Origin of the sequence: Actinomadura sp. 1N219, from assembly GCF_044326405.1 — a bacterium.
In the GTDB taxonomy this organism is placed as follows: domain Bacteria; phylum Actinomycetota; class Actinomycetes; order Streptosporangiales; family Streptosporangiaceae; genus Spirillospora.
Genome location: NZ_JBIRAY010000028.1, coordinates 1 through 56,055, shown reverse-complemented (window position 1 = coordinate 56,055; position 56,055 = coordinate 1). Strand labels below are relative to the sequence as shown.

The 56,055-nt window shown below is 70.6% G+C and carries 53 protein-coding genes; 18 read left to right on the top strand and 35 right to left on the bottom strand.

Annotated features, from left to right (window positions below; translation table 11 throughout):
* Positions 1-30 precede the first annotated feature (30 nt).
* The 4 genes from ACH35V_RS41405 to ACH35V_RS41390 form a co-directional block, all read right to left on the bottom strand.
* Positions 31-1,041: a hypothetical protein gene (locus ACH35V_RS41405; RefSeq protein ID WP_395980370.1), complete on the bottom strand. Its 1,011-nt coding sequence runs from the start codon at positions 1,039-1,041 to the stop codon at positions 31-33.
* Between the two features lie 271 nt (positions 1,042-1,312).
* A complete protein-coding gene (locus ACH35V_RS41400; RefSeq protein WP_395980369.1) occupies positions 1,313-2,419 on the bottom strand; it encodes a ferritin-like domain-containing protein in 1,107 nt (368 codons plus the stop codon).
* Positions 2,420-2,873: 454 nt separating this feature from the next.
* Entirely contained in the window at positions 2,874-3,482 is a 609-nt protein-coding gene (locus ACH35V_RS41395; RefSeq protein WP_395980368.1) for a hypothetical protein, read from the bottom strand.
* Positions 3,483-3,529: 47 nt separating this feature from the next.
* On the bottom strand, positions 3,530-4,153 hold the full coding sequence (locus ACH35V_RS41390) for a TetR family transcriptional regulator (RefSeq protein WP_395980367.1): 624 nt from the start codon (positions 4,151-4,153) through the stop codon (positions 3,530-3,532).
* Between the two features lie 151 nt (positions 4,154-4,304).
* On the opposite strand from ACH35V_RS41390, the gene ACH35V_RS41385 reads away from it, so the two are divergent.
* From ACH35V_RS41385 to ACH35V_RS41375, 3 genes are all read left to right on the top strand, one after another.
* A complete protein-coding gene (locus ACH35V_RS41385) occupies positions 4,305-5,603 on the top strand; it encodes a GH1 family beta-glucosidase (protein WP_395980366.1) in 1,299 nt (432 codons plus the stop codon).
* Positions 5,604-5,671: 68 nt separating this feature from the next.
* Positions 5,672-7,546: a peptidylprolyl isomerase gene (locus ACH35V_RS41380; protein ID WP_395980365.1), complete on the top strand. Its 1,875-nt coding sequence runs from the start codon at positions 5,672-5,674 to the stop codon at positions 7,544-7,546.
* A gap of 32 nt (positions 7,547-7,578) precedes the next feature.
* Positions 7,579-8,298, top strand: coding sequence for a hypothetical protein (locus tag ACH35V_RS41375; protein WP_395980364.1), 720 nt, complete (start codon positions 7,579-7,581; stop codon positions 8,296-8,298).
* Positions 8,299-8,303: 5 nt separating this feature from the next.
* On the opposite strand, the gene ACH35V_RS41370 is transcribed toward ACH35V_RS41375, so the two are convergent.
* Positions 8,304-8,813, bottom strand: a complete 510-nt coding sequence (locus ACH35V_RS41370; RefSeq protein WP_395980363.1) for a hemerythrin domain-containing protein — start codon at positions 8,811-8,813, stop codon at positions 8,304-8,306.
* 129 nt (positions 8,814-8,942) lie between these two features.
* Here ACH35V_RS41370 and ACH35V_RS41365 point away from each other — a divergent pair, with 129 nt between their 5' ends.
* Complete coding sequence (locus ACH35V_RS41365) at positions 8,943-9,701, top strand: class I SAM-dependent methyltransferase (protein WP_395980362.1); 759 nt, start codon at positions 8,943-8,945, stop codon at positions 9,699-9,701.
* Positions 9,702-9,709: 8 nt separating this feature from the next.
* Here ACH35V_RS41365 and ACH35V_RS41360 read toward each other — a convergent pair whose 3' ends face one another.
* Both ACH35V_RS41360 and ACH35V_RS41355 read right to left on the bottom strand, forming a co-directional pair.
* Complete coding sequence (locus ACH35V_RS41360) at positions 9,710-10,339, bottom strand: TetR/AcrR family transcriptional regulator (RefSeq protein ID WP_395980361.1); 630 nt, start codon at positions 10,337-10,339, stop codon at positions 9,710-9,712.
* 108 nt (positions 10,340-10,447) lie between these two features.
* Positions 10,448-10,858 carry a hypothetical protein gene (locus tag ACH35V_RS41355; RefSeq protein WP_395980360.1) on the bottom strand — a complete coding sequence of 137 codons (411 nt, stop codon included), beginning with the start codon at positions 10,856-10,858 and terminating at the stop codon, positions 10,448-10,450.
* Between the two features lie 151 nt (positions 10,859-11,009).
* On the opposite strand from ACH35V_RS41355, the gene ACH35V_RS41350 reads away from it, so the two are divergent.
* On the top strand, positions 11,010-12,314 hold the full coding sequence (locus tag ACH35V_RS41350; RefSeq protein WP_395980359.1) for an alpha/beta fold hydrolase: 1,305 nt from the start codon (positions 11,010-11,012) through the stop codon (positions 12,312-12,314).
* A gap of 99 nt (positions 12,315-12,413) precedes the next feature.
* Here ACH35V_RS41350 and ACH35V_RS41345 read toward each other — a convergent pair whose 3' ends face one another.
* Entirely contained in the window at positions 12,414-13,178 is a 765-nt protein-coding gene (locus ACH35V_RS41345; RefSeq protein ID WP_395980358.1) for an endonuclease/exonuclease/phosphatase family protein, read from the bottom strand.
* A 1,100-nt stretch (positions 13,179-14,278) separates the two neighbouring features.
* Here ACH35V_RS41345 and ACH35V_RS41340 point away from each other — a divergent pair.
* Positions 14,279-15,298: a helix-turn-helix domain-containing protein gene (locus ACH35V_RS41340; protein WP_395980357.1), complete on the top strand. Its 1,020-nt coding sequence runs from the start codon at positions 14,279-14,281 to the stop codon at positions 15,296-15,298.
* Here the strand turns inward: ACH35V_RS41340 and ACH35V_RS41335 are convergent.
* From ACH35V_RS41335 to ACH35V_RS41320, 4 genes are all read right to left on the bottom strand, one after another.
* Positions 15,295-16,500, bottom strand: a complete 1,206-nt coding sequence (locus ACH35V_RS41335; protein ID WP_395980356.1) for an alpha/beta fold hydrolase — start codon at positions 16,498-16,500, stop codon at positions 15,295-15,297. The two genes, ACH35V_RS41340 and ACH35V_RS41335, sit on opposite strands and share 4 nt — an antisense overlap.
* A 78-nt stretch (positions 16,501-16,578) precedes the next feature.
* A complete protein-coding gene (locus ACH35V_RS41330; protein WP_395980355.1) occupies positions 16,579-17,112 on the bottom strand; it encodes a GyrI-like domain-containing protein in 534 nt (177 codons plus the stop codon).
* The gene (locus ACH35V_RS41325; RefSeq protein ID WP_395980354.1) at positions 17,109-17,906 is read right to left on the bottom strand and encodes a GyrI-like domain-containing protein; all 798 of its coding nucleotides are present in this window, start codon (positions 17,904-17,906) and stop codon (positions 17,109-17,111) included. Before ACH35V_RS41325 ends, ACH35V_RS41330 begins: the two co-directional genes overlap by 4 nt.
* Before the next feature lie 64 nt (positions 17,907-17,970).
* On the bottom strand, positions 17,971-19,071 hold the full coding sequence (locus ACH35V_RS41320) for a CapA family protein (RefSeq protein ID WP_395980353.1): 1,101 nt from the start codon (positions 19,069-19,071) through the stop codon (positions 17,971-17,973).
* A gap of 148 nt (positions 19,072-19,219) precedes the next feature.
* Here ACH35V_RS41320 and ACH35V_RS41315 point away from each other — a divergent pair, with 148 nt between their 5' ends.
* Positions 19,220-20,665 carry a catalase gene (locus tag ACH35V_RS41315; RefSeq protein WP_395980352.1) on the top strand — a complete coding sequence of 482 codons (1,446 nt, stop codon included), beginning with the start codon at positions 19,220-19,222 and terminating at the stop codon, positions 20,663-20,665.
* A 264-nt stretch (positions 20,666-20,929) separates the two neighbouring features.
* On the top strand, positions 20,930-21,814 hold the full coding sequence (locus ACH35V_RS41310; RefSeq protein WP_395980351.1) for a Rieske 2Fe-2S domain-containing protein: 885 nt from the start codon (positions 20,930-20,932) through the stop codon (positions 21,812-21,814).
* A gap of 409 nt (positions 21,815-22,223) precedes the next feature.
* Here ACH35V_RS41310 and ACH35V_RS41305 read toward each other — a convergent pair whose 3' ends face one another.
* The 4 genes from ACH35V_RS41305 to ACH35V_RS41290 all read right to left on the bottom strand — a co-directional run bounded on the left by ACH35V_RS41305 (position 22,224) and on the right by ACH35V_RS41290 (position 24,883).
* Positions 22,224-22,703: a hypothetical protein gene (locus tag ACH35V_RS41305; protein WP_395980350.1), complete on the bottom strand. Its 480-nt coding sequence runs from the start codon at positions 22,701-22,703 to the stop codon at positions 22,224-22,226.
* 116 nt (positions 22,704-22,819) lie between these two features.
* A complete protein-coding gene (locus tag ACH35V_RS41300) occupies positions 22,820-23,056 on the bottom strand; it encodes a hypothetical protein (protein ID WP_328359731.1) in 237 nt (78 codons plus the stop codon).
* Between the two features lie 90 nt (positions 23,057-23,146).
* Entirely contained in the window at positions 23,147-23,917 is a 771-nt protein-coding gene (locus ACH35V_RS41295; protein ID WP_395980349.1) for a sulfite exporter TauE/SafE family protein, read from the bottom strand.
* 177 nt (positions 23,918-24,094) lie between these two features.
* Positions 24,095-24,883, bottom strand: coding sequence for an ABC transporter ATP-binding protein (locus ACH35V_RS41290; RefSeq protein WP_395980348.1), 789 nt, complete (start codon positions 24,881-24,883; stop codon positions 24,095-24,097).
* A gap of 164 nt (positions 24,884-25,047) precedes the next feature.
* Here ACH35V_RS41290 and ACH35V_RS41285 point away from each other — a divergent pair, with 164 nt between their 5' ends.
* The gene (locus ACH35V_RS41285) at positions 25,048-25,803 is read left to right on the top strand and encodes a hypothetical protein (RefSeq protein ID WP_395980347.1); all 756 of its coding nucleotides are present in this window, start codon (positions 25,048-25,050) and stop codon (positions 25,801-25,803) included.
* An 84-nt stretch (positions 25,804-25,887) separates the two neighbouring features.
* Here the strand turns inward: ACH35V_RS41285 and ACH35V_RS41280 are convergent, their stop codons facing one another.
* The 5 genes from ACH35V_RS41280 to ACH35V_RS41260 form a co-directional block, all read right to left on the bottom strand.
* Positions 25,888-26,616: an RDD family protein gene (locus ACH35V_RS41280; protein WP_395980346.1), complete on the bottom strand. Its 729-nt coding sequence runs from the start codon at positions 26,614-26,616 to the stop codon at positions 25,888-25,890.
* Between the two features lie 88 nt (positions 26,617-26,704).
* Entirely contained in the window at positions 26,705-27,052 is a 348-nt protein-coding gene (locus ACH35V_RS41275) for a DUF2752 domain-containing protein (RefSeq protein ID WP_243719803.1), read from the bottom strand.
* A 1,055-nt stretch (positions 27,053-28,107) separates the two neighbouring features.
* Complete coding sequence (locus ACH35V_RS41270) at positions 28,108-28,893, bottom strand: PP2C family protein-serine/threonine phosphatase (RefSeq protein ID WP_395980345.1); 786 nt, start codon at positions 28,891-28,893, stop codon at positions 28,108-28,110.
* 36 nt (positions 28,894-28,929) lie between these two features.
* The gene (locus ACH35V_RS41265; RefSeq protein WP_395980375.1) at positions 28,930-29,592 is read right to left on the bottom strand and encodes a response regulator; all 663 of its coding nucleotides are present in this window, start codon (positions 29,590-29,592) and stop codon (positions 28,930-28,932) included.
* A gap of 68 nt (positions 29,593-29,660) precedes the next feature.
* On the bottom strand, positions 29,661-30,806 hold the full coding sequence (locus ACH35V_RS41260) for a GAF domain-containing sensor histidine kinase (RefSeq protein ID WP_395980344.1): 1,146 nt from the start codon (positions 30,804-30,806) through the stop codon (positions 29,661-29,663).
* A gap of 213 nt (positions 30,807-31,019) precedes the next feature.
* Between ACH35V_RS41260 and ACH35V_RS41255 the strand changes: the two genes are divergently transcribed.
* The 5 genes from ACH35V_RS41255 to ACH35V_RS41235 all read left to right on the top strand — a co-directional run bounded on the left by ACH35V_RS41255 (position 31,020) and on the right by ACH35V_RS41235 (position 38,132).
* Complete coding sequence (locus tag ACH35V_RS41255) at positions 31,020-31,694, top strand: SDR family NAD(P)-dependent oxidoreductase (RefSeq protein ID WP_395980343.1); 675 nt, start codon at positions 31,020-31,022, stop codon at positions 31,692-31,694.
* A 170-nt stretch (positions 31,695-31,864) separates the two neighbouring features.
* Complete coding sequence (locus tag ACH35V_RS41250) at positions 31,865-33,208, top strand: MFS transporter (RefSeq protein WP_395980374.1); 1,344 nt, start codon at positions 31,865-31,867, stop codon at positions 33,206-33,208.
* Positions 33,205-34,224 (top strand): S-adenosylmethionine:tRNA ribosyltransferase-isomerase, encoded by a 1,020-nt coding sequence (locus tag ACH35V_RS41245; RefSeq protein WP_395980342.1) that lies wholly within the window; start codon positions 33,205-33,207, stop codon positions 34,222-34,224. Before ACH35V_RS41250 ends, ACH35V_RS41245 begins: the two co-directional genes overlap by 4 nt.
* A gap of 73 nt (positions 34,225-34,297) precedes the next feature.
* A complete protein-coding gene (gene serB, locus ACH35V_RS41240) occupies positions 34,298-35,500 on the top strand; it encodes a phosphoserine phosphatase SerB (protein ID WP_395980341.1) in 1,203 nt (400 codons plus the stop codon).
* A gap of 382 nt (positions 35,501-35,882) precedes the next feature.
* Entirely contained in the window at positions 35,883-38,132 is a 2,250-nt protein-coding gene (locus ACH35V_RS41235; RefSeq protein WP_395980340.1) for an FUSC family protein, read from the top strand.
* 53 nt (positions 38,133-38,185) lie between these two features.
* Here the strand turns inward: ACH35V_RS41235 and ACH35V_RS41230 are convergent, their stop codons facing one another.
* Complete coding sequence (locus tag ACH35V_RS41230; protein WP_395980339.1) at positions 38,186-38,653, bottom strand: SixA phosphatase family protein; 468 nt, start codon at positions 38,651-38,653, stop codon at positions 38,186-38,188.
* Between the two features lie 307 nt (positions 38,654-38,960).
* Here ACH35V_RS41230 and ACH35V_RS41225 point away from each other — a divergent pair, with 307 nt between their 5' ends.
* On the top strand, positions 38,961-39,098 hold the full coding sequence (locus ACH35V_RS41225) for a hypothetical protein (protein ID WP_395980338.1): 138 nt from the start codon (positions 38,961-38,963) through the stop codon (positions 39,096-39,098).
* Positions 39,099-39,159: 61 nt separating this feature from the next.
* Here the strand turns inward: ACH35V_RS41225 and ACH35V_RS41220 are convergent, their stop codons facing one another.
* The 3 genes from ACH35V_RS41220 to ACH35V_RS41210 all read right to left on the bottom strand — a co-directional run bounded on the left by ACH35V_RS41220 (position 39,160) and on the right by ACH35V_RS41210 (position 42,962).
* Positions 39,160-41,619: a sodium-translocating pyrophosphatase gene (locus ACH35V_RS41220; RefSeq protein ID WP_395980337.1), complete on the bottom strand. Its 2,460-nt coding sequence runs from the start codon at positions 41,617-41,619 to the stop codon at positions 39,160-39,162.
* Positions 41,620-42,151: 532 nt separating this feature from the next.
* Complete coding sequence (locus ACH35V_RS41215) at positions 42,152-42,592, bottom strand: ATP-binding protein (RefSeq protein ID WP_395980336.1); 441 nt, start codon at positions 42,590-42,592, stop codon at positions 42,152-42,154.
* A gap of 16 nt (positions 42,593-42,608) precedes the next feature.
* Positions 42,609-42,962 (bottom strand): STAS domain-containing protein, encoded by a 354-nt coding sequence (locus ACH35V_RS41210; RefSeq protein ID WP_026402937.1) that lies wholly within the window; start codon positions 42,960-42,962, stop codon positions 42,609-42,611.
* A 250-nt stretch (positions 42,963-43,212) separates the two neighbouring features.
* Here ACH35V_RS41210 and ACH35V_RS41205 point away from each other — a divergent pair, with 250 nt between their 5' ends.
* On the top strand, positions 43,213-45,555 hold the full coding sequence (locus ACH35V_RS41205; RefSeq protein ID WP_395980335.1) for a DEAD/DEAH box helicase: 2,343 nt from the start codon (positions 43,213-43,215) through the stop codon (positions 45,553-45,555).
* A gap of 232 nt (positions 45,556-45,787) precedes the next feature.
* Here ACH35V_RS41205 and ACH35V_RS41200 read toward each other — a convergent pair whose 3' ends face one another.
* Positions 45,788-46,375, bottom strand: a complete 588-nt coding sequence (locus ACH35V_RS41200; protein WP_395980334.1) for a TetR/AcrR family transcriptional regulator — start codon at positions 46,373-46,375, stop codon at positions 45,788-45,790.
* Positions 46,376-46,450: 75 nt separating this feature from the next.
* On the opposite strand from ACH35V_RS41200, the gene ACH35V_RS41195 reads away from it, so the two are divergent.
* Positions 46,451-46,867, top strand: a complete 417-nt coding sequence (locus ACH35V_RS41195; RefSeq protein ID WP_395980333.1) for a VOC family protein — start codon at positions 46,451-46,453, stop codon at positions 46,865-46,867.
* Between the two features lie 22 nt (positions 46,868-46,889).
* On the opposite strand, the gene ACH35V_RS41190 is transcribed toward ACH35V_RS41195, so the two are convergent.
* The 9 genes from ACH35V_RS41190 to ssd form a co-directional block, all read right to left on the bottom strand.
* Positions 46,890-47,255 (bottom strand): hypothetical protein, encoded by a 366-nt coding sequence (locus ACH35V_RS41190; protein WP_395980332.1) that lies wholly within the window; start codon positions 47,253-47,255, stop codon positions 46,890-46,892.
* Between the two features lie 997 nt (positions 47,256-48,252).
* Complete coding sequence (locus ACH35V_RS41185) at positions 48,253-49,551, bottom strand: hypothetical protein (protein WP_395980331.1); 1,299 nt, start codon at positions 49,549-49,551, stop codon at positions 48,253-48,255.
* A gap of 206 nt (positions 49,552-49,757) precedes the next feature.
* A complete protein-coding gene (locus ACH35V_RS41180; RefSeq protein ID WP_395980373.1) occupies positions 49,758-50,108 on the bottom strand; it encodes an Rv3654c family TadE-like protein in 351 nt (116 codons plus the stop codon).
* Positions 50,109-50,801: 693 nt separating this feature from the next.
* The gene (locus ACH35V_RS41175) at positions 50,802-51,146 is read right to left on the bottom strand and encodes a TadE family type IV pilus minor pilin (RefSeq protein WP_395980330.1); all 345 of its coding nucleotides are present in this window, start codon (positions 51,144-51,146) and stop codon (positions 50,802-50,804) included.
* Positions 51,147-51,157: 11 nt separating this feature from the next.
* Entirely contained in the window at positions 51,158-51,337 is a 180-nt protein-coding gene (locus ACH35V_RS41170; protein WP_395980372.1) for a DUF4244 domain-containing protein, read from the bottom strand.
* Between the two features lie 105 nt (positions 51,338-51,442).
* On the bottom strand, positions 51,443-51,967 hold the full coding sequence (locus ACH35V_RS41165) for a type II secretion system F family protein (RefSeq protein ID WP_395980329.1): 525 nt from the start codon (positions 51,965-51,967) through the stop codon (positions 51,443-51,445).
* Positions 51,968-52,466: 499 nt separating this feature from the next.
* Positions 52,467-53,162, bottom strand: a complete 696-nt coding sequence (locus ACH35V_RS41160) for a type II secretion system F family protein (protein ID WP_395980328.1) — start codon at positions 53,160-53,162, stop codon at positions 52,467-52,469.
* Positions 53,159-54,310, bottom strand: a complete 1,152-nt coding sequence (locus ACH35V_RS41155) for a TadA family conjugal transfer-associated ATPase (RefSeq protein WP_395980327.1) — start codon at positions 54,308-54,310, stop codon at positions 53,159-53,161. Before ACH35V_RS41155 ends, ACH35V_RS41160 begins: the two co-directional genes overlap by 4 nt.
* A complete protein-coding gene (gene ssd / locus ACH35V_RS41150; protein ID WP_395980326.1) occupies positions 54,307-55,389 on the bottom strand; it encodes a septum site-determining protein Ssd in 1,083 nt (360 codons plus the stop codon). The genes ACH35V_RS41155 and ssd overlap by 4 nt, the downstream gene beginning before the upstream one ends.
* A gap of 501 nt (positions 55,390-55,890) precedes the next feature.
* Here ssd and ACH35V_RS41145 point away from each other — a divergent pair.
* The coding region (locus ACH35V_RS41145) for a PIN domain-containing protein (RefSeq protein ID WP_395980371.1) at positions 55,891-56,055 on the top strand (165 nt) is incomplete at its 3' end.

The window sequence follows — 56,055 nt, the reverse complement described above, 5'->3', positions numbered from 1 at the left end:
CTGCGGGGCAACGCCCCGTCCCGGTGATCGTCAGCCGAGTCCCGGCGCCTCCGGAAGCCCGAGCCCGGACGCTTCCGGAAGCCCGAGCCCGGACGTTTCCGGGAGCCCGATCCCGCCCGCGTCCGGCAGGGACAGCGGGCCGTCCGCCGTCCGCTTCGCGGCGCCGCCCCGCGCCTTCAGCACCTCCACCACGCTGCCGACGCTGCTCTCTGTCTGACCGATCTCGCCGCCGACCTGGTTGACCGTGCCGTTCGCCTGGCCGAGCAGGTCGTCGGACGGCCCCGGCTGCGCGACCCGTCCGGCCCGCGGGAAGAGCGTCGTACCGATCGGCAGCCCGGCCGGCTGCACGGACCCGAGCGCGGACGGAACGTCTGGCAGCCCGGGCACCGGCCCAGAACCAAGCGCGGACGGGACACCGGCCAGCGCCATGCTGACCGGCATGGCAGCCCGCTGACCACCCGGCACCGCAGCGGACCGGTCGGCGGTCCGTCCGCCGGGGAGCGCGTTGTCCACGCCCGGCAGCCCGCCGAGCTTGCTGTTGCGCACCGCCGTGCCGACCTTTTCGGCGTCCTTGACGAGCGCCTGCGGGACCCTGGCGACGGCGTCGGTCGGCGGGGGCAGGTCGTCCGTCCCCGCGCGGCGGCCGGCGGAGAGGCAGTCGCCCTTGGGAAGCCCGCCCAGCGGGGCCTTGCCAAGGGACAGCGGGGTGTTCGGCAGACTCGTCCCGGCGTGGGAATTGACCGTCTTGCCCGGGTTCAACTTGCACCGCTCCGCACTCCCGGAGCGAAGGCCGGGCGACGCGGGCGCGGCGTCGAGGACGCCGTCGACCGCGCCCGTCGCCGTCTCGGCGGTCTGGCCCGCCGTCTGCCCGACCGGTTCGGGGAGCGCGCCGGTGACGGGCCCGGCCACGGCGGCCGCCTCGTAGAGGAGCGTGGTGGACGCGCCGGGCGCGGCGCTCACCGGTGCGGCCGCCACGGCGAACGCCGCGACGACCGGCGCGAGGACGGAGACGCTCAGCAGGCTTCTGGCGGATCGATTCATGATTCCCCCCGGGGATTTCGGACTGACCCTGCACGTGTAGGTGCGCGCCCGCGCGGTTTGCAAATCCGGCGCACCGTCGAGCGGGGACGTTAGTACAGCCCCCCGGCGCGCACCGCCAATTGGAGAATCAATTGGTAAACGCCATATAGATCTACTGAACCCGTCCGCCGACATCCCCACGCGCACCAAATGGTGACAAGTTCCAACAAAGTTCCCCGAAATGCGAAGCGGGGGCGTCCCCGAAGGACGCCCCCGCTCGACCCGATGGCCGCTATTCGGCCGCGCCGAGGGAGATGGCCTGGTCGACCTCCTCCTTGCGCCCGGCGAGCTCGGCCGCGTACCGCTCCTCGTCGACCTTTTCGGCGATCTCCTCGTCCTGCTTCATCAGCGCTTCGAGGTCGGCCTTGGCATTGTCGAGGACGCCCATGTCCGCATAGGCGGCCTGCACCTTCTCGCCCCACAGCCCAACATCCCGGACGCACGGGACGATCCGGCTGAACAGCAGCGACTGATAGAGCGTGTACATGTCGGAGTTGTCGACGAACTCCATGCATTTCTCGACCGGCATGCCGAGCTGCTCGAACACCTCGCGCCCCTTGAACCGGTCGCGCATCAGGTAGCAGCCCTCGACGACGAACTCCTCGCGCTCGGCGCGCTCCTTGTCGGTGAGCTCGGCGTAGTAGTCCTTGAGCGCGAGCCGTCCGAACGCCACGTGCCGCGCCTCGTCCTGCATCACATACGCGAGGAGCTGCTTGACGAGCGCGTTCGTCGACATGTCGCGGTACAGGCCGAACGCGGCGAGCGCGAGCCCCTCGATCAGGACCTGCATGCCGAGGTACGGCAGATCCCAGCGGCTGTCCTCCAGCGACTCGGCGAGCAGCTTCGCCAGGTCCTGGTTGACGGGGTAGTACATGCCGATCTTCTCGTGCACGAACTTCGTGTACAGCTCGACATGGCGCGCCTCGTCCATCGTCTGGGTGGCGGCGTAGAACTTGGAGTCCAGGTCGGGCACGGACTGGACGATGCGCGCCGACACGTTCAACGCGCCCTGCTCACCATGCAGGAACTGGCTGAACAGCCACGAACCCTGATGCCGTCCGAACTCGTCGCGCTCCTTCTGCGGCATCTTCTCCCAGATGTCCGACCCGAAGAGCGGGTTGAAGTTCTCCGGCAGCCCCGCGACGTTGACCGGATCCACCTCGACATCCCAGTCGATGCGCTTCTGCGCGTCCCACTGCTTGTCCTTGCCCTTCTGGTACAGGTTCAGCAGCCGGTCGCGGCCCTCGTCGTACTCCCACGTGAACCGGGCGTCGCCCGCCATGGGGACGTTCCACGTGTCCGTGGGGACAGGCGTGGCGTAGAGGTCGTAGGAACTCACGCGGAATCCTCCTCCGGGGGTGCGCCGCCCGATCGCGACGCGAGTCTGCTCCGCCCACCGCTTTACACACCTTCGTAACATGTAAAACCCTCACAGGACCAGCCCCGTGCGAGAACACGCTGCCTACCCCGCCCCCACCCGAACACCTAACCCCCGAGCAACCCACCCCGACGACCAGCACAAACTCGCCCAAACAACCAACCACCACCCCAGAAGCCCCCCACAAACAACCCACAACGTCCACTCAGCACGCCACCCGAGCCAACCACCCCGGCACGCGCCACCCGAGCTAACCAACCACCGCGCCACCCGAAGCGGCCAGTCGACAGACCACACATGAGACAGCCGACACGCCACCCGAAGGCGACCAGCCGACCACGCGGCCGGTCAGCGCAGCGCTCGGGGCGATCGGTCGGCGCGAGGTCGGAGGCGGCCGGTCGAGGGCGGGGTTGGGTTAGCGGGATTGGAGGGCGTCTAGGCCTACGGCTTGGGCTATTACCAGGCGGCGGTCTAGGCGGGGGTCTTTGATTTCTACGACGTAGCGGTCGCGGAAGCCGAACTTCTTGACGACGGAGAAGACGAGCTGGTCGCCGGCGTAGAAGTCGAAGTGGTACGGCCAGGCGAACGGGAGGGCGTCCACGTAGGGGATGAACTGCCAGATGCGTCGCAGGACCGCGACGGTCTTGTTGCGTTCGCTGCCCGTCGTGACGCCGAGGCCGGGCTGCTCCAGGTGCCAGGTCGAGGCGAGAAGCGACTTCTTGAAGTCCTTGCGGAAGACGCCGATCGGCTGGCCGTTCGCGTCCGTGATGTCGTAGGCGGACGCGAAGTCGATGCGCTTGCGGGCCTTGAATCCCAGGATCGGACGGGTCTTGGCGTCGTCCGCGTAGAGGGTGACCTGCTCCTTGAAGGCGAGGCGCTTCTGCTGCGCGAAGGCGAGCAGTTCGCCCTCGTCGCCGCCCGGGGCTTCGGCGTGCACCTCGTACTGGTTCACCATCAGGCGAACCCGCTGCCGGATCAGCAGCGTGTTCTGCGCCTGGAGCCGTTCCTCGTCCAGCGAACTCACCCGTTCTGTAGCGTTTTGCGGAGTCTGCCACAGATGGCGGAGTGCGGTCAGGCCTCCTCGATATGCGACGCCAGGTAGCCGTGGATCAGCCGCTCCGCCTCGGCGACGATCAGCGGATCGCCGCCCGGGTCGCGGCGGAAGGCCATCTTCAGGACGGCGTCGCCGGCCTCCACCGCGATGGCGAGCGCGGTGGCGAGGCGCGGGGTGTCCTGGACGCCGAACGACTCCACGATCATCTGGCGGAGCCGGCCGGCGACCACCGCGTTGTTGTCGGCGTGGGAGTCGAGCAGGTTGACGTCGGCGACGTCGCCGAACCGCAGCACGCGGAAGCCGGGCACGGTCCGGTGCATCTCGACGAAGATCTCGATGATCACGCCGACCGTGTCGGACCAGTCGCCGAAGCCGCCCGCGGCCAGCCGCGCCGAGATGCGCTCCCCGAACACCTCCAGGTTGCGGAGGGCGAGCGCCTGCGCGACGGCGCGCTTGTCGGGGAAGAACTGGTACACCGAGCCGATGGCCACGTCGGCGCGCTGGGCGATGCGCGTCGTGGTGAGGCCGTCGTAGCCGTCCTCGTCGAGGATGTCCGCGCAGGCGTCGAGCATCCGCTGGACGCGTTCGGCGCTGCGGCGCTGGGCGGGACGACGGCGGAGGGGAGTCCGGATATCGGTCACGCCACCATTGTCACCCGAACACGGCGGGCTCCGGCATGCGCAACGTGCCGTTCACCACCCCAAGGTCATGGGACTCTTCCGTGCGCACCATCCGGGTGCGTAATATCCGAAAGTAATTCGCATTTCCGGGCGGGCTCGGGGAGGGAACGCGATGGGGCTTCCGGACGGCTTCCGCTGGGGCGTCGCCACGTCCGCCTACCAGATCGAAGGCGCGGTCGAGGAGGACGGGCGGGGCCCGTCCACGTGGGACACCTTCGCCCACACGCCCGGACGCGTCCGCGACGGCCACACGGGCGACGTCGCCTGCGACCACTACCGCCGGTGGCCGGAGGACGTCGCGCTGATGGCGGGGCTCGGGGTCGGCTCGTACCGGTTCTCGATCGCGTGGCCGCGCGTCCAGCCGTCCGGGAGCGGGCCCGTCAACCCGAAGGGCCTCGACTTCTACGACCGCCTGGTGGACGGCCTGCTCGCCGCCGGTATCGCCCCCGCCGCCACTCTCTACCACTGGGACCTCCCGCAACCGCTCGAAGACGCAGGCGGCTGGATGAGCCGTGACACCGCCTACCGGTTCGCTGAATTCTCCTACCTCGCGGCCGAGCGGCTCGCGGACCGCGTGGAGATGTGGATAACTCTGAACGAGCCCGTGGTCGTCATGGCCTACGGCTACGCGTTCGGCGTCTACGCGCCTGGCCAGACGCTCATGCTCGACGCGCTTCCCGCGGCGCACCACCAGCTCCTCGGCCACGGTCTCGCCGTCAACGCCCTGCGCGGTCGTGGCGCCCGCCAGATCGGCCTGACGAACCACTATTCCCCGGCGTGGGCCGCGACTCCCGACGACCAGCCGGCCGCGGACGCATTCGACGGGTTCATGAACCGGCTGTTCACCGATCCCGTCCTTCTCGGCCGTTATCCCGATGTCATGGGGGACCCTTCGTTCGTCCGTTCTGAGGACGCCGCCGTCATCGCGACGCCCATCGATTTCCTGGGCGTCAACTACTACCAGCCGACGCGTCTCAAGAACCCGGGCGAAGGTCCGCTGCCGTTCGAGATCACCGACATCGGCGAATATCCGACGACCGGGATGGGCTGGCCGATCGTCCCTGACGCCTTCCTGTCCCTGCTGCGCGACCTCCAGTCGCGGTACTCGCCGCCGCCGCTCTACATCACCGAGAACGGCTGTTCATTCCCGGACGAGATCGGCCCCGACGGTATGGTGGACGACTCGTCCCGCATCGAATTCATGGACGCCCACATCGAGGCCATGCGGACCGCCATCGACGAGGGCATCGGCATTCGCGGCTATTACGCTTGGTCGCTCCTGGACAACTTTGAATGGTCGGAGGGGTACCATCCGCGTTTCGGTCTCGTCCACGTCGACTACGAGACGCAGAAACGCACGCCGAAGAAGTCTTACGGGTGGTATCGCGATCTCATTGCCGCGTCGTCCTAGGGCCGCCGTCCGGTGATCGGCGACTTGTGGATAATCTGCTCTCTCCGCTTCCGCCGTGGAGGTCCCGAATGCCCGACCCTCGCCCGCTGCGCTCGAACGATCCCCGCGAGGTCGCCGGGTTCCGGCTGACGGCCCGGATCGGCGAGGGCGCCCAGGGCAGCGTCTTCCTGGGCGAATCGGACACGGACCGGCGCGTCGCGGTGAAACTCCTGCACGCCGGGATCGGCCATGACGACCGCGCCCGGACGCTCTTCGAGCGGGAGCTGGCCGCGGCCCGGCGGGTCGCGCCGTTCTGCACCGCCCGCATCCTCGCCGCCGGGACGGACGAGGACGTCCCGTACATCGTCAGCGAGTACATCGACGGGCCGTCGCTGCGTGAGCACATCGCCGAGCAGGGTGTGGCGTCCGGCGGCGAGCTGGTCAGGCTGGCCATCGGCACCGCCACCGCGCTGGCCGCGATCCATGAGGCGGGCGTCGTCCACCGCGATTTCAAACCGGCCAACGTGCTGCTCGGCGAGGACGGCCCGAGGGTCATCGACTTCGGCATCGCCCGTCCGCTCGACGCCACCTCGGCCACCATGACCGGCGCGGTCGGCACACCGGCCTTCATGGCGCCGGAGCAGGTGGCGGGCTTGGCGGGCGGCCCGCCCCTGGACATGTTCGCGTGGGCGTGCACGATGGCGTTCGCCGCCAATGGCGTCCCGCCGTTCGGCAGCGACAACGTGGCGGCCATCATGCAGCGCGTCCTGCATGGGGAGCCGCAGCTGGGCGCGCTGACTGGAGAGCTGCGCGCGCTCGTCGCGTCTTGCCTGGCCAAGGACCCGGCGGCCCGCCCGACCGCACTGCAGCTCCTGCAGCGCCTGCTCGGCAACCGGCCGGACGTGAACGGAGCCCCGATCCCCGCCCCGGACGCCGACGCAGATCCGAGTGCGGCCCCAGACGCCGACGCGAATTTGGATGCCCGCGCGAGCCTGCTCGCCGAAGGGACATCGGCCGCCGCACTCGCACCGCCTTTCCTCGCGCCATCCCCGCTGGCGGCCGACGCCCCAGCGGCGCACGCGTCTGGACGGCCTTGGCCCGGCGCTCCCCCAACAGGCTCACCCACGTTCGGCCCCTATCAGCAGGGCACGGCGCCGATTGGTGGGCCGCCACCGCCTCCCGCAGGGTTCCCGCAACCGACGAACCCAGCGGCGCCTGGACGGTCAAGGCGTCCACCTCTGATCGTCGCTGGCGCGGCCGCCGCTGTTCTCCTGGTCACCGGAGGGGTCTCCGCCGCGGTCCTGCTCAGGGGCGATGCAACAAGGACGGGGACCGGAGGCGGGACGGGCGCCGGGCGGACGGGGACGCAACCGAATCCCTCAACGAAAACCTGTACCTACTCGCCGACGACTGGCACGACCGTCAAAGACGTAGGAGAACCGCCGTCCCAGGTGCCCGCAACCCAGCCGCAACGGGCGACCATCAAAACCAACCTCGGCACGCTGGAAGTGCAGTTGGACCCCGCCAAGGCGCCCTGCACCGTGAACTCACTCGCCCACCTTGCGAGCAAGAAGTACTACGACAACACCACATGCCACCGCCTCACGACAGGCGAGACCCTCAAGGTCCTGCAGTGCGGCGACCCGTCAGGGAACGGAACCGGCGGGCCCTCCTACCAGTTCGCGGACGAGATCGCGACCGGGTCCGGTTACACCCGCGGCACCGTGGCGATGGCCAATGCCGGGCCGAACACCAATGGCAGCCAGTTCTTCATCATCTACGGGGACACAACGTCCCTGGAGCCCAACTACACCATTTTCGGCCGGGTCACATCCGGGCTGGAGATCATCGACAAGGTGGCGAAGTCGGGTGCCGAGGACGGCAGCGTCACAGGGGCCGGTGACGGCCCGCCGAAGCAGAAGGTCAACATCACCGAGTTCCGAACGGCCGGCGGCGGCGGTTAGCGTCCGAACCGCTCGGATGGGACGATTCCGCAATGGCTGAGAAGGCCCGCGAGGCGGTGGTCGAGGATCTCTATGCCGCGTTCGCGGACGTCCCGCGTCCCGTGGAACTGGAGGGGTGCCCCTGCTGCGTCGGCCCCGATGAGGGACGGCCTCTGCTCGCCCGTCCCCTCCGCGACCTGACCGCCGCGGACCTGGCCCGGTACGCCGCCAAGGTATTGAACACCTGGGGCGGCCCGGAGGATTTCCACTATTTCGCTCCGCGCCTGCTAGAACTGGCGACCGAAGACGCATTCGACTGGCCGGACGTGGAAATCGTCTTCGGCAAACTCAGCCGGGCCGGATGGCGGGACTGGCCACAGCGCGACGCCATCGCCGCCTTCCTGGACGCCTTTTGGACTCGAACTCTCACCGACTTCCCCGCGAGCCCATCCGCGAGCTCTGCTATCTGCGCACTCGCTGGCACAAATTCCGAGATGACCCCTTGGCTGAACGAATGGGCCGGTGCGTTGATGTCCGAACCTGCCGTCCGTCACCTGCATGAGTTCGTCACGGAAAACCTGATCTGGCGGCGAGAGCGACCGCGTTTCACCAACGGGTACTGGGACAACACCTCCCGCTCATACCAGCAGGTCATCGACTGGCTAACCGGCGGCGAGGCCGCCGAAGCCGTCAGCGCCGCCTTCGCCCGGACGGACGACGAGGCGGCACTAGAACTTCTGATGGAAATCGAATCCAGGCTGAGCCCGGGCTGAGGTGGTCAGGCTCTGGGGGCGGCGGTTTCGCTGATTAGGAAGTCGGGGTGAGTGCGCTCCCAGTCCGGCATGTCCAGGGCGTTGAGCACCGTCACGATCCGCTTCTCCTCGTATACGAAGTGTGTTTCCATCAGGACGGCGAGGCTGTCCAGTTCTCTCCGCACAGCGAGGGGGTCTGATTCCTTGCCGAGTCCGGCTAGGAGTGTCTCCAGTCGTTGGAGGGATTCCTCGACCAGTTGGTGGTCGCGGCGCAGTTCGTCCAGTACGGGGAGCAGTTCGGGGAACTGCTGCGCGAGGGCCGGGAATGCCCCGTCCTCCTCGCCGGAGTGGTGCCGGTTCAACGCCGTGCAGAAAGTCAGGCGATGGGCCCGCAGTTCGCGCGGACGCGCCTCCGCGTCGTCCACGTCGTTTGCGTCGAGGTTCTCGCGGAGCGAGGCGAGTTCCTCGCGGAGCCAGATGTGCACTTCGATCAGCTGATTGCCGAACGCCATGAGGCGGTCGCGGGATGATTCCAAAGTCGTCCTATGATCCGGCGCCTCCATGCCCTCGACGTCCTCCTGCCGGATGCACCGCGGCGCTCACACGAGCCGATCATGACGCAGGTCAGCGGTCAAGTCCGGGCCGCCTGCCGCGACAATGGGAGCATGGACCGCACGTTCGAGGACCTGATCGCCGAGGCCGGATCCGTCTCCGTCGCGGGCTGGGACTTCTCCTGGCTGGACGGACGGGCGACGGAGCAGCGCCCGTCCTGGGGATATCAGCGGCTGATGAGCGAACGCCTGGCAAGGGCCGAAGCGGCGCTGGACGTCCAGACCGGCGGCGGTGAAGTGCTGGCCGGCGCCGCCCGGTTCCCGCCCATAATGGTCGCCACGGAATCCTGGCCGCCGAATGTCGACAAGGCCACGCGGCTGCTGCATCCGAGGGGCGTCGTGGTGGTCGCCGATCCCGACGAGCCGCCGCTGCCATTCGCCGACGAGGCATTCGACCTGGTCGTCAGCCGCCACCCCGCCACGGTCTGGTGGACGGAAATCGCCCGCGTCCTCGCACCCGGCGGTACGTACTTCGCCCAGCATGTCGGTCCCGCCAGCGTTTTCGAGCTGACCGAGTACTTTCTCGGGCCGCAACCCGAAGCGCGGCGGAAACGCCATCCGGACGTCGAAAGCGCTGACGCCGTGGCTGCCGGCCTCGAAATCGAGGACCTGCGCCTCGAACGGCTGCGCATGGAATTCTTCGACATCGGTGCGGTCGTCTACTTCCTGCGCAAGGTGATCTGGATCGTGCCGGGCTTCTCCGTCGACGCGTGCCGCGGCCATCTGCTGCACCTGCACGAGCAGATCCGCGAGGACGGCGTGTTCGTCGCTCATGCGTCCCGGTTCCTCATCGAAGCCCGCAAGCCTGGCTGACCGGGCGGTCAGCTCCGCAGGCCGTCCACTTCGGACTCGTACAGGAGGGCGGGGTCGAATTCCATCCCGCTGAAGTGGCCGGCGAGCTCCAGAGAGATCACGCCGTGCAGGCGCGTCCAGAAGGTCAGGGCGCGGCGCCGCACCGGGGCGGGGTGGGAACGACCCCAGTGCGTGTGTTCGTCCAGATGTGCGTCGAGGGCGGTGCCGTCCGCCGGCACGGGCGGGCAGGCATCGAGCATGATCGCCATCAGCTCCCCGGCGATCTTGGCGGTGTCGGGCGGGGCGTGGTAGCCGGGGATGGGCGTCCCGTAGATGAGGAAGTAGCGGTGGGGGACCTCGAGCGCCCACCGGCGGACGGTCTGGGCCAGGCCCGCGAGGTCGGTGCCGCCCTCGGCGGCGGCGTGGAAGGCGTCGGCCAGGCTGCGGTAGGCGTCCCGGATCAGCTCGGTGATCAGCTCGTCGCGGTTGGCGAAGTAGCGGTAGAGCGCCGGGCCGCTCATCCCCATCTGCTTGGCGATCGCGTTGAGGGACAGCGCGGACGCGCCCGCCGTGGCGATCTGCTCCCACGCCCGCTCCTTGATCTCCGTCCGCACCTGCGCCCGGTACCGCTCGCGGGGAGACGCCACGATCTCCGCCATGTCACCGCCTCTTCCGTCAGCTCAGCTCAGCACAGCCACCAGTGACGATAGGACTTCTGGACGCATTCTCCGGCAGCCCTCTTGACGTGGCACTGTAGCTCCCTCACTCTAGTTAGAGCCTATAACGATAGCGATAGGCTTTCGCGTTGGTTCGAGCTTGCTACGAGGAGTGCCGGACATGAGCAGAGCAACACGGCGAGCAGCGTGGACACTCACCGTCGCCGCAACGGCCGGGTCGATGATGATCACACCGGCTCTCGCCACGCCCGGCCAGAACCCGCCCAGCACGAACACGACCGCCGCGAACACGACCGCCGCGAACACGACCGGCACGAACACGACCGGCACGAACACGACCGGCACGAACACGACCGCCGCGAACACGACCGGCACGAACACGACCGGCACGAACACGACCGGCACGAACACGACCGCCGCGAACACGACCGGCACGACCACGACCGGCACGACCACGACCGGCGCGAACACGACCGGCGCGAAGGCGTCCGGCACGACCACGACCGCTGGGAAGGCGTCCGGCGCGACCACGGTCGGCGGGGAGGTGTCTGGCCGGGACGGGCCTGGTGGGGACGGTCAGGGGGAGTCGTTCGGGCGGATTGAGTGGCGGGCGTGTGCCGAGACCGAGTTCCAGGGGATGCGGTGCGGGACGATGCGAGTGCCGGTCGACTGGTCCAGGCCGGGCGGTGAGCAGCTCGAACTGGCGCTCGTTCGGCGTCCGGCCGACGATCAGGCGCGTCGCGTCGGCGCCCTGATGCTCAACAACGGCGTCGGACGCTCCGCGATCGAGCAGCTCAGGCTGGCGGTGAGGGCGGGCCTCCCCCACATCGCCGGGGACATGACGAAGCGCTTCGACCTCGTCGCCCTGGATCCGCGTGGGGTCGGACGCAGCACGCCGATCCGCTGCGCCGAGCCGCTCAGGCCGGCGGGTGTCAGCTACTTCCCTGACGACCGGCGGGCGTTCCAGAAGCTCGTCACCCACAACCGCGCCCTCGCGCGGGACTGCGTCCGCCGGAACGGCGAGCTGATGGCCAACGTCGACATCACCAGCGTCGCCCGCGACGTCGAGGCGGTCCGCAAGGGCCTCGGGGAGCGACAGCTCAACTGGTACGGAATCCTCTACAGCAACCTTCTCGGACGCACCTACGCCGACCTTTTCCCCGGACGCCTGCGCACGATGTACCTGGACACCGCGCTGGACAACACCGGCTCACCCCTCCGCCGGATCTTCAATGAGGCCAGCGCAGCGGAGCAGTCGTTCAACCGGTTCGCCGCCTGGTGCACCCACTCGGACGACTGCGTGCTCAAGGGACGCGACGTCGCCGCCGAGTACGACGCCCTCGTCGCCCGCGCGGACCGAGACCCCATTCCCGTGGCCGGTGGCGCCCATCGTCCGCTGACCGGCGAGGACATCCGCGTCGCCACCCAGGAGTTCATGAACGTCTCGTTCATCCAGTGGCCCGAACTGGCGAAGGCCATCGCCAAGGCCCAGGCGGGCGACGCCTCCGAATTCACCCGCAACCCCGACAGGACGCTCGATCTCGTCCAGGCCCAGGTGCCGACCTGCCTGGACAGCGCCCGTCCGGTCCGGACGTTCCAGCAGGTCGCCTGGGTGCGAAAGCGGCTCGCCGAGATCTCGCCGCATCTCGGCGGCGCGGTCAGCTCCTGGAACAGGTACGCGGGCTGCATCGGCTGGCCGATCGACGCCAAGCCGGTGGATTCCGGTGGGAAGGTGGGGGGCGCGCCGCCCGCGCTGGTCGTCCAGTCCACACATCAGGCGCTCGCGCTGCACTCTGAGGGCCGGGTCCTTGCCTCACAATTGCCCGGCAGCGTTGTTCTGAGCAGGGATGGCGATGACTACAGCATGTTCATGGTGTCCAAGTGCGTCCGGGACGCCGCCAACCGCTACCTGACTGACCGCGTCCTGCCCAAGCCAGGCACCGTCTGCACCGACTGACCCGTCCAGGCGAAGGCCCCGAGAGCCCCCGGTCGGCGACCCCGCCTTGGCCGGGGGCTCAAGGCAAGCCGCCACCAAGCCGCCCACGCGAGTCATAAATCAGGAGCTCGCGGGCAATGTGAGGGTCGCTTCCACGGCATAGTGGTCCGACAGCGGGACGAGGCGGCCGTCGGCGAGGCGGACGTGGTCCTTGAAGAGCAGGCGTGTCGTGGCCTCGATGCCCGGCGTGACGAGGACCTGGTCTATCGGCTCAAGGACGGCGTACTCGGGACGGAAGGTGGGCGCCGTGTCGCCGTCGAGAGCGTCGCGCAAGCCGGTGGCGGACGCGAACTCACGGAACAGCTCGTGCGGCCGAGGGACATTGAAGTCGCCCATCACGACCTTCGGTTCCGCCGTGTCGAGCTTTCCGATGAGGGCGGCCAGTTCGCGCAGCTCGGATTCCTCGACTCTTGTGTAGGCGTTGGACATGGACCAGTCCATGTCCATGTTCGCGGAAAGGTGCGTGTTCACGACCGTCAGGAACCCGCCCGGAAGCTGGACACGCGTGAACAGGGCGCCTTTGCGCAGTAGCCATTCGGGACGGGCCGGACGGACGGACGTGAACGACTGGAAATGGCGGCGAGTGATCGGCCGGCGCGAAAGAGTGACCAAGCCGCCGCGCACCACCGGAAAGGTCGCCGCGTGCGCGATGTGCGGGTACGACTTCACCGCCCGCCGCAGATGGGCCAGATTTCGCGGCGAGATGACTTCCTGCAGGCAGACGACGTCGTAGTCCGATTCCTCGATGAGCCGGGCCAGCACGCTCAGGCGGGCCCGCGAACGGCCGCGGAACAGCGTGTTGAACGTGAGGACGCGGACGTTCATGACGTGACGCGCCCGGCGGCGAGGCGCCGTTCGTCGTCGTCCCACATGGCCATGCCCGCCACTCTACGTGGAAGCCGCACCGCGCTGAGGTGCACCGCCTGCCGCTCCGGCGAGCGGGGGCGATCCAGGACCTCCGGACACCGCCATGCCACCCGATGCCAGACTTCCCGAAGGTTCCAGACCCACAGTGATGACATACCTCATTTCGGACGCGCCAGACCCGACCCCATTTAGGTATTTCGGTTAAAACACCAGAAGGCGGGAGGTTGGGCGGCTAGCCGGAGAGCGCGGCAGGCTATCCAGTACGCGTTGAAATGAGGGAGGGGCTGGTGCATCATTGAGGTTCTCAGCCCCGGCCGCTGTCTTGGAGGCGCACATGTGCACGTCCTGCTGCCCGAGGGGTCACTGAATTCGCACCCCCGCGATTCACTCCGTGACGATTCGCTTCCCTCCCGGCAATCAATCCCCCCGCTCGTCGCCGACTTCGCGACGCCGAAAGTGGCACCGATGCACAGCGACCCCGCTTATCCTCCCCTCCACTGCAGGAAGCCGTGCTCGATGGCTTGTTGCGGACGGTCCTCCTGCTTTCACGTGTGCTTGGAGGCGGCGTCCGTCCCCAGAGACCGGACGGGCGGACGCACTTCCTGCGGCGCCCACCTCGCCGAAGTCGTCCAGGAATTGGCACTGCGAGCCCGGGAACAGCGCCGACACCCCGCCCGAGTCGTCGTCTACGCGATGACAAACGGCCCGCGCCCAAACGACACGGGCCCTTTCGACCAGCTCGTCCTGGGCGCCATCCCAATCTGACCACCCGCCCTGCACACACCCGCCACCACACGTCCGGTGAGCACGCCCGCCGAGCACGCCCGCTGAGCACGTCCGCCGAGCGCGGCCGCTGAGCACGTCCGCCGAGCGCGGCCGCTGAGCACGTTCGCCGTGCGCGGCGCGGAACGCGTCCTGCGGGCTCGCGCGCCGTGTTCGGTCGTGGCTGTATCTGGACATTGGTCTGCGGCGGCCGCGCGCTCGCGCAGAATGGTGGGACACGCCGAACACATCCGCACCGACCGTCACGTAACGGCACCACGACCACCGACATGACCATGACTTCACTCGAGATATCGCGCGAGATAGCGCCCCTGTCCGCCTACCAGCGGGTCATCAGCACGGACATCGACGTCCTGCACGACGCGGTCGAGCCGTACGCCGTGGGCCACGACCTCCAGGCCCTCCAGCCCGGCGTGCCGCTGGACGGCCAGGTCAACGCGCTAAGCGTCGGCGCGATCAACCTCGTCTGGGTGCGGTACGGGGGTGGCGGCGTCATCGTGGACACGCCGCCGACCGAGGGGCACTTCGCCATGTGCGCGCCGATGGCCCCCATGAACGTCGAGTACCGGGTCACGAAATCTCGGGACACGACGGGCGGCGGCCACATCCTGTCCCACGACGAGCCGATGCGGATGACGCCGCCTCCGATGATGGGCTGCCTCGTCATCGCGACGAGCACCGGACGGCTCGCCGACCACCTCGCCGGCCACCTCGGACGCGAGCACACCGCGCCGCTGCGCTTTTACGGCTCCGGCGAACCGGGGCTCGTGCCGTCCTCGATCGTCGAGCGGACGTGGCGGCATGTGTGCGACGTCCTCGACCATGCGACGGCGACCGGCGGGCTCCACCCGCTGGCGGAGCGCAGCCTGGAGGAGTCGCTGCTCACCGCCATCCTGCTCGGCCTCCCGCACACGGCGACCGCGAGCCTCGCCGAACCCGAGGACCGGCCCTCGCACCATCTCGCCGGCGTCATCCGCGACTGGATCGAAGCCCATCACCACCGGCCGATCGGCGTCACCGACATCGCGGCGGCGGCGGGCATCGGCGTCCGGCAGCTCCAGGCCATCTGCCAGGACGAATGGGGCCTGACGCCCACCCGGCTCCTGCGCGGCGTACGGCTCGACCACGCCCGCGCCGCCCTCCTCGCGGCACCGTCCGGCCCGCGCACGATCTCGGACGTCGCCGAGGCCGCCGGGTACGTCCACATGAGCCGCTTCGCCGCCCACTACCGCCAGCGCTTCGGCGAGACCCCCAGCCAGACGCTCAGCCGAACCACGCCCGCCTCCTCCGCCTAGCGCCCGCCGGAGTCCTTGCCGGGCGGCGCGCCCGCGGCGCGTGCGCGGGCGAGGGCGGGCGTCTCCGGTCCGCCGTCGATGTGCTCGGCGAACTCCTTGATCCAATCGGCGATGAGGTCAGGATGGCTGCGCGCCACCCAGTGCCCGGCCGGCGCGCGCCGCACGTACAGGCGCGACACCGGCCCACGCGCGGACAGCAGCAGCGACTGGGACCCGTACCGGTCCTTGACCGGGACGATGAGCTGGACGGGCACGTCCGTCCAGCCATCCCCATCCGTCCGCCCGCCGCCGGGGCGGACGTCACCGCTCCTCCCACCGCCGCCAGTCCTCCGCGCGTCGCCAGCCCCCCACTCGTCGCTCGTCCTCCCGCCGTCGCCCGTCCCCCGCACATCGCCTCTCCTTCCCGCGTCGCCCGTCCTCCCCGCGTCGCCCGTCCTCCCGGCGTCACCCGTCCCCCGCCCGTCGCCCGTCCTCCCCACGTCGCGCGTCCTCCCGCTGGCACCGGTGCTCCCGGTGTCGGCGGGGCGGGCTGAGCGGCGGCGGGTCAGGTTCGCTCGGTAGAGGCCGAGGCCGTTGCGGGCGTCGGTTGGGAGCGTGGCGGCCGGGTGGCCGGAGCGCGGGTCGGCGCCCTCCCGTCGGGCCATCAGCCGTGGGAACCCCGCGGCGAGCAGGCGGGCCGCGACCTCGCCGATCTTGGGCGCCATCAGGACCGGCATGTAGACGCTGCGCCGCGCCTGATCGAGGATCTGGACGATGCCGCGCGGCCCGGACCGGACGGACTGCCGGGCCCAGCGCGCCATGTGCCGCCGGTCCGGCCCGGAGATCGACGTGAACGAGGCGATCCGACCCCGCAGCCGATCACCGATCACGGCCTCCCAGCCCTGCACAGAACCCCAGTCGTGCCCGACCAGATGGACGGGCTCATCGGCACCGACACCGTCCAGGACGGCTTCGAGATCGCCCATGAGCGCGTCCAGCCCGTAGTCGAGCGGGTCGGACGGGCTGCTGGACGCCCCCGCCCCGCGCACGTCGTACGCGACGACACGGAACCGTCCAGCCAGGCGTTCGGCGACCTCGTCCCACATCGCGCTGGTGTCCGGGTAGCCGTGGACGAGGACGACCGTGGGCCGCTGCCCCTGCCCCTCGCCCCGCACCCGCACCGCCAGCCGGATCTCGCCCGACCTCACCCGCTGGTCTCGCATGAACCCGCCTGCCCGTCCGTCCGTCCGTCGCATCGTTTCTCGTGAAACTACGCCACTGAGACGGACCGTCCAATACGGCTACCGGACGGGCTGGCGCAAGATCGTGCGCATCCTCTCCGGGTCTGTCTCACTGGGATCGGACAGGTAGATCTCATGATGCAGCCCATTCGGCGTCACGCCTGCGTCCTTCATCAGCGCGTACATGCGGGCGAGGGACGCGGGCTCGTCCGCGTACGCCCCGCGGTGCAGCATCTGTACGCATCGCCCCTCCGTGAACGTGACGTGCTGGACGCGCGCAGCGGCAGGCACTTTCGACCGCACGTCTTCACGCGCCTGATCGACCGACTCGGTGTCGTCCGGGAGGCGAAGGAACAGATGCCACCACCATTGGTCGCGCGGCACGTCGAACGGCGAACACTCGTCCTCGACCCACCAGAAGCCCTCCAGCGGCGCCATCGCCCCACCGAGCACGCCCATGACGGCGTACAGCGCACCGACGCTCTCGCCGTAAGCGACGCCGCCCGGCTCACCCCGCCCCGTAGCGGCCAGCCCTGACACACGCCCGTACTCCACCAGTTCCGGTTCTTCGGACGCTTCGTACCAACCACTCACTGGGAGTCCTCCACTCTGATCTGCACCCGGGTCTCCAGGTGCTCGGGCGGCGTGGTCGCGGGGTCGTTGAGGTACACCTCGCGGATGGGTCCGGCGGGCGCATGCCCGTAGTCGCCGAACCACGCGAGCACGCCATGGACCGTGAGCGGAATCTCCTCGTACGGGCCGACATGGACGGCCGACGCGAACGAACCACCGGGCAGGACGTCGTCGCCATCGTCCGCCTGAACGACGACCCGGACATCGAACTCCTCGTCCACGTCCAGCGGGAAGAGCCCGATGAGCAGGCCGTCCGGTGACATCCGGTGCAGCAGCCGGGCCACGCAGGCGCCGGTCGCGTCCGGGATCGTCGACGGCGTCGCGGGCTCACGCGCCGTGAACACGCGACGCGCCGGCTCCTGGACGATCGACACCTCGGCCTCCGGCAGCCCCTCCGCGACAACGCGATCAAGGAGTCGCAGGCCGCGCTGCCGCCGGGCGACATCGGCCTCGATCCGGTCACGCGCCTCCTTCAACGCGTCACCCACGCCGCCCCCGACGCCCGCGCCGCGCCCGTCCCCGTCCCCGTCCGCGGACAGGACGCGCGCCACGGTCGGCAGCGGGACGTGCATCGACCGCAGCAGGCCGATCAGCAGCGCGTCCCGCGCCTGGCCGGGCCGGTAATAGCGGTAGCCGGACGCCGGGTCCGTCCACGCCGGGACGAGCAGCCCGAGGTCGTCGTAGTGCCGGAGTTGCTTGACGCTTAGCCGGCACAGCCGCGCGAACCGCCCGATCGGCAGGAGATCATCGCTCACGGGCACCACCCTCAGCCCTCCCACAATGGGAGAGTCCAGCGCGAGGACGGATCGATCACCAAGCTCAGGACGGACGCGCCTGCAACCCGGTGCACTCGCGCAGCCCGTTCCATCGCTTGACGGCGGATGTCGCCGCGGCGCCCTTCAGTGGGATCGGGAGGCCGCCGGAGATCCTGGCGGGGGCCCACTTGTCCTTGGTGACCTTGCCGTTCTCCACCTTCAGGAGCAGCACCCCGGACTCGGCGGTCTTGCCGTTCGCGGAGTAGAACACGAAGTTCCCCATGCCGTAGTGGACGTACGAGCCGTCCATGTAGCCACCGCCCAGGGGAATGTGCGCGTGACCGCCGACGATGATGTCGGCGCCTGCCGCGACGAGCTGTTTCGCGAGTTCCTGCTGGCGCGGCAGCGGGCACGGCTGCAGTTCAGCGCCCCAGTGCAGATGGACGATGACGACGTCCGACCCCTTACGCGCTTCCTTCACCGCCTGCACCATCCGGGGGACATCCTTAGCCGACGCGAGCCCGCCCTTGGTGCCGGTGGCCGTCCACGCCTGGATGAGGTTGTCGTCCAGTACCTGGGTCGCTCCGACGATGGCGAGTTTGTTGCCTTTCACGGTGACGCGGTACGGCTGGAACGCGGCGTCCGCGTTCTTGCCGATTCCGACGACCGGGAACCCGCTGCGCTTGATGGCGGCCAGGGACTCGCGGAGCCCGCCCTCCATGTAGTCCATGCCGTGGTTGTTGGCCATGGACACGACGTCCACGCCGGACCCCTGCAAAGCCTTGAACGCGGACGGCGCCGCGCGGAACGTGAACGACTTGGGTGCGGGCGTCCCCCCGCCCGAGGTGATCGCCGTCTCCAGGTTGAGCATGGCCAGGTCGGCGGCGCGCAGCTGCTTCGCGACCGGCCCGAGCGCGTTCCTCGGATCGCCGAGCCGGGACCGCAACTGCCCCTCGAAGTGCGTGTCGCCGCCGAACGCCAGGATGATCGGCTCCTTGGCGGGCGGCGCCGGCCGCGTCCCGCCCGGGGATCCCTTCCCGCTCGCCGACGATGTCGCGCCGTCCGCTCCGGGACCGCCGGAGTCGCCGGAGCCGCACGCCGCCGCGGTCAGCGCCATCGCCCCCGCCACGGCCGCCGCGGCGACCGCCTTCCTCCGCGTGCCCATCGCCTCACCTCCGCCCCGGCCCGCCACGGACCTCCGTCATCGGACGCCCCAGCATGACACGGGCGGCAAGCACCCCGGCTAAAGATGTAAGCTTCATTATCTTGAATCATTCAAGTTAGTGCCGACGGAGCCAGGAGGGACCGCGCCCATGTCCGACAGGCCGACCACCACCACCGACGCCGGGATCCCCGCGCCGAGCGACGCCCATTCGCAGTCCGTGGGCCCGAACGGCCCGCTGCTGCTGCAGGACCACTACCTGATCCAGAAGATGGCGCACTTCAACCGCGAGCGCGTCCCGGAGCGGGTCGTCCACGCCAAGGGCGGCGGGGCGTACGGCGTCCTGGAGATCACCGAGGACGTCAGCCAGTACACGCGGGCGAGCCTCTTCCAGAAGGGCGCCCGCACCGAGTCGCTCGTGCGGTTCAGCACCGTCGCCGGGGAGCTCGGCAGCGCCGACGCCGGACGCGACCCGCGCGGCTTCGCGATCAAGTTCTACACCGACGAGGGCAACTACGACCTCGTCGGCAACAACACGCCGATCTTCTTCATCCGCGACCCGCAGAAGTTCTCCGACTTCATCCACTCGCAGAAGCGCCGCGCCGACAACCACCTGCGCGACAACAACATGCAGTGGGACTTCTGGACGCTGTCGCCCGAGTCCGCCCACCAGGTGTCGCTCCTCATGACCGACCGCGGCACGCCCGCGTCCTGGCGGCACATGAACGGGTACGGCTCGCACACGTTCCTCTGGTACAACGCCGCCGGCGACAAGTTCTGGGTCAAGTACCACTTCAAGACCGACCAGGGGATCAAGAACTTCACCGCCGAAGAGGCCGACGCGCAGGACCCGGACGTCCACATCCGCGACCTCTACGAGGCGATCGAGCGCGGCGACCACCCGTCCTGGACGGTGCAGGTGCAGATCATGCCGTTCGAGGACGCCGCCGACTACCGGTTCAACCCGTTCGACCTCACCAAGGTCTGGCCGCATGCGGACTACCCGCCGATCACCATCGGCAAGTGGACGCTGAACCGGAACCCGGAGAACTACTTCGCCGAGATCGAGCAGGCCGCGTTCGAGCCCGCCAACCTCGTCCCCGGCATCGGCGCGTCCCCGGACAAGATGCTGCAGGGCCGGCTGTTCTCCTACCCGGACACCCACCGCTACCGGATCGGCCCGAACTACCTGCAACTGCCGGTCAACCGCCCGAAGGCGCCCGTCCACACCTACAACAAGGACGGCGCGATGACCTACGTCAACTCCGCCGACCCGGTCTACGCACCGAACTCGGTGGGCGGGCCCGTGGCCGACCCCTCCCTCTGGACGGGCGACACCTACGGGGTGGCGGGCGAGATCGTCCGCAGCGCCTACACGCTGCACCGCGAGGACGACGACCACGGCCAGGCCCGCGCCCTGTGGGAGAAGGTCCTCTCGGACGTCGACCGCGACCACATGGTGCACAACATCCTGCTGCACGCGAACGCGCCCGAGGTGACCGGCGACATGAAGAAGCGCGTCGTCGAGTACTGGCGCAACGTCCACAAGGACCTCGGCGACCGCGTCGCCAAGGGCCTCGGCGTGAACGGTTCCTGACCAACCCGCGGGGACGGCCTTACCTCGACGCCGTCCCTCCCGGGGCGTGTTCCGGCTGACCACGCCCCACGAAGCGGCCGGGCGGCCGCACCGCCGCCCGGCCGCCTCCTGCCGCGCGGGCGCGCTGACCCCGTGGTTTAGCCCCCTCCGCCTACAGGTACGTATGACTGGCCGCAGGTGAACGCGGAAGACTAGTGTCGCGACAGGGGTCCAGCAGAGCCGCGGAGGAGGGGCATGAATCGCAGGGCGAACATATTCCGGCGCATGTCCCGGCCCCAGGGGTCGGCGCGGCTCGCCGACGCCACCGAAGGGCTGGAACAGGCCCGGGTCCTCGACCGCGTCGTCCGCACCCTCTCCACGGCCGTCCGGCGGACGCTGCCGCCCGGCCCCGTCAAGGACGCCCTCCACGGCGTCCCCTTCGGTCACCCCGCCCACCCGCCGCTCACGGACGCGCCCATCGGGTTCTGGGTGTCCGCTGCCGTCCTCGACCTGATGCCCGGGGGGCGCCGCGCGTCCCAGACGCTCGTGGCGGCCGGGCTCGCGAGCGCCGTTCCGGCCGTCCTCACCGGCGTCGCCGACTGGTCCGCGCTGCATCGCGAGCAGCAGCGCGTCGGGCTCGTCCACGCGGCGGGGATGGCGACGGCGAGCACGCTGTACTCCCTGTCCCTCGTGGCCCGCTGCCAGGGCCGGGACGCCGCCGGACGCGCCTTCGGCTTCGCCGGCCTCACCGCCCTCTTCGCCGGGAGCTACCTCGGCGGGCACCTCGCGTTCCGCCAGGCCGCGGGCGCCAGCCACGCCGACCAGATCGGCCACCTCGTCCCCCTCGGCTGGCACGACCTCTGCGCCGCCGAAGAGCTCCCGGACGGCTGGCCTGTCCACCGCCGCCTCGGCTACATCGGCCTGTTCGTCCTGCGCACAGGCGACGACATCCACGTCCTCGCCGACCGCTGCAGCCATCTCGCCGGCCCGCTCCACCAGGGCCGCATCGTCACCGACGACAACGCCGACACCTGCGTCATCTGCCCCTGGCACGGCAGCACGTTCCGCGTCCAGGACGGCTCGGTCGTGCACGGCCCCGCCACAGCACGCCAGCCCGCCTTCGAGACCCGCGTAACGGACGACGGCACCGTCCAGGTCCGCCCATACTGACCTGGCGTCCCCCCCGATCACAGCACGCATTGACGCCACAGCCAGCGCGACCTACCACCCTCCCAAGCCACGGCCCATACGATCACCCAGACGCGCGGGCGTAGGGCGCCTTGGGTGGGTGAGCCAGGGCACCCCGACCCTTGCGGCGGGCCCAGCTCACCTGGGCATTCCGACGGGTCAACTGAGCCTTCTAACCAGCCGCTCTTGCCGGACGCTGACGCCACGGCCAGGCGCGATCTACCGCGCCCCCTAACCGCGGCCCGTGCGATCACCCAGGCGCGACCTACCGCAACCCCGAGCCACGGCCCGTGCGATCACCCAGGCGCGCGGGCGTAAAGGCACCCTGGGTGAGCCAGGGCCAGCCCCGGCTCTGGGGCGGGACCCTGGCTCACCTGGGCGTTGCGGCGGACTAGCTGAGGCTTCTGACCAGGCGCTTTTGGCGGACGCTTGTCAGGAGCTCTCCGCCGCCGGCGGGCTCTCCGCCGACGTCGGGCTGTTCGCTGGGACGCACGGGTTGGGTGAAGGGTGCGGGAGCGGTACCGCGGGCGGCGATCCGCGCTGATGTGATCGTGAGGTCGAAGTGGGCCCACACCATGGCGGCGCCGGTCAGGCGGCGGGCCGTGGCGCGGATGAGATGGACGTCCGGGGAAGCGGGGACGATCAGCAGGACGGGCAGGCCGCGGTCCAGGTCGGCCGCGGTGGGGCTGTCGGGCCAGATCGCCACGTGCAGCAGCCGGCCGTCGATCACGCGCAGTTCTCCGGCGTCGGGAACGCAGACCCGGGGCGGGCCGTCCGCGGTGTAGGTGATCATGATGACCGGACGCTGCCGCGCCTGGGAGTTCTTGATGGCGTTGAGGGAGGTCGCGAGGACGTCGGGCGATGCTGTCATGGGCAGGTCCGCCTTACGTCGAAGGTCGGGCCGGTCCGGGGTGTCCGGGCCGGCCACTGCAGGCATTGATCGAATATATGTTCGATCCTAGCCCATGACGCCGCCCGGCGTGCCGGTTATTCGGATTCGTGAGCCTGGTCGGAGGTGGGGTATTCGACCAGGGCCAGCACCCTGCTGGACATGAACCGGGCCGTGCGGACGGCGGTGCCCGTACGGGTGACCTCGCTGACCTCCACGACTCCGCGGCGGGTCGCTATCTCCACGCGGCGGCCCGCCCGGCTCGCCACGACCTCGTACGTCCGCGTTCCCTCGCCACCGGCATCGATGACGATCTCGACCCTGTCGCCCTTCATCCGTGCGAACCTCCGGTAGTCGAACGTATATTCGACTTATACCCGGAAGAACCGGCGCCCAACCCTGCGCGCCGGGCGAGAATGCGCTGGTCAGGCCAGGAGATTGACGATCGCCGCGACGCCGACGACCACGATGACGCCGCGCAGCACCAGCGGCGGGATGCGGCGTCCGACACGGGCCCCGATCAGCCCGCCGAGGGTGGCGCCGGACGCGATCAGCAGCACCGCCCACCAGTTCACCCTGGTGTCGGAGAACAGCCACATGAGCGTGAACACCACCGCGGCGGAGCCGTTCACGATGGCCGACAGGACGTTCTTGGCCGCGTTCACGCGCTGCAGGTCCTCGTCCAGCATGATGCCGAGGAGCGCGATGAGGATGACGCCCTGCGCGGCGCCGAAGTACCCCCCGTACATGCCCGCGAGCAGGACGGCGACCCACAGCGCCGGCCCGCCGTGCGGACGGTGCTCGCCCTCGCGGCGGCGCAGCACCCACTTCTGCAGGCGCGGCTGCACCACCACCAGGACCACCGCGATCGCGATCAGCGCGATGACGATGACGTCGAACGCCTCGGCGGGAAGGCTGAGGAGGAGGAGCGCGCCCGCCACCGCGCCGACGAGCGAGCCGACGCCGAGCCGCAGCAGCCTGTCGCGCTGCCCCTTCAACTCCGCGCGGTAGCCGTACGCGCCGGTCGCGCTGCCCGGGACGAGCCCGATGTTGTTGGACACGTTCGCCACCACGGGCGGGTAACCGAGCGCCACCATCGTCGGGAAGGTGATCAGCGAGCCGGAACCCACGACCGTGTTGATGCCGCCGGCGGCGACCCCGGCCGCGAACACCGCGACCGCGTCCAGCAGGTTCAAGTCGGTTCCACCCCGGCGCTAAGAGTTCACTACGGCGCACACATCGTAGGGACACCGCCGTCCACCACCGGTAACTGGGGGTGCTTCTGGGACGAACCACCCCGTTTCAACGGCCAGACCACCCACCACGGCAACCCCCTCGGCGGGCTGGGGCGGGGGCGGGGCGGGCCCGGCGGGTCAGCGGGTGGAGCGGGCGTACCAGCGGCCGTTCTGGCGGTCGATGGCGAGGGGGAGGCCGAAGGTGTCCGATAGGTGCTCCGTGGTGAAGACCTCGTCCACCTTGCCCTGGGCGACGACCTCGCCGCCGCGGAGCAGCAGCGCGTGCGTGAAGCCCTCGGGGACCTCCTCCACGTGGTGCGTGACCATGGCCATCGTGGGCGCGCCCGGGTCGTCGGCGAGGGCGGCGAGGCGGGCGACGAGGTCCTCGCGGCCGCCGAGGTCGAGGCCGGCGGCGGGCTCGTCCAGCAGGAGCAGCTCGGGGTCCGGCATCAGCGCGCGGGCGATCTGGACGCGCTTGCGCTCGCCCTCCGACAGCGTGCTGAACGTCCGCCGGATCAGGTCGGAGCAGCCGAGCGCGTCCAGCAGCGCGACGGCGCGGCTCACGTCGGTCGAGTCGTACTCCTCCCGCCAGCGCCCGATGATCGCGTACGACGCGGTCAGCACCAGGTCGATGACCTTCTCACCGGACGGGACCTTCTCCGCGAGGGACGAGCTCGCGAGGCCGATCCGGGGGCGCAGCTCGAACACGTCCGTCCGGCCGAGCTCCTCGTCCAGGATCTCGGCCGTGCCCTCGGACGGATGCATCATCGCGCCGGCGATCTGGAGCAGGGTCGTCTTCCCGGCGCCGTTCGGACCGACGATGACCCACCGGTCGCCTTCGTTCACCGTCCACGTGACATCGCGCAGCAGGGTCGCCCTGCCGCGCCTGACCCCGACTCCGCGGAGCTGAAGCACCTCGCCGGCCATCGCGCGCCTTCGTCCCCAATCCCGGTGGTCCCTGAACCTCAGGAAAGAACCTATGCGATCCCGGCGCGAGCGTGGCCCCCGGGTTTCCCGCCCGGCGCCGCGGCGCCGTCGGTCCGAGCGCTTATGGTGGTTCGCATGCCGATCAGGGAGTATTGGGAACGGCGATGAGCAAGGACGCAGCGACCGCGCTGGTCGCCTGGGGCAATGCCTGGCTGACCGGACACGTCGGCCTGGACGAGGCGGTCGACGCGGTCGAGAAGAACGCGGGCCCGCAGATCCTCGGCGGCGAGCCCGCGGAGGTGACGCTGCGCCGCGGCCTCGGCGACCTGCGCGTCGGCGGGATGGCGGCGCTGCGGCTCGCCCTGCCCGCGCCCGGCGACCCCCTCGGGCTGAGCGGCCCGCCCGACCTGAACCGCGCGGCGATCGACGCGGGCGCGGGTGTCGTCGCGGTGCTGGGCGAGCGCGCGATCGGGCTCGTCCCGTCCGAGGACAGGCGCGGGTCGTCGTACGTCGGCGTTCGCTGGACGACCCATGACGCGTCCCCTGGCGCGCCCGACGTCCCGTCCCTCGCGGACGCCGACCGGCAGCTCACGCTCGCGATGCGGGACGCCACCGAGGCCCTCCTGACCGTCGACGACCTGGCCGGGGCGCCGCCCGAGATCGCCGACGCGCTCGACACGCTGCGCGACCCGGACCGCGGCGACCATCCGCTCGCCCCCGGCTACCCGGCCCGCGCGCACCGCGTCGCCGCGCTCGCGGGACGGCTGTCCCTCGTCGTCGACCTGGCCCGGCAGATGGATGACGGTGGCCTCAGCGCCGACCAGATGAGGCGCCGGGGTGAGGCCCTGCGGCTGCTGGACGGCGCCGTCCGGCGCGCCCTCGTCGCCGCCTGCAACAGCGCGTTCGACCCCGTCCCGTAGGACGCATGCGAAACGGGGCGCCCCGGAAGGGACGCCCCGCTCAGGTCGTGCAGGGGGATGCAACCCCGGCTCGCGGGCCGGCGATCAGTTGCGGACCACGATGGTGTTGCAGACCTTGTCGGCGAAGGTCTGCTTGCGGTCGTCCCACAGCGGCCAGAGGTAGCCGACGTAGCACAGGATGCCGTCCAGGAAGTGCGCGATCTTGCGGACGAACGCCATGCCGAACCCGATCGGCTGGCCCGTCTGCGCACTGACCAGGCGGATTCCCATCTGCCTCTTGCCGATGGACTGGCCGGTCGTGCCCTCCTGGTAGACGATCCACAGGAAGGCGCCGACGTACACGGCGAACCCGATCAAGTAGAACAGCAGCGCGATGACGGCGGCGCCGCCGCTGCCCGAGCCGGCGAGGAGGCCGGCGATGAAGTACAGCACGCCGGCGGGAGCGCCGATGATCAGGATGTCGATGATGTAGCCGCCCGCACGCGAGCCCCACTCCGCCAGCTGGCCACCCGAGCCGCCGTAGTGGTGGTGGTGCACCTCCTGGTAGCCGGGCTGGGCCGGCGGCCCCGCCGGCTGGCCGTACCCGGGCTGGGCGGCGGGAGGCTGCTGGCCGTACCCGGGCTGCGCCGGGGGCTGGCCGTAACCCGGCTGCGCGGGCTGCTGGCCATAGCCGGGCTGCGCCGGGGGCTGGCCGTACCCGGGCTGGGCCGGCTGGCCGTAGCCGGGCTGGGCTGGGGGCTGCTGGCCGTACCCGGGCTGTTGCTGCCCGTAGCCCGGCTGCTGCTGACCGTAGGGGTCGTAGGGGTTACCCACACTTGCTCCTTATTGATTGACCCTGTGGTTGTGTGACGCCCGCCGGACCCGGTGGGCTCCGCAAGTCTGACCGAGGACCGACCGCGGCTCAAACCCGCAGAACACCGAACCGGACGAGCTGCCACAGCTCCGACCCCACGAGGGCGGTGCCGAGCATCCAGGCACGGGTCTTCGGCTGGAGTGCCCACCACCGTCCTCCCGGTCCCAATGGTGCGAGCGCCACGGCGATCGCGCCGGTGAGCGCCACCGGGTTCGCCAGCGCGGCCTGGGCCGGACGGCCCCCGCCGAGCTCGATGAACACGGTGGTGCTCCCGCACATGGGGCACGGGATTCCGGTGAGCGCCCGTAGGGGACAGAGCACGCCGGGGTCGTTGACACGGTGGATCCATGACGCGCCGACGGCCGCGATGGCCATCGCCGCAACACGCAGCACCACACCCAGGGGTCCGTGCCGCGCTGCGGTGAGGGTCCGGCTGACGATCCCCCCGAGCACACCTTCCGGTGCACTGGTGGCCGCCGCCCCGGGCGCTCCCCCCAACGAATCCTCCGCCTCGATGACATACAGGTGAGTGACCCGTATACCGGGTGCACCCTGAGGCGGGTCAAGCCCTGGCAACGATCTGCGATCGGACCGTTACCCAGTGCTCAGCGACACCGCCCCAGGGGCAAGAGTAGGACAAATCGCCAGCTACATGGGCACTCTTTCGCCCGATGAGTCCAACGAATCGGACGAAAACACGACACCAACCGCCGTCTGCAGACCTCGCCCCAAACATGCCGACACCCCCGACGAACCCAAACGAAAACGTGGCGAAGAACACGCCCCCAGGACCTCCGAACAACCCAAGCAAACCCTCGAACACACCCGGATCGCCATGCCGAAGCCACCACAACACAGGACCGCGAATAAGCGCAAAACACGCGCCGCGCCCATGACGCGCCGACTGAGACGCACGCGCGCTGAAGACAAGTAGCAGCGAAGCGAGAGCGCGGGAAGGAGAAGGCGCCGGGGTGCCGGGGTGCCGGAGGCCCGCAAGCACGGAGGCCCGCAGGCCCGCAGGCCCGCAGGCCCGCAGGCCCGCAGGCACGGAGTCCCGCAGGCACGGAGCCGCGCAGGCACGCGGGCGCGGAGGCGTGAAGGCGCGGAGGCGTGAAGGCGCGGAGGCGCGGAGGCGTGAAGTGAGTGGATGGGAGCAAGTGCAGGCGCGGAGGCGCAGAGCGGGTGGATAGGAGCGAAGAGCGCAGGAGGGGAGGGCGAAGACCCGGAGGGTGATGGGCGGGGAGGCGCGCTCGGCGATACGTGGGCAGGCGCCGGAACGGGTGCGCGGAGAGATGACGGGGCCGGGCGGTGGAGGCGCAAGAAGGCGAGCGCACGGGAAATGGAAGCGCGGGGAGGTGAGGGCGCCAGAAAGTTTGTGATGTCGGGGGGCAGGACGGGAGGGCGTGGGTGCGGGGTGAGGCGGTTGTTGGGGTGGCGTGGTGTGGGTGGGGTCAGGACTGGGCGGCGGCGCCTACGACCATGGGGGGGTCGGTGGTGGTGACGTGGTCGGATTCGATGACGTCGGCGACGACGGCGGTGATGTTGTCGGGGCCGCCGTTCTCGCGGGCGAGTTCGATCAGGCGGTCGACGGCGCGTTGCGGGTCGGCCTCGGCGGAGAGGATCTCGTAGATGCGCTGCGCGTCGACCGGGCCGCTGAGGCCGTCCGAGCAGAGGAGGTAGCGGTCGCCGAGCCGGGCCTCGCGGAGGCGCAGGTCGGGTTCGCGGTCCTCGCGTCCGTCCAGGACCCGGTACAGGACGTGCGACAGCCGGGACGTCTCCGCCGGGTCGGCCGTCTGGCCCGCCTGTTCGGCCTCCGCCTTGAGGAGCTCGTCCATGGTGTGGTCCTGCGTCATCTGGAACAGCTCGCCGTCGCGCAGGAGGTAGCCGCGCGAGTCGCCGACGTGCGCCAGCGCGACGGACTCGCCCGACCACAGCATGGCGGTGAGCGTCGTGCCCATGCGGCTCAGGTCGGGACGTTCCTCCCGGACGATGCGCAGCTTCTCGTTGGCTTCCGCCACGGCGCGGCCCAGAATGTCGACGAGATCGTCCTGCGGGTCGTCGGTGTCGAGTGAGCGCAGGGAGCCGATGACGGTCGAGCTCGCGACCTCACCGCCCGCGTAGCCGCCCATGCCGTCCGCGACCGCGATCAGCCGCGCACCGGCGTACCCCGAGTCCTCATTGTTCTCTCGGTTGCAGCCGATGTCGCTGCCTGCTGCGTATCTGATAGCTACGTTCATACCAATTTCGATGACGATCCGGTCAGAGGAGTTGTATCAGTCGCGGGCGGCTGCCTCGCCATCGGCGCCGGACGTGCCGACGCCGTGCCGGACGGCGTAGAGCGCCGCCTGCGTCCGATCCTGGACTCCCAGTTTCATGAGCAGATTACTGACGTGCGTCTTGACCGTCTTCTCGGACACCACGAGCGCGCGGGCGATCTCCCGGTTGGATCTGCCCCGCGCGATGTGCACGAGCACCTCCCGTTCACGTTCGGTCAGCGCGGCCAGGCCGCGGTCGTCGTGCGCGTCCGGCCCGTCCGCCATCATCGCCTCGGCCGCGTCGGGCGCGAACAGCACGTGCCCGTCGTTGACCGCCCTGATCGCCTGGACGAGCGCCTGCGGGTCGACGTCCTTGTACAGGTACCCGGCAGCGCCCGCCTGAACGGCCGGCAGCACGTGCCCGCGTTCCGTGACGCTGGTCAGGACCAGGACCCGTGCCGCCACCCCGCGTGCCCGCAGCTCCGTCAGCGCTGTCAGGCCGTCGGCGCCCGGCATCTTGAGGTCCATGAGCACGATATCGGGCTCCAGGGATTCGGCCAGTGTCACGGCCGACGTGCCGTCCTCCGCCTCGCCGACGACCTCGATGTCGTCCTGGATGCCGAGGAAGGTGCGCAGCCCCTGCCGGACGACCGGATGGTCGTCCGCGATCAGGACCCTGATCGGCGCTCTTCCCGGGGGGCGTGGGGGGTCGACCCCCGGCGGGGAGGACGGCTCGCGTCCGTTGGCGGTCACAGCGGCACCTCCAGCCGGACGGTCGTGCCGTGGCCGGGCGCGGCGTCGATCGTCAGCTCGCCGCCGATCGAGTAGGCGCGGTCGCGCATCGACGCGAGGCCGAGGCCGTTCTGCTGCTCGGCCGCCGTGTCGGACGCGTCGAACCCGGAGCCGTCGTCGGCGACCTCCAGCACGGCCTGCCCGTCCCGCGTGCCGAGCCGCACCTCGACGGTCCGCGCGCCGGCGTGGCGGAGCGCGTTGTAGAGCGCCTCCTGCGTGATGCGGAACGCGACGGCCTCCTGGTCTTCGGGCAGCACGACGGCCTCGTCGGCGGCGATGCGCACGGTCGTCTCGTGCGCCCGGTCGAGGACCTCGACGTGCTTGCGCAGCGAGGAGACCAGGCCGTCCGTGAGGTCCGCGGGGCGCAGCTCGAAGATCACGGCGCGGAGTTCGGCGAGGGCTTCGGCGGCGAGCCGCTCGACCTGCTCCAGCTCCTGGACCGTCCGGACGGGGTCGCGCTCGGCCAGCGCGGACGCGGTGCGGGCGGTCAGGCGCAGCGAGAACAGCTTCTGCGCGACGGCGTCGTGCAGCTCGCGGGCCATGCGGTTGCGTTCGGCGACGACCGTCAGCTCGCGGTTGTGCTCGTACAGGCGGGCGTTCGTCACGGCGATCGCGGCGTGCGCGGCGAACAGGGTGAGGAGCTCTTCGTCGTCCTCGGTGAAGCCGCCGGGACGCTTCTTGTTGGCCAGGAAGATGATGCCGATGACGTCCTCGCCGTCCCGGATCGGCACGCCCAGGAAGTCTTTCAGGACGGGGTGCGCGTGCGGCCAGCCCTCGAACTCCGGCTCCCTGCGGATGTCGGCGAGCCGCTTGGGCGTGTCGCCGTGCAGCATCGCGGCGAGCATGCCGTGCTGGCGGGGCAGCGGGCCGATGCGCTCCCACTCCTCGTCGGAGACGCCCTCGACGACGAACTCGGCGAACGAGCCCTCGTCGTCCGGGACGCCGAGGGCCGCGTAGCGGGCGTCCAGCAGCTGCGCCGCCGCCCGGACGATCACCTGCAGCACCTCGTGTACGGACAGGTGCCGGGTCACCGCGAGCACGGCGGAGCTCACGGCGCGCAGGGTCACGCCCTGGCCGCCGCTGCCGCCTTCGCCCGTCTCCATCCCGGCCTCTCGTCTCCGCTGGCCCAGCGCCTCGCGGCGCTCACATGTGAAGACCGTACTCGCTGCGCGGGACTTCTCGAATCAGCCCGGGGGACGACGTCTCCGCCCGTGCCGCCCGGGGGTCCGGGACGGCGGTCCTAGGACCATCTGACCACCGTCCTGCGGGCCCGACGGCCGATGCCCCGAACGGCGCTGGTTCCTAGCGTCGAGAGCATGAAGACAGCACTGATCACCGGGGCCTCCCGGGGGCTCGGCCGGGCACTCGCCCGCGAACTCGCCCGGGACGGCTGGCACCTCGTCATCGACGCCCGCGACGCGACCGCGCTGGCAGCCGCGGCCGACGACATCGGCGGGAGCGTCGCCGCCATCGCCGGGGACGTCACCGACCCGGCGCACCGCGCGGACCTCGTCCGGGCCGTGGACGGCGGGCTCGACCTGCTCGTCAACAACGCGAGCACCCTGGGCCCGACGCCCATGTACCGGCTCGCCGCCCTGCCCGTCACCGATCTGGCGGACACGTTCGCGACGAACGTGCTGGCGCCGCTGGCGTTGATCCAGGACGTCCTGCCGAGCCTGCGGGAACGGCGCGGCGCGATCCTCAACATCACCTCGGACGCGGCCGTGGAGGACTACGAGACCTGGGGCGGCTACGGGTCGTCCAAGGCGGCGCTGGAGCAGCTCTCGAACGTCCTGGCCGCCGAGGAGCCGGAGGTGGCCGTCTGGTGGACGGACCCAGGCGAGATGAACACCGAGATGCTCCGCGCCGCAGGCGAGGACGCCGACTCCGCCCCACCACCGGAAGAGGCCGCCGCCGCACTCCACCACCTAGTGACCACCCGACTCCCCAGCGGCCGCTACCGCGCCTCAGACCTGGCGGGTGCACGATGACCACCGCCCTGAACCCCGACCAGACGGAGCCCTCGGGCCGGACGGACGCCGAATCGACGCCAAAGCAGGCGGGACCCGCCCCAGCCCTTGAGAAGGCGCCGCCCGACCAGCCGCCGCCCGACCAGCGGACCCTCGACCAGGCGACGCTTGACCAGGCGGGGGTTGGGCGGGTGGGGGGTTTGGCGGGCGGTGCGCGGGGGGTGCTTGGTGTTGGGTTTCGGGGGACGACGTTTGGGATTGTCACGGTCGTCACGCTGCTGGCGTTCGAGAGCATGGCCGTTGGGACCGTGATGCCGGTGGTGGCGGGTGATCTGGACGGTCTGGCGCTGTACGCGTGGGGGTTCAGCGCCACGCTGATCATGAGCCTGCTGTCGACGGTGCTGGCGGGTGGGTGGATCGACCGGTCCGGGCCCGTCCGGCCGTTCATGATCGGGCTCGGGACGTTCGTCGCCGGGCTGGTGATCGCGGGGGCGGCGCCGTCCATGTGGGTGTTCGTCGCCGGGCGTGCCGTGCAGGGGCTCGGGACGGGTGTCTCGCTGGTCGCGATGTACGTCGTGATCGCCCGCGTCTATCCGGAGGAGCTGCGCTCCCGGGTGTTCGCGGCGCTGTCGGCGGCATGGGTGCTCCCGTCGCTGATCGGTCCGGCGATCGGCGGGCTCGTCGCCGAGCACGTCGACTGGCGGTGGGTGTTCCTCGGGCTGGTTCCGCTGGTGATCCCTCCGACGTTGCTGCTGGTGCCCGCGCTGCGCGGCATCAAGTCCGTGGACGCCGCGCCGCCGGTCGACAAGGGCCGCTATCTGGCCGCCGTCGTTGTGGCGGCCGGGGCGGGTGGCCTTCTGTACGGCCTTGACCGGCCGGGCTGGACGATGGCGCTCACCGCCGTCGCCGGGCTCGCGGGCCTCGCGTTCGGGCTGCCGAGGCTGCTGCCCGCCGGGACGCTCCGGCTCCGCCGCGGGCTGCCGAGCGTCATCCTCGTCCGGGGCCTGCTGTCCGGCGCGTTCTTCGGCACCGACGTGTTCATCCCGCTGGCGCTGACCCGGCTGCACGACTTCAGCGCGACGCAGGCGGGGATCGTCCTGACGGTCGGGGCGCTCGGCTGGTCGGCGGCGTCCCAGATCCAGGGCAGGTCGAAGCGGCCCCGCGAGTTCTACGCGCTGCTCGGCGCCGTGCTCGTCGCCGCCGGGATCGCCGCCGCGGCCGTCGCCTTGCAGGTCAACGGCTGGCTGGCCGTGCCCGCGTGGATCCTCGGCGGCGCCGGGATGGGCTTCGCCATCGGCAGCCTCTCCGTCCTGCTCCTCGACCTGTCGCCCGAGGACGAGCAGGGCGTCAATTCGTCCTCGCTGCAGATCAGCGACACCCTCGGCTCGTCCCTCGTGGTCGGGGTCGCGGGCGCGCTGGTCGCCGGCTTCGGCGCGGACAGGCTCGACACGGGCCTCGCCGTCGCCGGGGCGCTGTTCGCCGCGATCGCCGCGATCGGCGTGATCGCCGCTCTCCGGCTGGAGGTCAGGAAATGACCGTCGAATTCACCCTCCCCACCGCCCTGGAGGCCCACGAGCCGCCCGAGGCGCGCGGCCGGACCCGCGACGGCGTCCGGCTCCTCGTCTCGCGCCGCGCCGCCGGCGAGGTCTCCCATCACGAGTTCCGCGATCTGCCCGCACTGCTCACCCCCGGGGATCTGCTGGTCGTCAACACGTCGGCCACGCTGCCCGCCGCCGTCCGGCTCGACAGGATCAGTGTCCACTTCTCGACGCCGGTTCCGGGCGCGGACGAGCACCTGTGGATAACCGAGCTTCGCCGTCTCACCGGGAAGTCCAGCCACCCCTACACGGGCGGCTCCCCCGGCGAATGGATCCCGCTGCCCGGCGGGGCCACCCTCACGCTCGTCGGACGGCACACAGACCGGCTCTGGCAAGCGCGATTGAGCACTGACGTCATTCCCTACCTGCGGCGACACGGGGTGCCCATCCGGTACGGGTACGTCCGCCAAGACTGGCCGACCGCCTCGTATCAGACGGTCTTCGCCAGCGACAGGTCAACGGGCAGTGCGGAAATGCCTAGCGCGGGCCGTCCGTTCACGCCTGAACTGGTGACGCGGCTGGTGTCGCATGGCGTGTTGATGGCACCAATCACCCTGCACACAGGGGTCGCGTCACCCGAGGCGCACGAACCGCCGTACGCCGAGCGGTACGAGGTCCCCGAGCCGACGGCCGCGCTGGTCGAGCACGTCCGCTCCCGCGGCGGACGCGTGATCGCTGTAGGGACGACCGCCGTCCGCGCGCTGGAGACGTCCGTGGACGCCTCTGGACACGTCCAGCCGTCCAAGGGATGGACGGAGCACATCGTGACGCCCGAACGCGGCGTCCAGGCCGTGGACGGCCTCATCACCGGCCTGCACGAGCCCAAGTCGTCCCACCTGATGATGCTCACCGCCATCGCCGGAAGCGAGCTGCTCACCGCCACCTACGAGGCCGCCCTGGCCGAACGCTACCTCTGGCACGAGTTCGGTGACTCGAACCTGATATTGCCCTGAGGGCTACCTGAGCGCTACGGGTGGGGTCGGGCGCACGGGGCGCAATTCTCGGCCGGTACCGTTGTGAGCAGTTATGGACGGGTCAGCGCAGCGCACGCTGCTCATCACGCTCACTGGACGCGACCGCCCCGGAGTGACGTCGCGCCTCTTCACCACACTCACCGAGTTCCCGCTCACCGTCGCCGACGTGGAGCAGGTCGTGATCAGGGGCAGGCTCGTCCTCGGCGTCCTGCTCGCCTACTCCGAGGGCGCCGACATCGGCCGCGTCTGGAACGCCGCCGAGCGCGTCGCGAACGACCTCGACATGGAGATCGAGCTCTCCACCGGCCGCAACAAGCGGACGCCGAGGCGCAGCGGACGGCTGCACGTCACCGTCCTCGGCGCCCCGCTGAAGCCCGCCGCGATGGCCGGGATCTCGGGCCGGATCTCCGCGCACGGCGCCAACATCGACCGCATCGAGCGGCTCGCGCACACGCCCGTCACCTGCATCGAGATGGACGTGTCCGGAGCCGACCCCGACTCCCTGCGCGCCGGGCTCGCCGCCGAGGCCGCGCAGCAGCAGGTGGACGTCGCCGTCCAGCAGAGCGGCCTGCACCGCCGCGCCAAGCGCCTCATCGTCATGGACGTCGACTCCACCCTCATCCAGGGCGAGGTCATCGAGCTGCTCGCCGAGCACGCCGGCTGCCTGGACGAGGTCGCCAAGGTCACCAAGGCCGCCATGCGCGGCGAGCTCGACTTCGAGGGCTCCCTCCGCGAGCGGGTCGCGCTGCTCGCCGGGCTGGACGCGTCCGCGCTGGAGGACGTCCGGGACAAGCTCCAGCTCGCCGCCGGCGCCCGGACGATGGTCCGCACGCTGAAGCGCCTCGACTACAAGTTCGCCATCGTCAGCGGCGGCTTCACCCAGGTCACCGACAAGCTCGTGGACGATCTCGGCATCGACTACTCCGCCGCCAACACCCTGGAGATCGACAAGGGCAAGATCACCGGCCGGATCGACGGCCCGGTGATCGACCGCGCCGGCAAGGCCGCCGCCCTCGAACGCTTCGCCCGCGAGGCCCGCATCCCGATCAGCCAGACCGTCGCGATCGGCGACGGGGCCAACGATCTCGACATGCTCCAGGCCGCCGGACTCGGCATCGCCTACAACGCCAAGCCCGTCGTCCGCGAGGCCGCCGACACCGCGGTCAACGTGCCGTACCTCGACACGATCCTCTTCCTCCTCGGCATCTCCCACGAGGAAGTGGAAGCCGCCGACGCCGCCGACACGGTCACCTGACCTTCGCCCAACGGGCTGCTGGACAGGACGGGCGCGACGGCCCTTCTTCGGTGTCCGGCCGCCGTCGTCCCGCCGAACGGTTCCGGCTGGGAGGGCACCGCCGAGAAGGCGTCCTCGCCCTCGACTCCTGAGAGCATCCCGCTCCGGACGAATGATCACCCGGTGCTGAATCGGGGTACGAGTGATCGCGACGGGCCCGTGCCGATCCGGTCGCCCGGGCCCGGCGTGACGGCGCGACACGGGCATGGAGACCAGCGCGACCGGACGCTGAGCCCCGGCGCGACACGGGCGTGGAGACCGGCGCGTCCGGACGCGGAGGCCCGGCGTGCACGGCGCGAGGCGCGAGACGGCGCGAGACGGCGCGAGACGGCGCGGAGGTCCGGTGCTGGAGCGGCTGCGGGGGGCCTACGCCCAGGTGGGCGGGACGGCGGCGCCCATGTACGGGCTCGCCGCCGCGCTGGCCATGGCCGTGCCGCTGTTCGTCGGTTCGCTGACCGGGCACGGCGCGCAGGGGGCGATGATCGCGCTGGGCGCGTACCTGGTCGCGCTCCGCACGCCGGAGGGCCCGTACGGGGCGCGTGCGCGGGACCTCGTGGTCGGGGTCCTGGTGGTGACGGTCGGGTCCACGGTGGGCGGGCTGCTGGCCGGGCACACCTGGCCGTCGGTGATCGTCGTGCCGCCGCTGATCGCGCTCGGCGTCGCCGTCCCGCGGATCGGGCCGACGGCGGGGCTGGCGGTGCTGCTCAGCGCGGTCCGGCCGCCGTCCGCCGACGTCGTCGCGATCGGGATCCTGGAGCTGATCGGCGGGCTGCTCACCGCCGGTCTGCTGCTGGCGCCCTGGCCCGCGCGGCGGCTGCGTCCGCTGAGGGCGGCCTTGAGCGAAGCGGCCGACGCGGTCGCGGAGGCACTGGACGCGGTCGCGGAGGACGTCGGAACCCCCGACAGCAGCCCCCTCGACGACGTCGACCTCACGAACCCCGACCTGCTCGCCGTCACCCGCATCCCGGACTGGGAGGTCAAGCGGCGCGCCGCGTCCGAGGCGCTCTCCGCCGCCCGCACCACCTACGGCCTGTACCGGTCAGGACGCGGGAACAGCGACCCCACCCGCCCCGAGCGGCTGATCGACGCGCTCGGACGCGTCCTGCACGAGACGGTGACGCTCCAGGCCGTCCTGGAGGCCGCGAAGAACTACCCGCCGGACCGCGAGTGGCGGCTGGAGACGCAGACGGCGATCTCGGCGCTCGCGGCGCGGCTGCGGCTGCTGTCCGGCGCGGTCGCGAGCGCGGGCGAGGCGCCGCTCGGGCGGGAGGAGTCCGCGGCCGTCCGGCGGATGGGACGGGCCGCGGAGCACATCAGGCGCGCCGGACTCGCCGGCGACGAGGACCTCATCGCGGTCTCGCTGATCGGGCAGGTGCGCCGGTCGATCGAGCGCATCGCGGGCGAGGTCGCGTCCACGCGCCGGATCGTCGCGGGCGGCCTGCGGTTCGGGTTCGGCGCGCCGAGGATGCCGGAGACGCTCGACCCGCTGCCGGTGTGGGCCCGCGTGCGCCGCGCCGTCCGCACCCGCTCGCCGATGTTCCGGCAGGTGGCGCGCGTCTTCGTGACGGCCGTCGCGTCGATGGCGCTGACCGCCGCGCTGGGCCTCTCGCACGGGCACTGGCTGACGATCACCGCGATGCTGAGCCTGCGCGCCACCTACGGCGAGACGGTCGAGCACGTCGTCCAGCGCGTCGGCGGCACCGCGGCCGGGTCAGTCATCGCGGCCGTGATCCTGACGATCGCGCCCGACGAGCCCGCCGTCGCGGTGATCATCTTCTGCTTCGCGCTGGCCGGCTTCGCGATGCGCGCGGTGAACTACACGTACTGGGCGCTGTTCGGGACGCCGCTGGCGATGATGCTCCTGGACTTCTCCACACCCGCCGACTGGCTCACCGCGGGCGAGCGGATCGTGCTGACCTTCGCCGGGACGCTCATGACGTACCTCGCCGTCCGGCTGCTGTGGCCCGCCGGGCACCTCGAACGGCTGCCCGTCCAGCTCGGGCGGCAGCTCGGCGCGCTCGCCCGGCTCGTCCGGACGACGGCGGACGTCCTCGCCGGGGAGATCGTCCGGCTCCCGGACGAGACGATCGCCGCGGCGGGACGGGCGGCGGAGGCCGTCGACCAGACCCGGACCCGGCTCGGCCACGAACGGCTCCCCGACACCGACCTGATCGCCGAGCTCGGCGACGCCGTCGACGCCGCGCACCGCACCCGCGACCACCTCATCGCCGTCGCGCGGCTGTCCCGCGAGGAGGCCGTGGACACCGGCCCGACCCCCGAGATCCTCGACCGCCTCGCGGACGAGCTCGAAGAGGCCGCGGAGCAGCTGGAGGACCCGGAAAACCTCGACCCGAAGGCCGCCATGCCCGCCGAGGAGCTCAGCGAGGAACTGGCCGACCTCGACTCCCACCTGTCCGCGCTCACCCGCCGCCGCCGCGCCGAGATCAAGTCGGGCGCCACCGGGGACGACTTCACCCCCGTCCAGCACGCCCTCTTCCAGGTCTCCGGAACCCGCTACACGATCAGAGCCCTACGCCGCGACACGGGAAAGGTCGTCGAATCCTCCCTGGCCGCCGCCCAACCCCGCCCCTAGCACGTCGTCGGACGTCGGGGATTCGGCGTACCTGACGGCGTGCGCGGTGAGCGTCAGTCCTTTGGGGTGTGGACGGTGCGGAGCGTTCCCAGGCCGGGTCGGGCGTCCGTCCATGCGCCCGGCAGGTCGATCACGGCGAGGGCGCAGGTCGGGAAGGCGTCCGGCGCCTCCCCGGCCAGATCGTGGACGAGCTGGTGCACGGACGGGTTGTGCCCGACCAACAGGACGCGTCCGGCGTCGTCCGACGACCGGCCGACGAGATCGAGGAGCGCGTCCGGGTCGTTGTCATAGATGCCGGACTCGAAGCTCACCTCGGCGTCGACGTCCAGCAGCGCGAGCGTCTCCCGCGTCCGCGCGGCCGTCGAGCACAGCACCAGATCGGGGACCAGGTCGTTCGCCCGCAACCACTCACCGGTCGCCGCGGCGTCGCGCCGCCCCCGGTCGTTGAGGGTGCGGTCGATGTCGGGAATCCCCAACCCCGCGACGGCCTTGGCATGACGGAGCACGATGAGCGTCGGCATTATTTGATTGTATTTCTCTCCTCCTTCGGGCCCTGGGGGCCCTCCATCGTCGAGAAATACGGTGCGATCGCTGGCATCGCTTCGGCTCGCCTGGCGGCTCGCTGCGCGATCAGGTTCTTGCTTCGCTCGAACCTGCCTTCGGACGCGATCGCGACGGGTTTGGTCGTTGCGTGGTTGCGGTGGTGGTTGCTGTTGTCGCTCAACGCGATGCGTTGTCACGGGTGCGCAGTCACGGGTGCGCAGTCACGGGTGCGCACGGGCCGCCATACGCTGTACCTCGACGCGTAAGGCGTCCACGGACTAAAGCATGAAAGCGGGAGGCGTTGTGACGAGCGGCGGCGGGAAGTCGACGATGTCGGGGCCCAAGGGCTTCGCGCTCATGCTCGGCGCGATGCTCGCCATCATCCTCGCCATCTGGGGGCTGGCCGCCCTCGTCGCCCCCTAGCCGCCCAGGCAAACCGAAAGGGCCGGTGGCAGCGCGCCACCGGCCCCTTTGGTCGGACGGGTCAGGCCTTGTTGGCGGACGATTCCTCGCTGCCCGACTCGGCCGGGGCGCCGCTGGAGTCGGCGCCGACGGCCGCCTCCTCCGGAGCGCCCTCCTCGATGGCGCCGCCCTCGGCCTCACCGCTCTCCGTGGCGGACGGCGCGGGTGCGCCCCCCGCGACGGCCGGCTCGGCGATCGGGTCGGCGCGCCGCTTGGAGATCACGACGGCGGCCACCACGACGGCCACGGAGAACGCGGTCACGGCGACGCGCAGGACGGTGTTGCCCGCGTACGTCACGACCGCGGGCGCGATCAGCAGCGCGACCAGGTTCATCACCTTGATCAGCGGGTTGATGGCGGGGCCCGCGGTGTCCTTGAACGGGTCGCCGACCGTGTCGCCGATGATGGTGGCCTCGTGCGCCGGGCTGCCCTTGCCGCCGAGGTGGCCCTCCTCGACGAGCTTCTTGGCGTTGTCCCAGGCGCCGCCGGAGTTGGCGAGGAACACCGCCATCAGGACGCCGGCCGCGATCGCACCGCCCAGGTACGCGCCGAGCGGCGCGTAGCCGAGCGCGAAGCCGACCGCGATCGGGGTCATGATGGCCAGCAGCCCGGGGGTGGCGAGCTCGCGCTGCGCGTCCCTGGTGCAGATGTCCACGACCCGGTCGTAGTCGGGCTTCTCGGTGTAGTCCATGATCCCGGGCTTGGTGCGGAACTGCTCGCGCACCTCGACCACGACGCGTCCGGCCGCGCGGCCGACCGCCGAGATCGCCAGGCCGGAGAACATGAACACGACCGCGGCGCCGATGATCAGCCCGATCAGCACGTTCGGGTTGTCGATCGACAGGCTGAACGCGCTGAAGTCGCCGAGCGCGTCCCTGGCGTCGTCGGACGCGTCGTTCAGCGCGGTGATCACCGTCGTCCGGAAGGATCCGAACAGCGCGGTCGCGGCGAGGACCGCCGTCGCGATCGCGATGCCCTTGGTGATCGCCTTGGTGGTGTTGCCGACGGCGTCCAGCCGCTCCAGGATGGACGCGGCCTCGCCCTGGACGTCCCCGGACATCTCGGCGATGCCCTGGGCGTTGTCGGAGACGGGACCGAAGGTGTCCATCGAGACGATCACGCCGACCGTGGTCAGCAGCCCGGTGCCGGCCATCGCCACCGCGAACAGCGCGACGGTGGTGTTGCCGAAGCCCAGCAGGAACGCCCCGTACACGGCGCCGCCGATGACGAGCGCGGTGTAGACGGCGGACTCCAGTCCGAGCGAGATGCCCGACAGGATGACGGTCGCCGGGCCCGTCCGGGCGCTGTTGGTGACCTCCTGGACGGGCTTGCGGTTCGTCTCGGTGAAGTACCCGGTGAGCAGCTGGATCGCGCTGGCCAGCACGATGCCGATGATGACGGCGCCGAGCGCCACGATGCGCGGATCGGCGTCCAGGCCCCTGATCTCGGGGTCGGTGACGCCGGTCAGGTCGGCGAACGACGACGGCAGGTACGCGAACGCGGCGATCGCGACGAGGACCGCCGAGATCGCCGCGGAGATGAAGAAGCCCCGGTTGATCGCGGTCATGCCGGAACGGTCGCCGTCGCGGGGCGCCACGGCGAAGATCCCGATCACCGCGGTGATGACGCCGATCATCGGGACGATCAGCGGGAACACCAGGCCCTCGGTGCCGAACGCCGCGGTGCCGAGGATCAGCGCCGCGACCAGCATCACGGCGTACGACTCGAACAGGTCGGCGGCCATGCCGGCGCAGTCGCCGACGTTGTCGCCCACGTTGTCGGCGATGGTCGCCGCGTTGCGCGGGTCGTCCTCCGGGATGCCCTTCTCGAGCTTGCCGACCAGGTCGGCGCCGACGTCGGCGGCCTTGGTGAAGATGCCGCCGCCGACTCGCATGAACATGGCGAGCAGCGCGGCGCCGAAGCCGAAGCCCTCCAGGACCTTCGGCGCGTCGCCCTGGTAGGCGAGGACGACGACGGCCGCGCCGAACAGCCCGAGGCCGACGGTGAACATGCCGGCGACGCCGCCGGTGCGGAACGCGATCCGCATCGCCGTCTTCTCGCCGTCCTTCTCCCGGGCGGCGGCGGCGACGCGGACGTTGCCGCGGACCGCCAGCCACATGCCGGTGAAGCCGGTCACGGCGGAGAACAGCGCGCCGATGACGAAGAAGACCGAGCGTCCGATCCGCTCGCCGTTCGAGTCGGCGGGGAGCAACAGCAGGACGAGCGGGATCAGGACGACGAACACCGCGACCGTTCGGAACTGGCGTTTCAGGTAGGCGCTCGCACCTTCCTGAACGGCTCGCGCGATCTCCTGCATCTTGTCGGTGCCCTGGCCCGCGGCCAGGACATCGCGCACGAGACCTGCGGCGACGGCCAGTGCCAACAGTGCGATCACAGCGACGACGACGACCAGTGAGAGGTCGCCGCCGCCGAGATCCACTTCTGCGCTGGCCGGGCTTGACAGGGAAAGCCCAGCAGACATCCGTCCTCCTCGACAGGGGTTTTGCGATCTCGACCGTCCGGTCAAAGACGATCTTTACCGCGTTACCCCGCGAGTCATGATTTCGAACGCCTCGCACGGCAGCGCGGGTCCCGGGAGTCTACGCAGGCGGCAGTCGAATGTTAAGGCCGCACGGCCCTTCAAGAGGATGTCGCCGAATTGCAACAGACGATACGCCGGAATTTGCCGTATAAGCCGCCGCGCACGGCATCTCCGCAGGTCAGCAGGGGTTAGCCCGCTATTACCCCGCGGCCACATCCACTCGTGCGCACCACTGCGGACGCATCGGCGAACCCGCCGATGCCCTATTCAAGCTAGGCATTAACACGGAATATGTCCAGACCCAAATCGGACGAACCTAGATCAACTAGCCGAGATTCTCACAACTCACGCCCCACGGGCCCCACCGGCAACCGCCCCCGACCCCGTCCCCAGGACGGCGAAGGCCCGTCCGCGGGACGGCGAAGGCCCCGCCGGGAGGGCGGGGCCTTCGGTCGTCTTGCGGGCGGGCGCGTCAGATGGTCGCCTCGGCTTCGGCCGGCCAGCTCATCCGTATTTGGACCCCCTTGGGCGTCGCGGCGATCTCCACGTCATCGGCGAGGCCGGCGATGACGGCCAGTCCCAGCTCGGCGGTGCCCTCGCCCAGGCCGTACTCGAAGTCCGCGGCGTCGGGGGGCGTCGGGAGGCCGCCTGTCGCGTCGTCACCGGGGACGGTGTCGCTGACGGTCACCTCGAAGCGGCGGTCGGCGCCGCTCAACTCGAGGCGGACGGGCTCGTCCGGGCAGTGCCGGCGGTGCGCCTCCACGGCCCGCGAGCACGCCTCGCCGACCGCGAGCCTGACCTCGTCCAGCAGCGGTTCAGCGACGCCGCTGCGGCGGGCCACGGCCGTCACGATCAGCCGGGCGGTGCGGACGTGGACGGGCAGCGCACTGAAGGACAGTTCAACGGTCGCCATCTCAGCTACAGGCCGCCTACTTGGCGCCCTTGCGCTTCTCCTCGGCATCGGCGATCGAGTCGTGGATGCCGAACACCTTGGTCAGCCCCGTGATCCGGAAGATCTTGAGGATGCGCTCCTGGGTGCACACCAGTTCCAGCGACCCGTCGTGGGCGCGCACCCGCTTGAGCCCGCCGACGAGGACGCCCAGCCCGGTGGAGTCGAGGAACTCCACCTTCTCCATGTCCACGAGCAGGTGGAACTTCCCCTTGTTGACCAGGTCGATGAGCTTCTCGCGAAGCTTCGGCGCCGTGTAGACGTCGATCTCGCCCTCCACGTTGATGACGGTGAGGCCATCGTCGGTGGTGTAGTCGTTCACCTTCAGGTCCACAGATCCTCCAGCGCGCCGTGCAGCACTATCCGATCTCGATTTTCCCAGCCCCCGGGAGGCGGCCGTCCGTCGAGACTTCGCCGTGATTCAACCACGCTCCGGCGTCGTGCACGCACGTAATCGCCCACACGGACGAAAGTTCGCGCCGTCCCGTTGACCTGCTGATCTCATGGCCAGGGCAGGGGGAACGGGCCCCACCGGCGCCGGGGCGTTCCCGTTGTTTTGCCCCGGCTGGCAAACTGAAAACCTGATGGGCGTCCAAAGATCCTCACCCCCGCTCGACCGGCTTCTCGCCGACCCCACGCGACGCGAACGCATCACCCATGTGGAGAACGTTCCCGCACGTCAGGGCCGTCGCGCCGAATGGCCGGACTGGTCACCGCCGCTGCTGCTCGAAAGGCTGGGCGCGGCCGGCATCGAGGCCCCCTGGGAACACCAGGCCGCCGCGGCCGAACACGCCCGCGCGGGCCGTTCTGTGATCATCGCCACAGGGACCGCGTCCGGGAAATCGCTGGCCTACCTGCTGCCTTCCGTCGAGGCCATCTATTCCGGAGCGGAGAATCCCCGGCACGAGGGGACGATTCTCTACCTGTCGCCGACGAAGGCGCTCGCCGCCGATCAGCTCCGGGCGCTCCGCGGGCTGCACCTCACGCGGGTGCGGGCGGCGACGTACAACGGCGACACGCCACAGGACGAACGCACCTGGATCCGGCAGCACGCGAATTACGTCCTGACCAATCCGGATATGTTGCATCGGTCGATCCTGCCGAGCCATTCCCGCTGGTCATCGTTCCTGCGCCGGCTCCGGTACGTCGTCGTCGACGAGGCCCACGGATACCGAGGAGTCTTCGGATCGCACGTCGCGCACGTCCTGCGCCGGTTGCGCCGGCTGTGCGCCCGCTACCACGCCGACCCGACGTTCATCCTCGCGTCCGCCACCACGTCCGAGCCCGCCGCGACCGCGTCCCGCCTCACCGGCCTGGACATCGTCGCCGTCGACGACGACGCCTCACCGCGCGGCCCTGCGACGTTCGCGCTCTGGGAACCGCCCCTGACGGAACTGCGCGGAGAACACGGCGCACCCATCCGCCGCACCGCCACCGCTGAGGCAGGCGACCTTCTGGCCGACCTCGTCGTAGAAGGCGTTCAGACGCTCGCGTTCGTCCGTTCCAGGCGCGGCGCAGAGTCGGTGGCACTCAGCGCCAAGCGCGCTCTGCACGAAGTCTCTCCCGCCTTGGCCGACCAAGTCGCCGCCTACCGCGCCGGCTACCTCCCCGAGGAACGACGCGCTTTGGAAGCCGCATTGCGCTCCCGCTCCCTCATCGGCTTGGCGAGCACGAACGCGCTAGAACTCGGCGTGGACGTCTCCGGACTCGACGCCGTCCTCGTCTGCGGCTGGCCCGGCACGCGCGCGTCCCTCTGGCAGCAGGCCGGACGCGCCGGACGTTCCGGGCAAGCGTCCCTTTCCGTCCTCGTGGCCCGGGACGATCCGCTCGACACCTTCCTCGTCCACCACCCGGAGGCGATCTTCGGGACGCCGGTCGAGGCGACCGTGCTCGACCCCGACAACCCGTACGTCCTTGAACCTCACCTTTGTGCGGCGGCGTCCGAGATGCCCCTCACGGAGGACGACCTCGCACTCTTCGGGCCGTCCACCACCGATCTGCTGCCCGACCTCGTCCGCCGCGGCCTCCTCCGCCGCCGCCCCGCCGGCTGGTACTGGACGCGCCGCGACAAGGCCGCCGGCCTCGCCGACATCCGAGGCGCGGGCGGCGACCCCATCCAGGTCGTCGAATCCGGAACCGGACGCCTGCTCGGCACCGTCGACGAAGCGTCCTCGCACACCACCGTCCACGACGGCGCCGTCTACATCCACCAGGGCGACTCGTTCATCGTCCAGACCCTCGACCTGGACGACTCCGTCGCACTAGTCGAATCCGCCGACCCCGACTACTCGACCACCGCCCGCGACGTCACCGACATCACCATCGTCGAACGGCTCCGCTCCCTCTCCTGGGGCGACGCCACCCTCTGCTTCGGCACGGTGGAGGTGACCCGCCAGGTCGTCGCCTACCAGATGCGCCGGCTGCAAACGGGCGAGATGCTCGGCGAGAAACCCCTCGACCTCCCACCCCGCACCCTCCGCACCCGCGCCGTCTGGTGGACGCTCTCCGACACCCAGATCTCCCGCCTGGACGACACCGACCTCGACCTCCCCGGCGCCGCCCACGCCGCCGAACACGCCGCCATCGGCCTGCTCCCCCTGTTCGCCACCTGCGACCGCTGGGACATCGGAGGCGTCTCCACGGCCGTCCACCCGGACACGGGCCTCCTCACCGTCTTCGTCTACGACGGCCACGAGGGCGGCGCAGGTTTCGCCGAACGCGGCTACGCCGACGCCCCCGCCTGGCTCCGCGCGACCCACGACGCGATCGCGTCCTGCGAATGCGACACCGGCTGCCCGTCCTGCATCCAGTCCCCAAAGTGCGGCAACGGCAACGACCCCTTGGACAAACAAGGCGCCCTAACCCTCCTGGACACCCTCCTATCCGAGGCCCCCAAACCCCCACCCGAACAGGACCACCCGTCCTGAGCGCGGGCACGCACTCACCACCGCGACAACTGACCATCGACCACACCGGGCCAACTCCACCCACGCGACAGCAGCCCCGGCCCCGGACAGTGCCGCGACCGCTGCGATTGGCACCGGACGAGACCGTTCAAGGAGTCGCCGCGCCCCCATCCAGGACCGGCGAACGCCGCCCGCCGCCCGCCGCCGGGGGCGTCGGCCTCGGCGCGGCTACCGGAAGACATGATCGGACGTCTTAGTCGACGCGGAGGGCATCGAGCATCGTTGCCAGGGGCGGCCAGACGTCGGCCAGCCCACCCTCGGGATCACCGGACGCCGCCAGCCATAGCGCCGCCTCGTTCATCGCGCCGGACAGCAGATGGGTCAACGGAGCGACCGGCTGGGGAGCGATCACCCCCTCCCTGATCAACTCATTGATCACGTCGGCGAGGTGGCTGGCCGAGCCGGACTCGTCCATCGCCCGCCACTCGTTCCAGCCCAGCACCGCCGGACCGTCGACGAGCATGATCCGCTGGACGTCCGGGGCCGTGCTGGCGGTGAGGAACGCCCGGCAGCCGGCCGTGAACCGCGCCCAGACGTCCTCCTCGGCGTCGGCGGTCTCCGCCACCATCCGCGACACCTCCTGCTGCACCTGCTCCAGGACCGCCCGAAACAGTTCGGCCTTGCTCTGGAACAAGTGGTACAGCGCACCTTTGGTGACTCCGGCCGCATCGACGATCTCCGAGAGGCTCACCTCGCCGTACCCCCGCGTGGCGAACAGGCGCCTGCTCTCGCGCAGCAGCGCTTCACGCGTCCGCTCCCGCTGCCGGGCTCTGACGTTCACGCTTCCTCCTTGACATACCAGCGGTATGTCAGGTTAGCCTGTTTGACATACCGACGGTATGCGAAAGGGGTAACCATGCGACTGACCAGCTTCTACCCGGTGATCTGCACCTCCCGGCTCCAGGAATCACACCGCTTCTACACCGAACTACTGGGCTTCGAGACGACATTCGAGGCCGACTGGTACGTGAGCCTGCGCCGCCCCGGGACGTCCCCCTACGAACTCGCCCTGCTCGACCACACCCACCCGACGCTGCCGGACGCCTACCGCACCCCCGTCCAGGGGCTCCTCTTGAACTTCGAGGTCGAGGACGTGGACGCCGAATGGGAACGGCTCGTCCTCCAGGGCGACCTGCACCCCGAACTTCAGCTACGCAGCGAGGATTTCGGGCAGCGCCACTTCATCATCACCGATCCCAACGGGGTCCTGATCGACGTCATCACGCCCATAGCCCCGACGGAGGCCTACGCGACCCAGTACGCGACCTCGTGACTTCGGCCCGACCGGCTCGCGGTCAGTTCGGAGCGACCCGCTGCGCGGGAATCGGATCGTCCATCCCGCGCCGCGCCTGGGCCAGCGCCTGCTGCAGCTTCCGCCGCTCCATCTCCAGCGTCTGCAGGGACTCCTCGTGCTCGTCCCGCAGGTCCCGCAGCTCCCGGCGCATGCCGAGCGCACGCTTGAGGCCCAGCGCCACGATCACCACGCCCGCCATGAACACGATCGCCACCACGGCGCCGGCCATGAACACGTGCCACTGATCGGTGATCCCCGGTATCTCGTCCCCGAACAGGGTCATCTGGGCGTCGCCCGAGTTGTCCAGCACGACCACGACGGCCACCGCGACGGCCGCGAGGATCACGATCAGCCCCAAGAAGATCATGCGGAGGGTCTCCTCTCCATCGGGCCCCTTCCCCGGACGGGACAGGACCGAAGTCTCGGACGACAGGCACGCATAGCCGGACGACCCAGGCGGCCCGACTGGCAAGGCAGCCTAGACCCTGCCCCAAACCCCTCGCCAGCCCCATTTGATCAACCCACGCCCTACCAACACCTTGGTCCCCACCCCAAAAAAAGCACCACCGCCCCTCACAAAGCCCGCACGACCCCACCCCAACACCAGCACCGCGCCATCCCGACCCAAACCATCCAAACCACCCGAACCACCTAGACCGTCCGGACCGCCTAGACCGTCCGGAACACTCAGACCAGCCAAACCGCCCGGACCACTCGGACCATCCGAGCCGCCCGAACCATCCAGACCGCCCGAGCCACCCGAACCATCCGGACCACCCACCACTCGGACCACCTGAGCCGCCCGTACCACCTATTCCGCCCTTACCGTCCGACAGGTACCACCACCCGCACGCACCGACACCCGGGGAAGTGGACGACCGGATGCGGATCGGCACATGCGGATGGCAATACAGTCCAGGCCGTCCGAGCCCAGGCCGTCCGAGCCAGGCCGCCCAACCTGTCCGAGCGCGGGCCTGCCCGGGGGGGTCCGAGCGCAGGCCGCCCAGGCCGTCCGAGCGCAGGCCGCCGGGCTGCCCAAGCGCGGGCCGCGCACTCGCCCGCGCGGGCCCGCCCAACCTGTCCGCGCGCAGGCCGCCAGGCTGTCCAAGCGCGGGCCGCTCAGTCGCCCGCATACGCCGGACGGTGCCGCATGACCGCTCCGGGCGATGCCATCACCTACGCGGACGTGGTCGTCGCGGTCGACATCCCGCCCCGACGCGCCCAGCATGATCACGCCACGGGCCTGCCGCAGGACCTCGAGCATCTCCATTCGAGGAAGAATGCGCCGGAACCCCTCCGCCCGCGCCGGGCACCGACGGGGCGCTCCAGGGAGCCGCCGGGCGATGCGCTCGGCAGGAAGGTGATTACTTGCGGCGGCGGCCGGGCTTGCGCTTGGTGATGGAGGGGGACTGGGCGATACGGACATTCACGCCCCCGCCGGAACGCCTACCAAGCGCCGCCGGACGACGCGTGGCCTTCGCCTTCTCCCCTGGTGTCGCCTTCTCCCCTGGTGAATCGATGGCCTTCGCATCGCCAGCGGACGGGACAGACTCACCCAACCCGTCCTTAGCCTTCTCGACAACGGCCAACACCGGAGCCGTCTTGGCGCGAGCCTCGGCACGTGCGATCTGCCGACGCGCCTGGCTGACCCGCTTTCGCCCGGTCCCGCTACGCGCGATGCGGGCCGCCATGCCGCTGTTGCTCGTCCCCGCCTGGGCGACGCGCAAGCGGCGCGTCCAAGTCCCGAGATGCGCGGCGGCGATCAGCAGGACCAGCGCGATGCCCACGCTCTTGCCCCACTGGAGCCGTTCGGTCGCTGCGACATTCTGAGTTCTCGGCGAGTCAGCAGCGATCTGTGGCGCGGGGTAGGCGAAGCCGGGCGTCGCGCCGTCCGGCTGGACGGACGGGAGGGTGACCGGCGACTCGTTGTTGAACGGCGTCAGCGGGGTTGCAGTCCCAGGCAAACCGCTCCCCGAGGGCAGGGACGGCGCAGCGCCCCCTGGCAGGGCAGCGGAACCGGCGGCCATGGCACTCGCGGTGGCGGTGCCCGAGTACAGCGACCCGCCCGAGCCGGTTGGACGCCGCGCCCGGACGCCCACGGACACCGGCCCACTCGACCGGGTCATCGAGAGGCTGGCAGAGCAGTTCGTCCCCTGACAAAGCGAGCCGACCGAACCGGACGTTGATTCGACGCCGGAGCCCGAGAGCGTGTAGCCGTTGAGGTCGTCCTCAAGACCGCGGTTCCACTTCACCACGAGCTTGCTGCCGGACACTCGCGCGGACACCCCGGTGGGCGCGGCCGGCGCGATACGCACTTGGAAGGTACTGTCGTCGTAGACGTGGCCGGTCTGCTTGCCCTTCAGGTAGACGGTGTAGCTGCCGTTTCGAGGGATCGGGAACGTCCCGGACAGGCTCCCCGCGAGAAACCGCTCCTGCAGGAACCTGTCGCCGATCCCGGGGCCCTTGACCCGCAGCTGCATCGTGAGCGCGAAATCGAAGCGAGCCTTGGCGGTCAGCTGCGAGCCACTCGTGACGACCGAGCCGTTCGCTGGGGCTGTGACGCCAGTCGAGGCGGCCTGCGCGGGCAAGGCTGCGAGTACCGGAACACCCATCGCAAGTGGCGCCGCTAGTGCGACTGCACCGATCCTGCGAGTGATGCTCACGGCCTCAATCCCTTCGACAACGTCCTGTTCGCCTCGCCCCGACTCGCGGGGCGCACCGTGCCGAGTGATAACTACGTGCTTACGGCACAGTAACGTACCACCCAGTAGCAAAAGTCACAGAGAGATGACAAAGAGGCTGGTGTTTCATCCTCCGCGCCCTATTGACATTCAGTGCAACGAGCCGCATCGCGCCAGGCTACGCCGTTTCACCCCACAGGGCCAGCCCGTGCACGTGACATCACCTCCAAGGCCCCGATCCCCATGGGAACCCTCACGTCCACCGTCACCGAGACCTCCACGACGTCTCCCTCCACCTGGCAGCGCGCCACCCGCGCCCCCGACTGAACCGCAATGCTCTCCGCCCTCCCGCACGCGCCTCCCCCGCCTTCCGCCACCCGAGCGGCCCCCGCCAACGCCGCCAGATCAGCCGCAGCATCCGCCCGATGCCGAGCACCCCGCACCCCGCCGACCGCAACGGCGGCAATCCCACCGACCCAAATAACGGCAGCAAAGGCCACCACCCAAAGCGTCCCCGCCCCTCGATCCGACCCCGTCACCCCCCTAGCCCGCAGACCCCTCACGAACTCCCTCCCTTCTCCCTGCCCTAGCTCGCTGCCCTAGCTCACAGACCCCACTCGCAGACCCCACTCGCAGACCTGGCTCCCGGACCTCGCTCCCGGGCCTCGCTCGCAGACCTCGCTCGCAGACCTCGCTCGCAGACCTCGCTCCCGGACTCGACTTACGGATCCCCCGCTGGCAACCCAACCCGCGTATCTAGCGAGCGATCCCAGCTGCCGGACCTTGCCGATGGGCGAGGTCTGTGGCCCCGCTGAAGGTCCTGTGGCTAGGACGTCTCCAACCAGGCCCACAGGGACGGCTCGAAACGGCCCCACCCGAACCGGTTTCGTATGTGACGTCCCGGAGCGGCCCCACCCCTGACCGGGAAGAACAAGATTCTGGTCGCTCCGGCCACGCAAGGCTCCCGGATCAGATGGGCCCGCAAACGGGGCCACTGACGACGTCTGGATGGGTCCAACTCGCAACGTCGCAGCCAGGTCCTGCCCGCCGGTCCGGCCGCGGGCTGGCTGGCGGGCCCCGGCTGGCTGGATCCCTGGCGGGGATGGCGTGAGCGATGGTGCGGTGGATGTTGTTGTTCGGACGGTCGAGTGTGGTGTTTGGGGGCGGGGTGCTGGTAGCGGCTGATCGATAGGTGCGGTTCGTCCGGTGTGGATTGTTGTCGGCGGGGTGAGTCAGGGGTCGTCGGGTGGGACGCCTGGTTCTGTGGCGGCGGTTGCGTGGGCGTGGACGGTCAGGGCGGGTAGGCCTGCGGCGGCGGGTGGCTTGACGGGTACGGAGACGTCCACGTGGACGGTGGCTTCGTCTCGGCTCACCTTGACTGTTGCTCCCTGCGGGACGGCCTTTGCCACGAGTTCGCGCACGGCTTTGAGAGACTCGCCTCTCGCTGCGGCGCGGGCACCGGTTCGAGCGGCGTCCGTGCAGGTGAGTTGGACGGAGGCGACCGTCAAGCCCCACAGCGCGATCGCGGTGATCAGGACCAGGGTGGGGAGTGCCACGGCGATCTCCGCCGTGGCCATCCCCCGGTCGTTCAGGCGGCCAGTTTGAGGGCCCTCTCGATGATCTGTAAGAGGAGGGACTTCACCTGGGAGCTGGTCACAATCTTGAACAGCACGGCGGCGAATGCCGCAGCGGCGATGGTGCCGACCGCGTATTCGGCGGTGGACATCCCTCGGTCTCCGCATGTACTGGACCATCGCCGCACCGCCATCTGTTTCGGCCGCATACGGGCCCCCTTCGTCGTTGTTCTCTCTCAAGGCTGCTGGGTCAGGGCGGTGGGTGACGGATGAACGGTGCCCTGTGGATAACCCGAGGTTCACTGCGGCAGGAGGATCGTGGAGGCGATCCCGGCGATAGCCGGGACGACGCCGAGCAGCATGAAGGCGGGCAGGAAGCACAAGCCCAAAGGGGCGAGTGCGTGGATGCCCGCCGCTCGGGCCCTAGCGGCGGCGGCCGTGCGCGCCACGCGCCGTTGGTCTCGTGCGAGGCGGCTCAGGGACGGGGCCAGCGCCGCGCCGGTGGACGAGGCACGGATGGCAGTGCGCGCCAAAGGAGCGAGCATCGGCTCTTTCGTGAGCGCCATCCAGGCGTCGGCCGGATCAGCCCCCAGCCGGATCTGGACTGAGACGGCTCCCAGTTCCTCCCCGAGCGGACCGCCCACCGCGTCCGCGACCGCGGCGACCGACTCGTGCCAGGGTGCGCCGCCGCGCAGGCAGGCGGCGAGAAGATCCACTGCGACGGGCAGGTCGGAGATGAGGCGCATCCGTCTGCGTCTGCGGTCCGCATTCCCGAGGCGGCCGAACGAGAACCAGACGACGACCGCAATCAGGATTCCGGTCACTGCGCCAAATGAACCGCCAAGCGCTACCGCGCTCAGGAATCCTGCTGTGCCTGCGGCCACGCGCCGAAGGGCGATCTCCCGGCGCTGGGATCCTCCCTCGCGGGGCTGGGATCCTCCCTCGCGGCGTTGGGGTCTCTCTGATCCTTGGCTGCGGCCGCTCTCTGGGCGCTGTGTGGTGAGCGGTTTTGGGTGAGTTGTGGGGGTTGGTTCCCCTTTTTGCCTGTTTGTGGGGCGGGGGACTTGGCGGTGTCCGTCGCGGACTGGCTGCCATGAGCTTTGAAGTGGGGGGTGCGGGTTTGTGGTGGGTTCGTCTGGGTGTTGGGGTGCTGTCGCCGGGATGCGGTTGGGGGCTCGGGGCCAAGGCGTCGGCGCGTGATCTCGGGGTGGCTCCGGGAACTGGTCCGCGAGTCTCTTTGTGGCCGGGCTCGTCCCTCTGGGGAGGAGGAAGGCTGACGCTGCCGCGCACAGCACGGCCATCAGGTCCGTCATGGTTCACCTTCTAGCGGAGAGTTTCGGCGGATCTGGCCAGGCGGCGGGTCCAGTAGAGGCCGGTCAGGTTGAGGGTCGCGCCTGTGATCAGGCAGGCCAGGCCCGGGAGCGTCCCGAAGAGGAAGGGCAGCGGGTGTGCGCCAAGTGCCGCGGCCATGGCCAGGCCGAGGAGGGGGAGGGCGGCGAGCAGGCGGGCTGTTGCGCGGGGGCCAGCGAGCTGGACGGACACGTCCTGGCGTTGCGACTCCTCGTCGCGCAGGGCGGTGGCGAGACCGTCCAGGACGGTGGCGAGCGTGCCGCCGCGTTCGGCGCCGACCCGCCAGCATGCTGCTAGCAGGCGAAGACCCTCGGCGCCTGGCCGGGACGCCAGTTCCCCCAGGTGGTCGGGAGGTGGACGAGGGAGGTTGAGGAGCTCCTCGGCGACCTGCGGATCCAGGACGGTGGTGGCCGCCGTGAATGCCTCGTCGGGGGTGCGACCCGCGGTGAGTTCGGCGGCCATGGCGTCGCAGAGTTCGATGACCGAGGTGCGTCGGCGGTGCGGAAGGGTCCGGCGGTCTCGTAAGGCAACTGCGCTGGCCTTGATGAGGCGGAACGGGCTGCTGGGCGGGCTGGCGAGGAGTCGGTCCAGGCGACGGGCGGCGGTGGACGGGGTCAAGAACGTCCAGACTGCGACGGCTGAGCAGAGGGCCGCGAGTATGGCGATCATGCGGCTGTCGCCAAGCGTTCGGCGAGCGAGTCGGCACCGGGGCCGGGGATGACCTCGCCGGAAGCGGTGAACGACACGGCGGGGACGACGCCGACCAGCCCATCGGACGCCCGGCGGACCAGGCAGATCTCCGCCACGCGTCGGCGGCCTCCGCCCGGGTCGCGGACCAGATGGACCACGACGTCCAGGGCTGCGGCCAGTTGGCTGTGGACGGCCTCCCGCGTCAGGCCCGCCGCGCACGCCAGCGCTTCGAGCCGGGCCGGCACGTCCGCGGCCGTGTTCGCGTGGAGGGTGCCGCAGCCTCCCTCGTGGCCCGTGTTCAGCGCTTGCAGGAGGACCACTACCTCCGAACTTCGGACCTCGCCGACCACAAGGCGGTCGGGGCGCATGCGGAGGGCTTGGCGGACCAGATCGTTCAAGGTCACGCCTCCTGCCCCTTCAACGTTGGGCGGGCGCGCCTCCAGCCGGACCACGTGAGGGTGGGACGGTTTGAGTTCGGCGGAGTCTTCTACCAGGACGAGCCGTTCGGCGGGATCGACCAACGACAGCAGGGCGCTCAGGACGGTTGTCTTGCCAGAACCCGTGCCGCCGGTGATCAAGTAGGCGGCGCGGGATCTGATCAAGGCGGCGAGTAGTTCGGCTCCCTCGGGTGGGACGGTGCGCGCCGCGGTCAGCTCGTCCAGTGTGAAGGCGCGGCGGCGCGGAAGACGCAGGGAGATGCACGTGCCGGTGGCTGCGATGGGTGGGAGGACGGCGTGCAGACGTACTCCGCCTGGGAGTCTGGCGTCGGCATACGGGGAGGCGTCGTCGAGGCGTCGGCCTGCGGCGGCGGTCAGGCGCTGGGCCAGGCGGCGGACGGACTGCTCGTCCGGGAAACGCAAGGCCGTGCGCACGAGGCCCGCGCCTGTGTCGACCCAGACCTCGTCCGGGCCGTTCACCAAAACGTCGGTGACGTCTGGGGAGCGCAGGAGCGGTTCCAGCGGCCCGGCGCCCACGAACTCGGCGCGTAACTCTTCGGCCAGCGTCAGTATCTCGCGGTCGCCGAGCAGGCGTTCCTCAGCGCGCAGTGCCGCCGCGACCCGGCCGGTCGTCGGTTCGCCGCCGGTGCCGGCCAGCCGGTCGCGGACGGCGTCGGAGAGGCTGGTCATGCGGCGGCCTCCTCCCGGTACGCGTACGGCTGGAGGGCGAGGTCGGCGAGGACGCCGGCGCAGAACTCCGCCAGCGGGCCTCGGCGGCAGGCCCGTTCGAGGCCGCCCTCGTCGACGGCGGCGGGGAGGCGGCGGTCGCGCTCGAAGGAGCCGGCGGACGGCAGGTCGAGCGCGTGGACGACCGCGTCGGCCGTCAGCCCGCCCGGCGCGGGGCCCTGGACGATGAGCCGCACGTCGCTGGAGTGGCGGCGGAGCGCGGCCGCGAGGCCGTCGGCGGCGACGGTCGCGCGGACCTCGGCCGGGACCAGCAGGAACGTCACGTCGGCGGAGCGCAGGGCCGCGCGGCCGAGATCGTCCGGGTAGCGGGGCACGTCCACGACGACCAGGTCGAAGCCGCGCACGGCCGCGTCGAACAGGGACCGGACCGCTTCGTCGGAGACGGGGACGGGCTCGCCGCGGCGCCACGACAGGACGGACAGGTCGCCGCACCGCGGCAGGGTCTCGCGCAGGGTGGCGGTGTTCAGGCGGCCTCTCCGTTCGGCGAGGTCGTGCCAGCGGACACCCTCGTGCTCCTCCAGCCCGAGCATGAGGTCGACGCCGCCGCCGAACGGGTCGGCGTCCACGAGCAGCGTGCGCAGCCCCTGGCCCGCCGCCGCGAGGCCGAGCGCGGTCGCGAGCACGCTGGCGCCCGCGCCGCCTCGGGAGCCGACGACGCAGAGGGTGGTGGCCCAGCCGCCCTCGGGTTCGCCGGCCGCGGCGAACGCGTTGATCAGCCAGTCTTCGTGGTCGGGCAGGGCGGCGACGTCCTGCGCGCCGACCTCGACTGCGAGGCGGTAGGCCTCGGGCGTGGCGCCGTCGCCGGTGACCAGGACAACGCCCTGCCTGCGCTGAAGGCCGGCGGACGCCACGTCCTCGGCCACGTCGGCGCCCACGAGGATGAGGGCCGGGAACGTCCAGGCGGCCCTCGCCTCGTCGGCGCCGTAGGCGACCTCGGCGTGGGCGTCGGCAGCGGCCGCGAGTCGGAGCAGGCCGTCGGCGAGGGCGGGGTCGCCCGTGACGATCAGTGCCACAAGATTCATCGGATGCCCCTTCAACGTTTCGGAGACTCCACCTTGCGGGCCGGGCGGGCGGCGATGAAGAACTTCCGCGAACTGTGGATAACTTCGCCCGGACGGACCGACGGCGACGCGATGGCGGGGCGGGGGCGGCGCGTACCGGTACCAAGGCCGCTCGCGATCCCGGCAGCGACGATCAGCGCATAGGCGGCCCCTGGCGGTGCGGCCGACGTTGGCGGGCGGTGCATACGACGCGATGGCCGGACGCCGCGATGGCGCCGGAGGCACCTGGCGGTCCGAGTGGCGCACGGTGGTGCCGGGCTGCGCGATGGGACGGGCGTTGTCGGCGGTTCGGGGCTTGATGGTACGAGAGGTGTCTGTGGCGCCAGTGGGGGCTTGGGTGGCTTGCGATTCCCGGCGGCGCTCGCGGCATCGGGAGCGCGAGGGGCGATGGCCGTGGCAGGGGCAGCGGCGCCCGGTGGTGCTCGTGGTGCGACGGTGCGTGGCTTGAGGGGTGCCAGTGGTTTGGCGGTGGGGGGGGGGGGGGGGGGGCCCCCCCCCCCCACGGAACGGGACCGGCGCACGTACGTCCTCGACACCAGCGTCCTGCTCGCCGACCCGGGGGCGCTGACCCGGTTCGCCGAGCACGAGGTCGTACTCCCCATCGTCGTGATCTCCGAGCTCGAGGCC

What these genes read in the sequence shown, in the direction of transcription:
- ACH35V_RS41225 (WP_395980338.1), top strand. Translation starts at nt 38,961, where the DNA reads ATGAAAGCGGGAGGCGTTGTGACGAGCGGCGGCGGGAAGTCGACGATG.
- ACH35V_RS41260 (WP_395980344.1), bottom strand. Translation starts at nt 30,806, where the DNA reads ATGGAGACGGGCGAAGGCGGCAGCGGCGGCCAGGGCGTGACCCTGCGC.
- serB (WP_395980341.1), top strand. Translation starts at nt 34,298, where the DNA reads ATGGACGGGTCAGCGCAGCGCACGCTGCTCATCACGCTCACTGGACGC.
- ACH35V_RS41160 (WP_395980328.1), bottom strand. Translation starts at nt 53,162, where the DNA reads ATGATCGCCATACTCGCGGCCCTCTGCTCAGCCGTCGCAGTCTGGACG.
- ACH35V_RS41285 (WP_395980347.1), top strand. Translation starts at nt 25,048, where the DNA reads ATGAGCAAGGACGCAGCGACCGCGCTGGTCGCCTGGGGCAATGCCTGG.
- ACH35V_RS41190 (WP_395980332.1), bottom strand. Translation starts at nt 47,255, where the DNA reads ATGATCTTCTTGGGGCTGATCGTGATCCTCGCGGCCGTCGCGGTGGCC.
- ACH35V_RS41380 (WP_395980365.1), top strand. Translation starts at nt 5,672, where the DNA reads ATGCCCGACCCTCGCCCGCTGCGCTCGAACGATCCCCGCGAGGTCGCC.
- ACH35V_RS41315 (WP_395980352.1), top strand. Translation starts at nt 19,220, where the DNA reads ATGTCCGACAGGCCGACCACCACCACCGACGCCGGGATCCCCGCGCCG.
- ACH35V_RS41300 (WP_328359731.1), bottom strand. Translation starts at nt 23,056, where the DNA reads ATGAAGGGCGACAGGGTCGAGATCGTCATCGATGCCGGTGGCGAGGGA.
- ACH35V_RS41220 (WP_395980337.1), bottom strand. Translation starts at nt 41,619, where the DNA reads ATGTCTGCTGGGCTTTCCCTGTCAAGCCCGGCCAGCGCAGAAGTGGAT.
- ssd (WP_395980326.1), bottom strand. Translation starts at nt 55,389, where the DNA reads ATGAATCTTGTGGCACTGATCGTCACGGGCGACCCCGCCCTCGCCGAC.
- ACH35V_RS41320 (WP_395980353.1), bottom strand. Translation starts at nt 19,071, where the DNA reads ATGGGCACGCGGAGGAAGGCGGTCGCCGCGGCGGCCGTGGCGGGGGCG.
- ACH35V_RS41170 (WP_395980372.1), bottom strand. Translation starts at nt 51,337, where the DNA reads ATGGCGGTGCGGCGATGGTCCAGTACATGCGGAGACCGAGGGATGTCC.
- ACH35V_RS41350 (WP_395980359.1), top strand. Translation starts at nt 11,010, where the DNA reads ATGCGAGTGCCGGTCGACTGGTCCAGGCCGGGCGGTGAGCAGCTCGAA.
- ACH35V_RS41365 (WP_395980362.1), top strand. Translation starts at nt 8,943, where the DNA reads ATGGACCGCACGTTCGAGGACCTGATCGCCGAGGCCGGATCCGTCTCC.
- ACH35V_RS41270 (WP_395980345.1), bottom strand. Translation starts at nt 28,893, where the DNA reads ATGAACGTAGCTATCAGATACGCAGCAGGCAGCGACATCGGCTGCAAC.
- ACH35V_RS41375 (WP_395980364.1), top strand. Translation starts at nt 7,579, where the DNA reads ATGGCTGAGAAGGCCCGCGAGGCGGTGGTCGAGGATCTCTATGCCGCG.
- ACH35V_RS41195 (WP_395980333.1), top strand. Translation starts at nt 46,451, where the DNA reads ATGCGACTGACCAGCTTCTACCCGGTGATCTGCACCTCCCGGCTCCAG.
- ACH35V_RS41340 (WP_395980357.1), top strand. Translation starts at nt 14,279, where the DNA reads ATGACTTCACTCGAGATATCGCGCGAGATAGCGCCCCTGTCCGCCTAC.
- ACH35V_RS41175 (WP_395980330.1), bottom strand. Translation starts at nt 51,146, where the DNA reads ATGGCCACGGCGGAGATCGCCGTGGCACTCCCCACCCTGGTCCTGATC.
- ACH35V_RS41205 (WP_395980335.1), top strand. Translation starts at nt 43,213, where the DNA reads ATGGGCGTCCAAAGATCCTCACCCCCGCTCGACCGGCTTCTCGCCGAC.
- ACH35V_RS41255 (WP_395980343.1), top strand. Translation starts at nt 31,020, where the DNA reads ATGAAGACAGCACTGATCACCGGGGCCTCCCGGGGGCTCGGCCGGGCA.
- ACH35V_RS41215 (WP_395980336.1), bottom strand. Translation starts at nt 42,592, where the DNA reads ATGGCGACCGTTGAACTGTCCTTCAGTGCGCTGCCCGTCCACGTCCGC.
- ACH35V_RS41155 (WP_395980327.1), bottom strand. Translation starts at nt 54,310, where the DNA reads ATGACCAGCCTCTCCGACGCCGTCCGCGACCGGCTGGCCGGCACCGGC.
- ACH35V_RS41405 (WP_395980370.1), bottom strand. Translation starts at nt 1,041, where the DNA reads ATGAATCGATCCGCCAGAAGCCTGCTGAGCGTCTCCGTCCTCGCGCCG.
- ACH35V_RS41310 (WP_395980351.1), top strand. Translation starts at nt 20,930, where the DNA reads ATGTCCCGGCCCCAGGGGTCGGCGCGGCTCGCCGACGCCACCGAAGGG.
- ACH35V_RS41245 (WP_395980342.1), top strand. Translation starts at nt 33,205, where the DNA reads ATGACCGTCGAATTCACCCTCCCCACCGCCCTGGAGGCCCACGAGCCG.
- ACH35V_RS41360 (WP_395980361.1), bottom strand. Translation starts at nt 10,339, where the DNA reads ATGGCGGAGATCGTGGCGTCTCCCCGCGAGCGGTACCGGGCGCAGGTG.
- ACH35V_RS41305 (WP_395980350.1), bottom strand. Translation starts at nt 22,703, where the DNA reads ATGACAGCATCGCCCGACGTCCTCGCGACCTCCCTCAACGCCATCAAG.
- ACH35V_RS41345 (WP_395980358.1), bottom strand. Translation starts at nt 13,178, where the DNA reads ATGAACGTCCGCGTCCTCACGTTCAACACGCTGTTCCGCGGCCGTTCG.
- ACH35V_RS41335 (WP_395980356.1), bottom strand. Translation starts at nt 16,500, where the DNA reads ATGCGAGACCAGCGGGTGAGGTCGGGCGAGATCCGGCTGGCGGTGCGG.
- ACH35V_RS41230 (WP_395980339.1), bottom strand. Translation starts at nt 38,653, where the DNA reads ATGCCGACGCTCATCGTGCTCCGTCATGCCAAGGCCGTCGCGGGGTTG.
- ACH35V_RS41290 (WP_395980348.1), bottom strand. Translation starts at nt 24,883, where the DNA reads ATGGCCGGCGAGGTGCTTCAGCTCCGCGGAGTCGGGGTCAGGCGCGGC.
- ACH35V_RS41385 (WP_395980366.1), top strand. Translation starts at nt 4,305, where the DNA reads ATGGGGCTTCCGGACGGCTTCCGCTGGGGCGTCGCCACGTCCGCCTAC.